This window comes from Streptomyces sp. AMJ-169 (assembly GCF_055597585.1).
On the sequence record NZ_JBVLTJ010000003.1, the window covers coordinates 112,883 to 170,553 of the forward strand.

Genomic DNA, 57,671 nt, shown 5'->3' on the forward strand with positions numbered 1-57,671 from the left:
ACGCGGTGGACGGCTGCTTGGCGTGGGTGTCGACGAACTTCCGTACGGTGGCGTGGAGATGGCGCAGCAGGACCTCCTGGTCGCAGAGCGGGAAGGCGTCCAGGGTGCGGGTCTCCAGCATGGTCTGGGTGGCTTCGAGGGTGTTGCCGTCCTGGAGGCCGTACTCCTTGAACGAGACGACGGCCAGCTCCTGTTGGAGGCGCTGGAAGGCGTTCTCGGGGGGCACGAAGTAGCAAGTGCCCTCGAAGATGTGGGTGTTGTGGGACGTCGGCCAGTAGTGGTAGGTGAGGACCCAGTTGGGGCGCCAGACCAGCAGCATGAAGTTGGGGAAGAAGACGAAGGAGTCCATGCCCCAGACCTTGCTGCGGGTCGGGTTGAGGGCCGGGGGCAGCTGTTCGGTGGTGAGGCCGATGTCGGGGGCCGCCCAGGGTCCGAACAGGCCGCTGCGCAGGGCGCGTTCGATGGGTTTGACCATGGCCCGCTGCTTCGGCGGGGCGATGCCGCCCCAGGAGGAGACCATGCTGTGGGGGCCGTCGATGTCGTAGGCGAGGGCCTCGTACCCGTACTTCTTTATCTTCGCGGCCTCTTCGGAGACGTACTGTCCGGAGTGCAGGATCGGCGCGTGGTAGAACTCGGCGAACGCGTCGATGAAGAGCTTCCAGTTGCTGCCGATCTCGGCGCGGTACTTGTGGACCTGGGTGAGTTTGTGGAAGGGGTAGCCTTCCAGCCCCTCCCCGAAGCGGCCCAAGTAGGTACGTAGGGAAGTGGTGTTGTCGGGGTCGAGGTTGACGAAGACGAACCCTTCCCAGACCTCGGTCTGGACGCCGAGCAGTCCGTAGCGCTCCTTGTCGACGCCGAAGAACTCCGACTCCTGCTGGATGAAGGTCAGTCTGCCTTCGAGGTCGTAACGCCAGGCGTGGTACTTGCAGGTGAACGCGCGGCAGTTGCCCTTGGTCTCCTCACCCGGATAGTCGTCCCACACCAGCTTGTTGCCCCGGTGCCGGCAGACGTTGTGGAAGGCGCGTACGACGCCGTCGGTGCCGCGCACCACGATCAGCGAGGTGCCGGCCGCGTCCAGCTCGCGGGTGAAGTAGGAGCCTTTGCGCGGGAGTTGTTCCACCCGGCCGACGTTGAGCCAGGTCTTGCGGAAGACCGCCTCGCGTTCGCGCTCGTAGTACTCCGGGGAGATCGAGTCCGCGTACGAGACCGGCTCCGTGTCCAGTGCGAAGTGTTCGGTCCAGCTGCCCTCTTGCGGCTTCGGGAAGTGCGCCATGAATCGGAACCTCCGGTCGGTCGACACCGCCACGGTAACAGGGATATCTTTTTTTGAGAATGCCATTTCCGCAAGGCCGTTCCGGCCCCTTGAGGAGGTCTCCTTGGCGCGCTACGACCACTGGATCGACGGCCGCCCGGCAGCCCCGCACAGCGCGGCCTGGCTGCCCGGCCTCGACCCGACGACCCGCGCGCCCGGCGACGAGACCGCCGCCGGCACCGCCCCCGACATCGCGCGGGCCGTCGGGGCGGCCGAACGCGCCTGGCCCGCCTGGGCGGCCCGCTCCCCCGCCGAACGCGGCGCGGTCCTGCACAAGATCGCCGGGGCGATCGAGGCCGACGCACCCGAGCTGACCCGCCTGGAGCGCGCCTGCACCGGCAAGACCGACGCCCAACTCCGCCTGGAGATCGGCATGTCGGCCGAGTACTTCCGCTACTACGCGGGCGTGGTGCGCGCCGCCGGACAGGGCCGGGTCATCGAACAGGGCGCGGACGCCCACACGTACACCCGCCACGAGCCGTACGGCGTCGTCGGTGTGATCACCCCCTGGAACCTCCCCCTCAACCAGGCCTGCCGCGCCCTCGCCCCCGCGCTGGCCATGGGCAACGCGACGGTGGTGAAGCCCTCGGAGTTCACCTCCGCCTCGACGCTGCGACTCGCCCGGTTGGCGACCCAAGTCGGCCTGCCCGACGGGCTGTTGAACGTCGTCACCGGCACCGGACCCGAGGCGGGCGCGGCGCTCGCCGCCCATGCCGGCGTGCGGCGGCTGGCGTTCACCGGTTCGACCGCCACGGGCCGACGGCTCGCGGCCGTCGCGGCCGGCCGGCTGATCCCGCTCACCCTCGAACTCGGCGGTAGATCACCCCTGTTGGTGTTCGCCGACGCCGACCTGGACGGCGCGTGTGCGGCGGCCGTCGCCGCGCTGGCCGCCAACTCCGGCCAGGTCTGCTCGGCGACGGCCCGGGTGCTGATCGAGGAGTCCGTGCACGACGAGGTGGTCCGGCGCATCGTGGCCGCCGTGGAGAAACTCCAACCCGGCGTGGACTTCGGGCCGTTGATCACCGAGGCGCAGTACGAGAAGGTGCTGGGCTTCCTCGCGGCCGCCGGGGCCCCCGCGACCGGCGGCGGCCCGTACACCGAAGGCCCGCCCGCCCAGGGCCTGTTCGTCCGCCCGGCCGTCTACCCGCGCGCCGACCCGGCGAGCCGCCTCGCCAGGGAGGAGATCTTCGGCCCGGTCCTGGTGACACTGCCCTTCGCGGACGAGGCGGAGGCCCTGCGGCTGGCGAACGACACCGAGTACGGGCTGGTGGCCGCCGTCTGGAGCGGCGACCTGACCCGGGGCCTGCGCCTCGCCGAACGCCTCCAGGCCGGCCAAGTCTCCGTCAACGGCGGCCCGTTGACCGTCGAGACCCCGTTCGGCGGCTACCGAGGCAGCGGCTACGGCCGCGAGAAAGGGCTGGCCGCGCTGGCGGAGTACGCCCAGCTCAAAACCGTCAGCGTCGGCCTGCGGCCCGCCGACTCCCAGTGAAGGAGCCCCAGATGTACGACGCCGAGTGGCAGCGCGCCGCGCGCGCCGTCCGCCGTGAAGTGATCGGCGACGACGGGGACGGACCGGGCCCCGACGGCTACCGGGACTACGTCACCGCGCTCGCCTGGGGTGTCTGGGCGCGCGGCGGCCCCCTCTCCCCGCGCGACCGCAGCCTCCTGGTGCTCGCGATGACCGCGGCGACCGGCCGCACCGACGCCCTGCGCACCCACCTCGAAGCGGCGCCCCGCGCGGGCGTGACCGACGCCGAGATCGACGAACTCCTCTTCCAGCTCACCGCGTACTGCGGGGCGCCGGCGGGGACGGCCGCGCTCGCGGTGGTGCGGGAGGTACGGGCGGGGCGGGACGTATGAGCGGACCGGTGGGCATCGGCCCCGACGGCAAGGAGACCATCGTATGAACGCCCTCAAGCCCCACCCCGGCAGGCCCGTCATCGGCTTCATCGGACTCGGCAACATGGGCGGCCCCCTCGCCGCCAACCTCGTCCGCTCCGGCTTCACCCTCCTCGCCCACGACAGCTCCGGTCCCGCCCGCACTCCCCTGGGCGCCGGCTGGGCGCCGGACCCGGAGGCGGTCGCGCGCGGCGCCGACGTCGTCGTACTCAGTCTCCCGGACGCGGCGGCGGTCACGGACGTCGTGCGGCGGCTCGCGGGGGTGCGGGGGCGGCGGGTGACGCATGTCGTGGACACCTCGACGGTGGGGGTGACGGCCGCGCGGGCGCTGGGGGCGGGGCCGCTGGGGTATGTCGACGCGCCGGTCTCCGGTGGTCCGGCGGGGGCCCGCAAGCGGACGTTAATGGTCATGTACGCGGGCGCGGACGCCGATTGCGCGCGGGTCGGGCCGGTGCTGGCGGGGCTCAGTGACCGGCGGCGGCGCGTGGGCGAGCGGCCCGGGCAGGCGCAGGCCCTGAAGCTCGCCAACAACTTCCTCTCCGCGACCGCGCTGGCCGCGACCAGTGAGGCCGTCGCCTTCGGGCGGGCGGCCGGGCTCGATCCGGCGGTGATGCTGGAGGTCCTGAACGCCTCCAGCGGGCGCAGCGGGGCGAGCGCCGACAAGTTCCCGGACGAGATCCTGTCGGGGCGGTACGCCTCCGGGTTCAGCAACACGTTGATGGCCAAGGACGTCGGGCTCTATCTGGACGAGGTGGCCGGTCTGGGGACGGCGGCGGCCGTCGCGGCGGTCACCCGGGCGCTGTGGGAGGCGTTCGCGGCGGCCGAGCCGGGGGCCGACTTCACTCGGGTGTATCCGTTCACGGCGGGGGCGTAAGGGTCTTCGGCGGGGGTGAGGGAGCGGCGGCGCCCAAGCGGGCGCCGCCGCGATTCGCTTCAGCGGCTCATCGAGCCGTGCTCATCAGGCCGCCACCGGCACCGCCCCGCCGAGCTGCCGGGCCAGGAACCGGGTCGCGCTGTCGGCCTCCACCCGCCGGGGGAAGTCCATGTGCCCGCCCGCGTTGGCGTGCAGGGTCTTCTCCTCGGAGGCGAAGGCGTCGAACAGCGCGAGAGCGGACTCGCGCGGGATGCGCTCGTCGTCCCACTGGAGGGTGAACTCGACCGGGACGGTGATCCGCCGCGCCGCCTCCAGCAGGGCGTCGGGCCACATCAGCCCGAGGACCGCGGCGATGATCCGGGGTTCGGCCGCCACCAGCGGCACCCCGATCGCGGTGCCCATGGCGATTCCGGCGTAGCCGACCGGCCCGTCGGCGCCGATCTCCGGAAGTTCCTGGAGGGCGTCCAGGGCTGCCCGGTACTCGGGCACGGCCTGCTCGGCCAGGCGGGCGTTGTAGCGGACGACGACGGAGCGCTCCGACTCGCCCGCCGCCTGTGCGGCGCGCAGTGCGGCGATGTCCCGTTCGTCCTGCGCGGTGCGCGGCCGGTCGCCGTGTCCGGGCGCGTCGAGGACGGCGGCGTGGAATCCGCGGCGGGTCAGGAGGCGGGCGCGGCCCGTCATGGACGGGTGCTTCTTGTGGGCGCCGCCGCCGTGGCCCAGCAGGACCAGGGGCGCCCGGCCGTGGCTGGGAGCCGGCGACCAGAGCACGCCGGGGACGCCGACCAGGGTGAAGTCGCGTTCGGTGACGCCGTCCGCCGACGACTCGGCGGTGAACTGAAGAGTGTTCATGGGTCTTGCCTTTCGGGAGTGCCTTGGGTGGACAGGCGCTCCCGGCGGCGCCTACGTCAGCCGCCGGCCGTGACGGGAAAGGGGGAGCACCCACGTCGATACAGCGTTCATGGGTCTCACCTCCTCGGGCGGCGTCACGGTCGTCCGCAACGTACAAGCCGGAGCCGCGCCCCGTCCAACGCTTTTCCCCGCTCCCCCTCGCTCCGGCGTGAGCGGCGCGCGCGGCAGCGGTGCGGTGCTGCGTCGCACGCTCTTCCCGAGGCTGGAAGGCACGGTGAAGATGAGCTGTCCGCGACCGGTCAGACACAAGGAGTCCACGTTGCTGCTTCTCATCTCCCCGGACGGTGTCGAGGAGGCTCTCGACTGCGCGAAGGCGGCGGAGCATCTCGACATCGTCGACGTCAAGAAACCGGACGAGGGCTCGCTCGGGGCCAACTACCCATGGGTGATCCGGGAGATACGCGCGGCGGTCCCGGCGGACAAGCCGGTGTCGGCGACGGTCGGGGACGTGCCGTACAAGCCGGGCACGGTCGCGCAGGCGGCGCTGGGCGCGGTGGTGTCGGGGGCGTCGTACATCAAGGTCGGGCTGTACGGGTGCACGACGCCGGAGCAGGCCGTGGAGGTGATGCGCGGGGTGGTGCGCGCGGTGAAGGAGTACCGGGCGGACGCGTTCGTCGTCGCCTCGGGGTACGCCGACGCGCACCGGATCGGCTGCGTCAACCCGCTCGCGCTGCCGGACGTGGCCCGGCGGGCCGGGGCGGACGCGGCGATGCTGGACACGGCCGTCAAGGACGGGACCCGGCTGTTCGACCATCTCGCGCCGGACGTGTGCGGGGAGTTCGTGCGGCTGGCGCACGGGTTCGGGCTGCGGGCGGCGCTCGCGGGCAGTGTCCGGCGGGAGGATCTGGGCGCGCTGGCCCGGATCGGCACGGACATCGTGGGGGTGCGCGGCGCGGTCTGCGAGGGCGGTGACCGCACCACGGGAAGGATTCAGCCGCAGCTGGTGGCCGCGTTCCGCGCGGAGATGGACCGGTGCACGACGGCGGCCGTCCCTGCCGCGGGCTGAGCGGTGCCGCCGCCTCCCGCCGACGGCCCTGCTGCCGACGACAGCTCCCCCGTCGCCGACAGTCGCCCCGTCCCCGTTGCCGGCGGTCACCTCGCCGCCCGCAGCTCCCCCGCCCCCAGCTGCTTCCCCGTCGTCGACCCGGCGACCGGCGAGCCCTTCGCCGAAGCCCCCTCCCTCCCGCCGGACGCACTGGACGCGCTCGTCGCCCGCGCGCACGAGGCCTGGCGGGGCTGGCGGACCGATCCGGGCGCGCGTACGGCGGCGCTGCTCACGGCGGCCGACGCCGTCGAGGCGGCCGAGGCTTCGCTGGCTCCGCTGCTCACCCGTGAGCAGGGCAAACCGCTGGCGGAGTCGGCCTCGGAGGTGGCCCGTACGGCGGCCCGGCTGCGTTATTTCGCGGGGCTCGATCCGGTCGCCGAGCCGATCGTGGACGGCCGTCCGGTGCGCAGCGAGGTCCGCTGGCGCTCCCTCGGTCCGGTCGCCGCGATCGTGCCGTGGAACTTCCCGCTCCAGCTGGCGTCGGCGAAGTTCGCGCCGGCGCTGGCGGCGGGCAACACCGTCCTGCTGAAGCCGTCCCCGTTCACCCCGCTGGCGACCCGGCTGCTGGGCGAGGTCCTGTCGGCCGCGCTGCCCGAGGGGGTGCTGACGGTCGTCACCGGCCGCGAACCTCTGGGCGCACGGCTGGCCGCCCATCCCGGCATCCGCCATGTCACGTTCACCGGTTCGGTCCCCACCGGGCGGGCCGTCGCCCGGGGCGCGGCGGGCTCGCTCGCGCGGGTCACGCTGGAGCTGGGCGGCAACGACGCGGCGATCCTGCTGGACGACGTCGATGTGGGCGCGGTCGCGGACCGGCTGTTCTGGGCGGCGTTCCGCAATTGCGGGCAGGTCTGCATGGCCGTCAAGCGGGTGTACGCCCCGGCCCGGCTCTACGGCGAGGTCGTCGAGGCGCTCGCGGACCGCGCGCGGAGTGTCGTCGTCGGCCCCGGTCTCGATCCGGCGACCGAGCTGGGGCCGGTGAACAACGCCGCCCAGCTGGCCCGGGTCGGTGAGTTCACGGCGCGGGCCCTGGCGGAGGGCGCGCGGGCCGCGGCCGGCGGGCACCGGCCGGCGGACCGGCCGGGCCACTTCTTCGCCCCGACGGTCCTGGCCGACGTCCCGCCCACCAGCCCGGTGGTGACGGAGGAACAGTTCGGCCCGGTCCTGCCGGTCCTTCCCTACGACCGCCTCGACGCCGCCGTCGACGCCGCCAACTCCACCGGTTACGGCCTCGGCGGCTCCGTCTGGGGCACCGATCTCGACCGCGCGGCCGAGGTCGCGGCCCGCCTCGACTGCGGCACGGCCTGGCTCAACCACCACGCCGAACTCTCCCTGGCCCAGCCCTTCGCCGGCACGAGATCCAGCGGCGTCGGCGTCGCGGGCGGCCCCTGGGGTCTGTACGGCAACCTGCGCCCGTTCGTGCTGCACCGACCGGAAGAGACGTGAGCGGCGGCCTGCGCAGGGGTGTGACCGGCAGCTTACGCAGGAGCGTGACCGCAGTGACCGCCCGCCTCCGCAAGGGCGTGACCGCCGACGGAAGAGGCACGCCCGCCCTCGAAAGAGCCCCGGCCTGAAGCCACGCCCTCGCACAAGAACCGCGAGCACGAGCAGCACCCCCGCGATCCGGCCCACCGCCCATCCCCCGGCCCCCACCAGCCACTTGCCCCCGGAGGAGACATGCCCATGCAGTTCCCGGCAGCCGTCCTGCGCGCGTACGACGCCCCGTTCGCCGTCGAGCGGGTCACCCTGGACGGCGGGCCCGGTCCCGGTGAGGTCCTGGTCCGGATCGCCGGGTGCGGGATGTGCCGGACCGATCTCGCGGTACGGCGCTCGGGGGGCCGTACGCCGCTGCCGGCGGTGCTCGGGCACGAGGGCGCCGGGGTGGTCGTCGAGACGGGCGGGCCCGGTGGTGAGCTGAACGTCGGTGACCATGTCGTGCTGAGCTTCGACTCCTGCGGGCGGTGCCGGAGTTGTCTCGGGGCGGCGCCCGCGTACTGCGAGTCGTTCGCCGCGCTGAACCTCTTCGGCGGGCGGGCGCGGGCGCGGTTCACCGACGCGGGCGGGGGCCGGCTGGCGCCCCGGTTCTTCGGGCAGTCCGCGTTCGCCGCGTACGCGCTGGTCGCGGCCCGCAACGCGGTGCGGGTCGATCCGGCGCTGCCCGTGGAGCTGCTGGGGCCGCTCGGGTGCGGTTTCCTCACGGGGGCGGGGGCGGTGCTGAACACCTTCCGGGCGGGGCCCGGGGACACGGTCGTCGTGCTCGGCGCGGGCGCCGTCGGGCTGGCGGCCGTGCTGGCGGCGGACGCGGCCGGGGCGGTGGCCGTCGCTGTCGACCGCAGCCCCGAACGGCTGGCGCTGGCCGAGCGGTTCGGGGCGCTGCCGCTGCGCTCGACGGACGCCGGTCTGCCGGGCATGATCGGCCGGCTGACCGATGGCGGCACGCAGTACGCGCTGGACACGACGGCCGACGCCCGGCTGATCAACGAGGCGCTGCGGGGGCTGCGGCCGAGGGGGCGGCTCGCTCTGGCGGCCCGGCTGCACTCCGCGCTGGCGCTGGAGCCGGGGACGCTGGACCGGGGGCGCGTGCTGTCGCATCTGTGCGAAGGGGACGCTGTGCCGGGCCTGTTGGTCCCGCGGCTCGCCGAGCTGTGGCGGGCCGGGCGGTTCCCCTTCGACCAGCTGATCCGGACCTACCCCCTGGACGCGATCGGGGAGGCGGAGCGGGACTGCGAGGCGGGGCGGGTGGTCAAGCCGGTGCTGGTGCCCGGGAGTTGAGCGGCCGGTCAGCTGGGGGGTTTGTCGGCGAAGACCCAACGGTTTCCCTCCAGTGCGTCGTTCGGCTCGGGCAGCGGTCCCCGGCCGTGCCGGTTCGTGAAGTCGAAGGGGGTGCGGACGGTCGTCGACCAGCCTTTGTCCACGAGCCGGCCGGCGGAGTCGGGGCGGGGGCCCGCCGCGAAGAGGCCGAGGAGGTCGATGCCGATCTGGGCGTGGGTCGCGGTGTAGAGGGGGCTGTCCTGGTAGGCGAGGAGGTCCTTCTCCAGCTTGACCTCGTAGGCCAGGGCGCTGCCCGCCGCAGCCAACCGGTCGACGGTGTCGATGAGTCGGGTCTCCACCGCGTCCGGCAGATAGAACAGCAGGCCTTCGGCGAGCCAGACGCTGGGGGCGGCCGGATCGAAGCCGGCGGCGGTCAGCGCGGCGGCCCAGTCGGCGCGCAGATCGGTGGGGACGGGGACACGCCTGGCCCTCGGGACGGCGGAGAGGCCGCCGAGCACCGCGTGCTTGAACTCCAGGACCCCTGGCCGGTCGATCTCGTAGACGGCGCAGCCGTCGGGCCAGTCGAGCCGGAACGCCCGGGTGTCCAAGCCCGCGCCCAGCAGCACCACTTGGCGGGCTCCGCCGAGCGCCGAGCGGATCAGGAAGTCGTCGAGGACCCGCGTGCGCAGTCCGAAGTAGCGCGCGAACCTTCCCCACAGCGGGTTCGCGTCCCCCTCCGGGACCTGCTGGATCCGCACCGGCCAGCCCTCCGCCGCCGGGGCCGCCCGTACGAAGTGTTCCGCGAACACGTCCCGCGCCAGGCTGTCGTCCCGGTATGTCTCTATCGCCCGCGCCGCCGCGACCAGCAGCGCCGTGACCCCCACGCCGCCCTCTGCGACTCCGTCCGCCCCTTTTTCCGTACGCGCCGTACCCGCCATGCCGCTCTCCCCGCCCCGATCCGAAAACTGCTTCGCGCTTCGAACTATCCTCCCGATCAACTCAACTCGCCACAAAATATTTGATGTTCACTCAAAAGGGTTTAAACGGTCTCGCGTGCTGACGGCAGAGAGCGGCGGGGGGGTGATGGGACCACCCCGCCGCTCCGGTTCAGCCCTCCCCCCGGATCCACACCTGTCCTTGNGGGGGGGGGGGGGGGGGGGGGGGGGGGGGGGGGGGGGGGGGGGGGGGGGGGGGGGGGGGGGGGGGGGGGGTGGTCCCCCCCCCCCCCCCCCCCCGCTCCGGCTCAGCCGTCCCTCAGGCTCAGCACTTGCCCTTGCAGGGCCCCCCGCGCTCGATCGGGATCCGGATGACCAGCCCGTCGTTCGCCACGGTGAGCTGGTAGGTCTTCGTCGGCTTCTTCGGCAGCTCGTAGCCCTCCGGCACGTCCTTGACGACCGCGTAGTACGTGCCCGGCGGCAGCCCCCCGAAGGAGCACTTGCCGTTGCTCGGGGTGGAGCAGTCACCGACGAGGGTCTTCTTGCCGTTGACGTCCCGCCACAGCTGGACGACCGTACTGCCCAGCGGCGAGCCGGTCTTGGCGTCGGTGGTCAGGACGGTGAGGCTCAGTTCCTTGACGAGCCCGGCGTCCAGGGTGAGGTCCGACCGGTTGCCGGGGCCCAGGGTGACCGGGGCCGAGCAGCCGTTCTTGGTGTCGACCACGGAGTCCTTGCCGGCCGCGCCCGCGTTCTGCTTGGTCCACTCGTAGCCGGCGGGCTTGGTGAAGCAGACCTTGTAGGAGCCGTCGGGCAGGTCGGAGAACAGGTACTTGCCCTGGCTGTCCGTCGTGGTGGTCGCCAGCGTCTTGCCCGTGGCCGGGTCGATCAGCTTGACGGTGACCCCGGGAGCGGGCTTCTCGCCCGGGTCCTGGATGCCGTTGGCGTTGTCGTCGTACCAGACGTAGTCGCCCAGCTTGTTGAGGGGCGTCAGGCCCGCGTCCTGGGTGAGGTCCGCGCGGTTGGACGGGCCCAGGGTGACGGTGCCGGAGCAGCCGCTCTTGGGGTCGGCCACGGAGTCGTCACCGGCGGTGCCCGCGTTCTGCTTCGTGAACTGGTAGCCGGCGGGGGCCGTGAAGCAGACCTTGTACCGGCCGTCGGGCAGGTCGTCGAACAGGTACTTGCCGTCGGTGCCGGTGGTGGTCGTCTTGAGCGTCTTGCCGGTCGTCGCGTCGATCAGCTTGACGGTCACCCCGGGGGCGGGCTTCTCGGACGGGTCCTGGATGCCGTTGCCGTTGTCGTCGTACCAGACGTAGTCACCGAGCTTGTTGAGCGGTGTCAGGCCCGCGTCGACGTCGTGGTTGACGTAGCCGGGGTCGCCGACCGAGACCGTGGTCTTGCCGGCGCTGTCCGGCTTGGAGTTGATGTGGGTGTCGGTGCCCGCGTTCGCCTTGGTGAACTGGAGGTCCTTGGGGGCCGGGGTGCCGGGGAGGCCGGAGGTGTCGGCGGCCGAGTAGTCGAAGGTGACGTCGTACTTGGTGTCCGGCTTGAGGCCCTGGGCGGTGCCGATGTAGTACTCGCCGTTGGCGTCGGTCGTCGCCGTCAGGGTCGTGCCGTCGGGGGCCTTCAGGGTGACCACCACACCCGGGACGGGCGGTTCGGAGGGGTCCTGGATGCCGTCGCCGTTGGTGTCGTACCAGACGCGGTTGCCGATCTGGACGGGCGCCTGGTCGAGGACCAGTTCCAGGTCGGCGAGGCCGTTGCCCTTGCCGAAGAGGTTGGCGCCGTCGGACCAGGTGGACTTCAGCAGGAGGTTGCCGATGACGGTGCCGCTCTGGTCGGCCCGCGCGCGCGTGGGCACCGATCCGTCGGCGACCCATTCCCGCACGCCCTGCTCGTAGGCCTGGTTCGTCCACGGGTCGAAGGCCGTCGACCACAGCTTCTTGCGGTAGGGCTGGAGCGCGAGGCCGCCCTCGGTGATCTGGTCGTGCGTGGCGTCGGACAGGACGGTGCGGTCGTCGTAGAACTCGCCGCCGCCCGGCCCTTCCTTGTCGCCCGGCATGCTGCCCGTGAAGGAGCCGCAGGAGGCGTTGTTCTCCAGGGTGTACGTCGTACCCGACACGCACGCGCGCAGGACGTCACCGGCGGCGACGGCCGACACCTGGGTGGTCGTGGAGCCGTAGGAGTAGGTGCGGTTGCCCTGCATGTCGGCGAAGCGGTCGCGGAAGCCCATGATCAGGTCGCCGTTGTCGGCGATCTGGATGTCGGACAGCATGGGCTGCGGCGCGCTCACGAAGAGGTGCTCCTCGCGCGTGGGCACCCGCTCGTTCCAGGCCTCCCAGTCGGCGCTCATCCGCTGGCCGACGGTCGTGGAGTCGTCGCAGCGGTAGAGCGTGGCGGGCGTGCCGGTGAAGCGGTACGCGCACCCGCGCGCGTAGTCGAGCCCGTAGCCGAGCAGATGGGTGAAGGCGCCGCCCTTGAACTCGTAGACGTGGGCGCTCAGCTGCGCCGGGTCGCCCCAGGGCACGGTGTCGGTGACGGACGACTCGGCCCCGCACACCCCGCCGACCAGCACGCGCTTGCCGCGCACGCCGATCCCGTAGGGGTGCCACTCGCCGGTGCAGCCGGACGGCTTGGGGATGTCGTACGAGGACTGCGCGCCGGGGGTGACGGAGTCGCCGGAGCCGTTGAGGGGAACTTGGTACAGCTTCGAGTCGTTGAGGTTGACAGCGAACAGGGTCTTGCCGTCGCCGGAGACGTCGACGTCGCCGAGACCCTCGCGGCCGACCTTGCTGTAGATGCCGTCGTCGTTGAGGTAGCTGTTGGAGGAGTCGTGGGCGGTGAGAGTGCCGGGCAGCGTGACGAAGGTCGTCACGGCTTTGCTGGAGCTGTTGTAGCGGTAGATGGCGTTGACGGCGCCGGCCGGGCCGTACTCGGTGTGGCGTTTGACCGAGGTGCCCATGTAGACGTTGCCGGTGCGGTCGGTGCCGATGCCGTAGACGGCCTGCTGGGCGGTGTTGTCGGTGAGCTGAGTGAACGTGCCGCCCGGGGAGGTGTTGGTGAAGTTCCCGTCGAACTGCATCAGGCCCTGCATGCCGGTCGCGTCGCCCTTGGCGAGGCCCGCGGTGACCAGCGTCGGGTTCTCCTGGGAGTACAGGTCCGGCTCCCAGAAGCCGGTGGTGTAGGTGACGTCGGTGCCGCCGGAGACGTCGACGAAGCCGGTGTTGGAGCGGATGACGCTCGCGCCGCTGCCGAGGCCCGCGATCGCGGGCTGGTAGGTGGTGGCGTCCGGGTTCCTCACCTCGACGCGGTACTTGCCGCCGGTCAGGGCCGAGGAGGCGGGGGTGAAGGTCGCGGTGCCGTCGGCGCCGGTCGTCGCGGTGAGGACGTGCCCGGCGTCGTCGGTGAGGGTGACGGTGACGCCGGACATCCCCGGCTCCAGGGCTGCGTCGTACGCCCCGTCGGCGTTCACCTCGGTGACGACCCGTACGGTGACCGTACCGTCGCCGCTGCCCTGAGCCCTCGTCAGAGCCGCGGCCGGGACGGCCGCCTGGACGGCCGGCAGTCCGACCACGCACACACCCAGCGCGAGAGCGGCGGAGAGCCGTCTCCTTCTCGGTGGTCTTTCTCTGCGCATGCTGTTCCTTGTCTCGTCGAGGGACGCACCGAGGCCTCGTCGCGGGGACCTCGTCGAGATATGTATGGGAAACATCAAATACGTTGAATCGGGCCGTTCGGGGTAGCTAACGGAATGTCAGCGATCTTCCAGGAGGTACGGCAGTGACGGACAAACCCCAGGTCATGCGGCCCGCGGTCGAGGAGACGTACGGTCCGATGGATCTCAGCGGGCTGCCGATGTTCGCCGGAGGGTTCATCAACTTCGGCTACTGGCGGGCCGTCGACCTCACGGGGAGCGTCGGCGAGGCGGAGCGGGTGCGCAGCCAGGAGGACCTGTACCGGCTCGTCCTGGACGGCCTGGGGCCGCTGGAGGGGGCGGCCGTCCTGGAGGTGGGGTGCGGGCTCGGGATGGGCGCCGCGCTCGCCCTGAAGGAGTACGGGCCGGCGTCGGTGACCGGCCTCGACATCCACCCCGAGCAGCTCGCGCGGGCGCGCGCGGCGCACCCCGGCACACAGGGGCTGCGGTTCGTTCAGGGGGCGGCGGAGCGCGTCCCCCTGGAGGACGGCTCCTTCGACGCGGTGCTCAGCGTCGAGGCGGCGCAGCACTTTCCCGGGCTCGGCGGCTTCGCGCGGGAGGCGGCGCGGGTGCTGCGGCCGGGCGGGCGGATCGCTGTCGCCGGGTTCTTCACGCCCGGCCGCCCCGAGCAGCTGGCGGAGCTGCTGGAGACCTTCGAGAGCGGCCTGGACATCGCGCGTCCGGTGGGGGACCTGACGGACGCGTTCACGGCGGCCGGGTTCGCAGCAGCGCGGGTCGAGCCGATCGGGGCGGACGTCTGGCCCGGCTGGGACCTGTGGCTGGCGCGCATGTGGGCGCCGGACACCTGGCCGCGCAACTTCCTGCGCGCCTATGAGAGGGGGCTCATCGACTACTACGTCGTCACCGCGCGCCTATGACGGCTCCCCCAGGAGCACGGAGACCGCCGCCCGCACGGCCTCCGGGTAGCGCTCCCCGTCCACGTCCACCTGCCACAGCTGGTGCACCCCCTCGATGAGCGCCAGCACGGCGACGGCGCCGGTCCGCGCGGGCAGCCCGCTCGGCAGCCGCTCGCCGTAGCGCTCGACGAGGCGGGCGGTGAGATGGTCCTGGAGGGAGCGGCAGCGGTCGCGTACGTAGGCCTGCGCGGGCTCCTGGCCGGTCACCGCCTCGGCGACGACCACGGCGTGCACCTGCGCGAGCGAGGGGTGCTCCTGCTCGAAGGCGACGGCCTCCGCGAAGTCCCCCGCCCAGTCCTCGCCGACGGCCCGCTCCGCGAGGTGCTCCCGGTTCAGCCGCACCCGCTCGTTCAGCACCTCCAGCAGCAGCCGCTTCTTGCTCGGGAAGTAGTGCAGCACCCCCTGCCGCGTCAGCCCGGCCCGCTCGGCGACCGCGTCGAACGACGTCCCACGCACCCCCCGCTCGGCGAACACCTCCAGCGCCGCCTCCAGCACCACCGCACGCCGCGCACACCCCACATCGAACCCCTCTCGTCCCTCGGCGCCTCACCCTATGTACGGGGGCGGGGGCGGGGGGAAGGTCCGTTCAGGCCTTGTCCGGGGCGGGTACGAGACTCCGGGTGCCGGTACGAGACCCCGGCGCCTCACACCCCCATCTCCCCCAGCACCCCCCGCGCGACCTCCCCCACCCGTCCCGTCTCCCCCGCGATCTCCCCGCACAGCCGCACGTCCTTCGCCAGCAGCCCGCCCGCGTGCCCGGCGATCCGCTCCAGCGTGCCGCCCGCGTCGACGACCCGCTCCAGCGCGAAACTCGCCGAACTCCCGTGCTCCAGCACCCTCCCGAGCCCTTCGGCGGCCATCCCCAGCCGCTCCCCCAACGCCAGCGTCTCGGCCGCGAGCCCCAACTGGGCGGTGAACAAAAGGTTGTTGAGCAACTTCGCGGTCTGCCCGGCACCGACCCCACCGAGACGGACGACGGGATCGGCGTACGACGCGAACACGGGACCGCACGCCTTCAGCGCCTCCTCCGGGCCGCCCACCATGACCAGCAGCGCCCCCTTCTCCGCCGCCCGCCCGCCGCCGCTCACCGGGGCGTCGAGCACCAACACACCGCGTTCGGCGGCCCGTTGGGACAGTCGGCGGCAGGTGTCGGGATGGACGGTCGCGTGCACGGCGATGATCCCGCCGGCGCCCAGGCCCTCCAGGATCTCCCCGGACAGCTCCTCGACCCCGCGGTCGTCGACGACGCACAGGCACACCAGGTCGCTGGCGGCGGCCAGTTCGGCGGGCGAGGCCGCGACGCGGGCGGAGGTGTCCGCGAACGGGGCGAGCGTGGACCGGCGCCGGGCCCACAAGGTGAGTGCGAAGCCCGCCTCCGCGATCCGGCGGGCCATGGGCGCCCCTTGGCTGCCCAGACCGATGAAACCGACTCTCATGTCCCTCAACTCCCTTCCGTGGACGGCCTCTTCCGGGGTCGCCAGAAGATGCCGAGCAGCCCGGCCGTGGCGACGGCTCCCATTCCGAGCACGCACCCCGCCCCCGCCCACCCGCTCACCGAGATCCCGGCCGCCGTGTCGATGGCGTACTCCCCGGGCCCCCACGCCCCGAGGGCGAGCGCGAGCACGCCGAGGACGAGCACGTACTCGTACCCCTCCTTGAACACGAAGAAGCCGTGCGGGCGGTGGGCGAGGAGGCCGGCGACGAGCATCACGGAGAGGACGGCGGCGCAGGCGAGCCAGGTGAGCAGACCCGCCGACAGCAGTGCTCCGGCGCCGAGTTCGGTCACGACGCTCAGCCAGGCCTGGAGCCGGGGCCGGGTCAGCCCGAGCCCCGCGAACCAGCCCGCCGTGCCGTCGATCCCGCCGCCGCCCCGCCAGTGGTTCCAGCCGTGGGCGACCATGACGGCCCCCAGGACGGCCCGAACAGCCAGCAGCAGTACGTCAGTTGCCATCGCAGGACTCTCCCGGCAGCGCCCCCACGCCGAGCCCGCACTCCTCGACGAAGGCCAGGACGCGCAGATGGTAGGCGAGGGCCGGCCGGCTGAGGCTGGTGTTGTGTCCCGCGCCGGCCTGTTCGTGGCGTACGACGCGGGGCGCGGCGGTGAACATGGAGGCGAGGTCGGCGAGTCCGGCGGGGCCGTTCGCCCAGACCTGTTCGTGTTCGGCGAGGGTCAGGTGCACGGGGACGCGTACGGACGCGGCGAGCCGGGCGAACTCGCTCGGCCAGTGGGCGCGGCGGGCCTCGTAGGCGGGTGAGGAGGAGCCGATGCCCCGGCCGCCGTGGACGTCGGGCGGGTAGGCGTGCGGCGGGTCCCAGAGGGCGTGGCGCAGGTCGGGGCGGGTGCGGACGGGGTTGCGGTGCCACTCCTCCATCGCCGCGACCGAGCGGGGGTGGAGGATGCGGCCCATCCCGGCCAACTCCATGCCCAGCAAGGTGTCTTGCGGTTCGCCCGCCATGCGCAGGGCGAGTTCGCAGCCCGCCGAGTGGGCCCACAGGAAGACGCCCAGGCCCCGCTCGACGCCCGCGAGGAGGGCGGTGACGGCGTCGTACGCGAACTCGGCTCGCCGCTCGGGGGTGTTGAGGTCTTCCTCGTGGCCTGCGGAGGCGCCGTAGCCGGGGCGGTCGAGGGCGAGGACCGTGTAGCCGGTCGCCATCGCCGTGCGCAGCAGGGAGAGTTGGGGCTGGCCGGGGTGGTCGAAGTAGGCGGAGGTGGTGGCGCCGCCGTGCAGGGCGACGACGACCGCGCGGGGGTGGTCGGCCTCGGCGAGCAGGGCGGAGACGGGGATGCCGTGCACGTCGGCCGTCAACGGGCGGACGGCCGGGGTGAGTTCGGGTTCGGTGGAGGTCATGCGTCCGCTTTCAGCAGGAGTACGCCGCTGGGGGTGAGCCCGCCGCTGGAGACCACGGCCGTGCGGGCGCCCGTGACTTGGCGGGCGCCGGCCTCGCCGCGCAGTTGGAGGACGGCTTCGTGCAGGAGGCCCATGCCGTGGGTGCGGCCGTGGGAGAGCTGGCCGCCGTGGGGGTTGAGGGGGAGGCTGCCGCCGAGGGCGATGTTCTTGCCGCCGTCGAGGAAGTCGCGGGCCTCGCCGATGCCGCAGAAGCCCAACGCCTCTATCCAGGACAGGCAGTTGAAGGTGAAGCCGTCGTAGAGCAGCGCCACGTCGACGTCCGCCGGGCGCAGTTCGGTGCGGGTCCACAAGTGGGCGGCCTGGCCGAGGACTTGGGGTTCGTGGGTGAGGCTCGCCTGGTCCCATTCGGGGCGTTCGACGAGTTGTGTGCCGACGGCTTCGATCCGGACGGGTTTCCTCGCGAGGTCCGGTGCCGTCTCGGCGGCCGACACGACGACCGCGGTGGCCGCGTCGCAGGGGACGTCGCAGTCGTAGAGGCCGAAGGGGGTCGCGATGGGGCGGGCGGTGAGGTAGTCGTCCATCATGAGGGGGGTGCGGTAGATCGCGTCGGGGTGGCGGGCCGCGCCCGCGCGCTGGTTGAGGGCGATCCAGCCGAGGGTCTCGCGGGTCGTGCCGTAGCGGTGCATGTGGCGCTGGGCGCCCATGGCGAGGGGGACGGCCGCGGAGACGGCTCCGAAGGGCTTCAACCAGCCGTCGGTCGCGGGCTGTTGGGGTGCGGGGAGGGTGCCTCGCCGGAGCAGTTCGGCGTACGTCGACTCCCACACCGTGCGGAAGCACAGCACGTGCCGGGCGAGGCCGGCGGCCACAGCGAGCATCGCGGAGATCACCGAGCCGCCGGGCCCGAAGGTCTCCCCGCCGCCGTGGTGCCAGACCGGGCGCAGGCCCAGCGCCGACTCCAGTGCGGTGACGCCGCCTTCGGCGAAGCCGCCGTACGGGCCCGCGCCGGGGTAGGTGGCGAGGCCGTCGATGTCGGCGAAGGTGAGGCCCGCGTCGGTGACCGCCTTCTCGCAGGCGTCGACGGTGAGTTGGAGTGGGGGCAGCATCAGGCGGCGGCCGATGCGGGAGGCTCCGGCGCCGCTGATGACCGCCTTGTGCTCGAACTTCCTTATGGGCGGGCGGAGATGGGGGGTGACCGGCTCGTCGGCGGGGAGTTCGGCCGGGGGCGGCTGGTGGGGGGCCGGGTGGAAGAGGGGGAGCCAGGTGTCGCCGGTCCGTTCGAAGGTGACCTCCATGCGCATGCCGAGGCGGAGGTCTTCGGGGGTGCAGTCGACGAGGTTGGTGGTGAGGCGGACGCGGGGGTCCTCCTCCAGGGCTACTTGGGCCACCAGGAAGGGAGTTGGCAGGCCCGGGAAGGGGAAGCGGTGGTTGGTGGTGAAGCCGATGAGGGTGGCGCGGCCGGAGACCTCGCGGACCGTGGTGGTGCGGCCGCGGCAGCGGCGGCAGACCGGCCGGGGCGGGTGGATGAGGGCGGCGCAGTCGGCGCAGGCCTGGAAGCGGAGGCGGCCGTCGCGTCCTGAGGTCCAGAAGAACTCGGCCTCCGGGGTGAACTGGGGTTGCGGGCGGGCCACTTCACCTTGAGCCTCGCCGGCCGTCCCTTGCGAAGCGACGGCAGCGGCTCCTCCCTCCTCGCGCGCGCTCAACGGAGTTTCGCCTCCGCCCTGCGCACCGTCACCGGCTCCGCCAACCCCTGGTCGTCGCACGCCTGTTGGAGTGTCACCAGCGTCTCCTCCAGGCCGGGGCCGAGCCGCTTGCCGGGGGTGAAGGTGGCGGGCAGATGCCGCATGCCCTGGATGACGCCGATCGTCTCGTAGTGCACGGCGCCCTCGGGGTCGCACACGAAGTCCGGTACCCGGTCCAGGACTTGGAGCAGCATCCGTTTGAACACCGTGCGTGCGACGTTGGATCCGATGCAGCGGTGGATGCCGAGGCCGAAGGCGGTGTGCCGGTTGCCGGGGCGGGCGAGGTCGACGGTGTCGGGGTCGGCGAAGACGGCGGGGTCGCGGTTGGCCATGGCCCACGAAAGCCACAGCCGGTCGCCCTCCTTGAGCTCCTTCCCGGCGATCTCGCAGTCCTCGGCGACGGTGCGGCCGTCCCCGGGCGCCGGGGTGAAGTAGCGCAGGAACTCCTCGGTCGCCGAGTCGAGCAGCGTCGCCCGTTCCCGGCTCAACTCGGCGCGCTCGGCGGGGTGTCGGGAGAGCCATTCCAGGGCGTGCGCGGTGAGCGCGGTGGTGGTGTCGAAGCCGCCGCCGATGAGCAGGGCGAGGGCGCCGACCAGGTCCGCGTCGGTGGCGTCGGCGTCCATCGTCAGCAGCGCGTCGACCAGGCCGGGGCGGGGCGTGGCGCGGATGTCCTGGAGGGTGGCGCCGATGTCGCCGAGCATCGCCTTGTGCGCCTCGATGACGCGGGCCATCGCCGGGGAGGTCGGCGGTGTGTAGACACCGGCGTGGGCGGGCTCGTTGTACAGCTCCCACTTCTTCAGCGGGATGCCCATCATGGCGAGGGTGAAGACGGCGGGGACGATGTTGGCGAGGTCGTCGACGAAGTCGATGCGGCCGGACTCGATCCGCTCGTCGAGGCAGGCGCGGGCGACCTCGTCGACGAAGGGGATCCAGCGGGCGATCGCCGCCGGGGAGAGGTAGGGGTTGAGGGCGGTGCGGTAGGCGCGCTGCTCGGGCGGGTCCATCTCCAGGAAGCCGCCGCGGATGCCCCGGCCGCGGACCGGCGCGGGGATGTTAATGCCCTGGTAGCCGCGGCGTTCGCCGTGCACGTCATGGTCGTTGGAGAGGGCCTGTCCGGCGCGGGCGAAGGCGAGCAGTTCGCGGTTGCCGGCCGCGACCCAGTGCCCGCCGTAGGTGTCGGACCAGGCGAGGGGGCAGCCGGAGTGGAAGGCGCGGGTCTCCTCCTCGAAGCGGTCGCGGTACTCGGGGGCGTGGCGGTCGAAGTGGACGCGGGGGTGTTTGCGGGCGTCGTCGGCCTCATCGGGTGTACGGGCGGCGGTCATGCTCAACTCCTTCTCGGCGCACCGGTGTTCAGTACACGCCGATGGCGCGCTCGGGGCAGGACCGGACGGCTTCGGCGACCTGTTCGCGCTGGTCGTCGGGGACTTCCTCGGTGACCGGCGAGGAGTGGCCGTCGATCTCGCTCAGTTCGAAGACCTCCGGTGCGCGCATGAAGCACAGGGTGTGCCCTTGGCAGCGTTCGGGGTCGACGCGGACCTTCACGTGGCTCAACTCCTTTTCAGGTGAGGTCGGTCAGCGATTTGCCGACGGAGGCGAGGGTGGCGGGGGCGCCGTAGTCGGTCTTGTACCGGTAGGCGGGGGCGTCGCAGCGGTAGGCGCCCTGGTCGGGTGTGAAGTCGGCGGGCTTCCAGCCGCTGGAGGTGGCCTCGACGACGGAGTAGCACGTGGGGGGCTGTTTCGCGGAGAGGTCGAAGGGGGCCTGGAGTCCGCCGGCGGTCCAGGCGGTGTTCTTCATGGCGTTGTCGTAGACGCAACGGCGGGTGAGGGCCGGGCAGTCGCGGGCGGAGACCGCGAAGAGCAGCCAGGCGGAGAAGGCGCGCAGGACCGGGTAGGTCACCTGTTTGCCGGGCGCGTACTTCTTGAAGAGGTCGAGGACCTGTTGGGTGGCCGGGTTGGCGGCGGCGCTCTCCAGCGGTGCGGTGGCGAAGAGTTCGGCGTAGTTGTGCTGCTTGTCCAGTGCGGTGCCGGCGAGTTGGGTGAAGGCGGGGCCGTACGCGTTGGAGTTGGCGTCGATCCAGTCGGGGACGTATCCGATGGCGGTGAGCGCCTGTTCCAGTTTCGCCAGGCTCGCGAAGTCCCCCAGGAATACGAGGCCTTTGACGCCTTCCTTCTTGATGGCCTGTGCGTACGGGGTCCAGTCGGCGACGCCGGCCGCCGGGTAGAGGTCGCTATAGGTGACCTTGCCGCCGAGGCCCGCGACGGCTTCCTCGAACTGGGCGGCCATGACTTTGGTGACCGGGGCGTCGCCGGAGATGATGCCGACGTGGGGCGCCGACGCGGGGTACTTCTCCTTCAGCAGCCAGCTGTAGTAGCCCGCGTACTGGAAGTATCCGGCGAGGGGCTGGGAGGCGATGGCCTGGAGGTCGGAGCCGATGGCGCCCAACTGGCTCGTCTGGGCGGGGAAGTTGGGCAGCAGGCACTTGAGCCGGTCCTGGACGCCGAGGCTGTCGAGCGCGGCGCCGCCGCCGACGAGCGCGAAGTCCGCCTTGCAGGCCTCCAGGACGCGCTGGCGGACCTCGGTGAGCCGGGTGTCGCGGGTGACGGGCTCGATCCTGCGGCCGTCGATCCCGCCGGCGGCGTTGCACCAGTCGGTGAACACCTTCGCGGCGTCGGGGAATTCGGACTTCTTGGTGAAGCCGACGTCGGAGAGGACCCCGACCTGGATCTTCTTCGCGGTGACGCCCTGGGCGGTGGAGGCGGCCGAACTGCCGGGCCCGCAGACGTCCTTGAGGGTGCCGAAGTCGGCGGCGGCGACCGCGGCCGGGGTCGGCCCGGGTGCGGCGGCGGTGTCGGATCTGGTGGAGCAGCCGGCCAGCAGCACCGCGAGTGCGGTGAGCGAGCCGGTGAGCAGCCTGCGCATGGGTGGCCTCCTCGGGCCGGGGGAGGTTCAGGTGACGGCGCCGCTCGCCTTCAGCGCGAGGACGCGGTCCCAGTCGTAGCCCAGCTCGGCGAGGATCTCCTCGGTCTGCGCGGCGAACTCCGGTGCCGGGCCGAGGCGGGTGTCCTGGACGTCGAACTGCACGGGGCTGGCGACGAGTTCGAGGTCGCCGGCCGCGGCGATGTAGCCGTTGGCGCGCACTTGCGGGTCGGCGGCGGCCTGGAGGGTGTCCTGGACCGGCGCCCAGGGCCCTTCGAGGGCCGCGAGGTCCTTCGTCCACTCGGCGAGGGTGCGGGCCGCGATCACCTCGCGCAGGATCTTCACGGCCTCGTCGGTGTGGGCGGCGATGGACTCGTCGTCCGTGAACCGGAGATCGGCGGCGAGGTCGGGGCGGCCGAGGCAACGGCACGTCTGCGCCCAGTACTTGGCGGGCTGGAGCATGACGAACGACAGGTAGCGGCCGTCGGCGGTGCGGTAGAGCCCGGAGAGCGGGTTGGCCGGTGAGCCGTGCGCGTTCGGCGGGATGCCCTGCCAGGCCCGGTCGAGGTGGAGGGAGAGCCCGATCGAGTGGCCCAGCGCCCACAGCCCGCTGCCGAGCAGGGAGACGTCAACTATCGAGGTTTCTCCGGTGCGTTCGCGGCGCAGCAGGGCCGCCGCGATCCCGCCGGCGAGGTTGGTGCCGGAGACGGTGTCGCCGTAGGCCGGGCCCGGTGGCGGGACCATGCCGTCGGTGCCGGGCGGGGTGATGCTGGCGGCGGTTCCGGCACGGGCCCAGAAGGCGGTCATGTCGTAGCCGCCCCGGCCGGACTCGGGTCCGCGCGGGCCGAGGGCGCTGCCGCGGGCGTACACGGCACGGGGGTTGACGGCGCGGACGTCGTCCACGTCGATCCCCAGCCGGGCCCGGGTGCCGGGCAGGAAGCTGGTGAGGAACACGTCCGCGCCCTTCATCAACTCCCTTAGGACTTCCCGCCCTTCGGGGGTCGCCATGTCCAACCCGATGGAGCGTTTGCCCCGGTTGGCGTGCGCGACGTTCGGGTTCGGCTCGCCCTCGACGACGAACGTCCCCGTCCGGCGCAGCCCGCGCTGCGGATCGCCGGTCACGGCGTGCTCGACCTTGACGACGTCCGCGCCCCAGTCGGCGAGCACGGCTCCTGCCGACGGGACGAACCCGTACATGGCGACCTCGAGGACCCGGATGCCTTCAAGTGGCCTCATACGAACCCCCGTTGGCGACAGTGCAGCGGTTTCATACGACCACCCGCGCGAACGACTTCTGCTCCAGGAACTCCTCGAACCCGGCCCGCCCGCTCTCCCGCCCGACCCCGGACTGCTTGTACCCGCCGAACGGCACGTCCGGGGCGAAGTAGTTGCCGCCGTTGATGGAGAACGTACCGGTCCTGATCCGCCGCGCGATCCGGATCGCCCGCTCCTCGTCCGCGCTGTGCACGGCCCCCGAGAGCCCGTACCTGGAGTGGTTGGCGATGCGTACGGCGTCGTCCTCGCCGTCGTGGGAGAGCACCGCGAGGACCGGGCCGAACACCTCCTCCTGCGCGATCTCGCTGTCGGGGTCGACGTGGGCGAGGAGGGTCGGGGCGTAGAAGTTCCCGGGGTCGATGCGCCGTCCGCCGCGCACCAGTTGAGCCCCCGCCTCGACGGCCCGGCGGACCATCGCGTCGACCTTGTCCCGCTGCTGCTCGCTGATGAGCGGGCCCATGTTGGTCCTGGGGTCGGTGGGGTCGCCGACGCGGACCTTGTCGAGTCCGGCGGCCACCAACTCGACGATCTCGTCGTGGTGTCGACGCGGTACGAGCAGGCGTGAGGTGAGCGCGCAGCCCTGTCCGGAGTGGGAGCAGATGGTGAACGCGGCGAACAGGGCGGTCTGCGCGAAGTCGGCGTCGTCGAGGACGATCATCGCGGACTTGCCGCCGAGTTCGAGGAAGACCCGCTTCACGGTGCCGGCCGCCGCCGCCATGATCCGCCGGCCGGTGCCGGTGGCGCCGGTGAAGGTGACGACGTCCACGTCCGGGTGGGTGGTCAGCAGCGCCCCGACCTCCGCCTTCGACGAGCTGAGGACGTTCACCACGCCCGGCGGCAACTCCGTGTGCTCGGCGATGAGTTCACCGAGCGCGAGGGTCGTCAGCGGGGTCTGCGGGGCGCCCTTGAGGACGACGGTGCAGCCGGCGGCGAGCGCGGGGGCGAGCTTGGCGAGGGCCAGTTGGTTGGGGAAGTTGTACGGGAGGATCGCGGCGACGACGCCTGCGGCCTCCTTCTCTATCCAGCGGTGGTGGCGCCGGCCCCGGGAGTCGATCTCGCCCAAGTCCTCGGTGAACTCGTAGCTCTCCAGGAGGTCGGCGTAGTACTTCACGAGGCCGATGGGCTCGTCGAGTTGGGGGCCGTGGGTGAGCTGGCGCGGGGCGCCGACCTCGGCGATCGTCAACTCGCGCAGTTCCTCGCGGTGTTCGTCGAGGGCCGTGTGCAACTGGCGCAGGCAGCGCAGCCGCAGGGCGGTGTCCGTCGCCCAGCCGGTGGTGTCGAAGGCGCGGCGGGCCGCCGCCACGGCCGTCTCGGCGTCGGCGGCCGTCGCGTCGGGGGCGTGGCCCACGAGGGCGCCGGTCGCGGGGTTGTGGGAGGGGAAGGAGGCTTCGGCGGGGACGAGCTTGCCGTCGATCAACTGGGGTTTCGTCACAGGGGTGTTCATGCTCGCCGGGGTGTCAGCGGGCCCCTTCGTCGGCGCCGGGGTGTCCGCAGACCCGTTCGCGGGAGCCGGGGTGTCCGCGGCCCCGCTCACAGCCGCACCAGCGATCCGCCGTCCACGGCGACGATCTGCCCGGTGACCCAACTCGCATCCTCCGACAGCAGAAACAGCAGCGCCCCCGCCTGATCGGCCGCCGTCCCCATCCGCCGGAGCGGGAACTGCCGGACCATGGCGGCCCGGTGCTCCTCGGGGATCACCATCCGCGCGGCCTCGGTGTCGGTCGGCCCCGGCGCGATCGCGTTGACGCGGATGCCGCGCGGGCCGAGTTCGGAGGCGAGGGAGATGGTGAGGTGGTTGACGCCGGCCTTGGCGAGGCCGTAGAAGCCGGTGGCCTGCCAGGCGGCGGTGGAGGACTGGTTGACGACCGCCGCGCCCTCCTTCAGATGGGGCAGGGCGGCGCGGGTGACGTGCAGCGCGCCGAGGAGGTTCACCTTGAGGAAGCGGTCGAGGTAGTCGTAGTCGACGGTGACGATGCCCTCGCGGCGCATGCCGTGGAAGATCGCCGCGTTGTTCACCAGGCAGTCGATCCGGCCCAGTTGGGCCATCACCGTGTCGACGAGGGCCTTGGCGGAGGCCGGGTCGGCGACGTCGGTGCGGACGAAGAGGGCGCCGTCGGTCTCCTTGGCGACCCGCTGCCCCTGTTCCTCGTTCAGCTCGGCGACGACGACCCGCGCGCCCTCGGCCGCGAGCGCCTTCGCGTATCCCTCCCCGATGCCCTGTCCGGCTCCGGTGACGATGGCCACCTTGTCCTTGAACCGCATCCCGGCCTCCTGTCCTCGACTGACCCGGCCGCTCCGGAAACTACATTCTCTTTTTAGGCGAATCAAGCTTCCAGACAGAAGAGAATCTGATGCTCTTTCCCCTTCCCGTGCACCCTTCACGAGAATAAAGTTCTCATGGACAGAAGGGGTGTTTCCATGATCGATTCGAAGGCCCTGAGCCCGTCGCTCGGGGTGGAGTTCACCGGTGTCACCGACCCCCTCGACGACGCCTTCGTCCTGCGCGCCGCCGAGGCCCTGAAGTGGCGTGGCGTCCTCCTCGTCCGGGGCCTCTACCTCGACGACGAGGGGCAGTTGGCGCTCAGCCGGCGGCTCGGGGAGGTCGTACGGCTGCGCGGCCGGGAGATCTTCCCCATCTCGCTCGACCCCGCGAAGAACAGCACCGCGCAGTATCTGAAGGGGGCCTTCTTCTGGCACCTCGACGGGACCACCGACAGCGTGCCCGTCAAGGCGACGACGCTGACGGCACGGCATGTGGCGGCGGTGGGCGGGGGAACGGAGTTCTCCAGCACGTACGCGGCGTACGAGAACCTGCCGGAGAAGGAGCGCGCGCGGTACGAGGGGCTGCGGGTCGTGCACAGCTTCGAGGCGGCGCAGCGGCTGGTGCACCCCGAGCCGACCGAGGACCAACTGGCCGCCTGGCGCACCCAGTCGCCCCAGGAGACATCGCTGGTGTGGCGGCGCCGCGACGGCCGCCGCTCGCTGGTCACCGGCGCGACGGCCGGGCAGATCGTCGGCATGGACGCCGCCGAGAGCCGCGCGCTCCTCGGCGAACTCCTCGACTGGGCGACCCAGGACCGCTTCCGCTACGCCCACGACTGGTCGGTCGGCGACCTCGTGATCTGGGACAACACCGGGATCCTGCATCGCGCGCTGCCGTACGAGGAGACCTCGCAGCGGCTGCTGCACCGGACGACGATCGTCGGTGAAGAGGCGTTCGCATGAGCATGACGCCGACTGACCAGGCCTCCGAACCGCCTCCGCCCAGGACAGCCGTCGTCACCGGCGGCGCCTCCGGCATCGGTCAGGCCATCGCCCGTCGCCTCGCCGCCGACGGCCTCAACGTCGCCGTGCTCGACCTCTCCCCCGCCGAAGACGGCCACAGCGTCGACGTCACCGACCGCGCCCAGGTCGACAAGGCGATGGCGGCCGTGCGTGAGCGGTTCGGGCCGGTGACCGTGCTGGTCAACGCGGCCGGGCGGGACGGGTTCTCGCGGTTCGGGCGGCTGGAGTTCGCCGACTGGCAGCGGGTCCTGGACATCAATCTCAACGGCGTCTTCCACTGTGTGCAGTCGGCGCTGCCCGACATGTGGGCGGCCCGCTGGGGCCGGATCGTCAACATCTCCTCCTCCAGCGCGCACGCCGGGCAGCCGTTCATGGCGCACTACGTCGCCGCGAAGTCCGCCGTCAACGGCCTGACCAAGTCGCTGGCGCTGGAGCTCGGCCCGCGCGGCATCACCGTGAACGCGATCCCGCCGGGCTTCGTCGACACCCCGATGCTGCGCACCGCCGAACGCCTGGACTGGCTCGGCGGCACCGTCGAGGAGCACATCGCCCGCACCCCGGTGCGCCGCGTGGGCCGGCCCGAGGACATCGCGGCGACCTGCTCCTTCCTGGTCGGCGAGGAGGCCGGGTACATCACCGGGCAGATCATCGGCGTGAACGGGGGCCGCAACACATGACGCGGCTGCCGCCGGTCCCGTACGAGGAGTGGGACGAGGACGCGCTCAGGCCGCTCACGGGCGGCCGGAGGATCCCGCCGTCCAACGCCCTGGGCCTCCTCCTCAACCACCCAAAGCTGACAAGGGCGTTCCTCACCTTCACCACCCAACTCGTGTACCGCAGCGGCCTGCCGCCGAAGCTGCGGGAGCTGACGGTCCTGCGGGTCGCCTGGCGGCACGGCTGCCGGTACGAGTGGGCGCACCACGTCCTGATGGGCCGTCAGGCAGGGGTGACCGAGGAGGAGTTGAAGGAGATACGTGAGGGCGCCGGCACCCTCGTCAACCGGGCCGTCGACGAACTCTGCACCGCCGCCCGGCTGTCCGACGAGGTCTACGCCGAACTGGCCCGCGACCTCGGCGAACAGCAGCTGATGGAGTTCGTGTTCACCGTCGGCGCGTACGCCATGCAGGCGATGGCGTACAACACCTTCGGGGTGGAGCTCGACGAGGGGATGGACTCCCCCGACCTCAGGCCCACTTGACCTCCATTGGCCTCAAGCCCACTTGACCTCCGGATGATAGATGTCCACCCAGCTCGCGAGATCCAACGCCCGTTCAAGACCGCGCCGTTGGGCCTGGCCGCTGACCGGCGCCGCCCGGTGGGCGACCTCGCTGAGCCGCCCCTTGTCGACCAGTTCGAACACCGGATGGCCGGGCCTGGAGAGGAGTTCCTTCGCCTGGTCCTGGAGGGCCACGGCGTACTGGGGGTCCTGGGTCGACGGGTAAGGGCTCTTGACCCGGTCGTACACGGACCCCGGCAGCAGATCGGCCGTCGCCTCGCGCAGCAGGCTCTTCTCCCGTCCGTCGAACGACTTCAGCGCCCAAGGGGTGTTGTAGACGTACTCGACGAGCCGGTGGTCGCAGAACGGGACGCGGACCTCAAGTCCTACAGCCATGCTGGCGCGGTCCTTGCGGTCGAGCAGGACGCGTACGAACCGGGTCAGGTGGAGGTGGGAGATCTTGCGCATCGAGAACTCGAAGTCGCTCTCCCCGTCCAGGCGTTGGACCCCTGCGACGGCCGTCCGGTAGCCGTCGGCGACGTACCCGTCGAGGTCGAGCGCGGCCAGCAGGTCGGGGCGCAGCACCCCCGCGTCCTGCCCGAAATGGCGGTTGAAGCTGACCAGCCAGGGGAAGGTCGTGCCGCGCCGCGCCTCCTCGTCGAAGAACTGGAGGTAGCCGCCGAAGACCTCGTCGGCCGACTCGCCGGAGAGGGCGACCGTCGAGTGGTCGCGGATCGCGCGGAACAGCAGGTACAGCGAGGCGTCCATGTCGCCCATCCCGGTGGGCAGATCGCGGGCGCGGATCATCTTGGCGCGGATCTCGGGGTCGGCGAGGGTCTGCGAGTCGAGGACGATGTCCTGGTGCTCGGTGTGCGCGGTGCGGGCGACGTCGTGGACGAAGGGGGTGTCGGGGGTGAGGCGGAGTTCGTCGGCGATGAAGTGGTCGGTGCGGCCGGCGAAGTCGACGGCGAAGCTGCGCACCTTCTCGCCGTGCTCCCCGAGCTGCCGGGCCGCGAGCGCGGTCATGGCGGAGGAGTCGAGGCCGCCGGAGAGCAGGGTGCAGCGGGGGACGTCGGCGACGAGCTGGCGGCGCACGATGTCGTCGAGGAGATCGCGGACGGTGGCGATGCTGGTCGCCTTGTCGTCGAGGTGCGGCCTGGTGTCGAGCGTCCAGTAGGTGCGGCTGCGCAGCCCGGTGCGGTCGACGGTGACGACGGTGCCGGGCTCGACCTCGGCCATGCCGTCCCAGACCGCGTGCCCGGGCGTCTTGATCATCGTGAACAGCTCGCGCAGTCCGTCGGTGGTGACGCGGGCCGGGGCGAGGGGGTTAGCGAGGATCGCCTTCGGTTCGGAGCCGAAGAGGACGCCGTCGGCGGTCGGGTAGTAGTAGAACGGCTTGATGCCCATCCGGTCGCGGACCATCACCAGCTTGTCCTGCCGGCCGTCCCAGAGGGCGAACGCGTACATGCCGTTGAGGCGTTCGGGCAGCTCCTCGCCCCATTCGAGGTAGCCGCGCAGGACGACCTCGGTGTCGGAGCCGGTCGTGAACTCGTGCCCCCGGCCCGCGAGTTCGCGGCGCAGCTCGGTGAAGTTGTACGTCTCCCCCGAGTAGACCAGCGCCACCTTGCCCGCGCTCATCGGCTGCCGGCCGCCGGGGAGGTCGATGATCGCGAGCCGGCGGTGCCCGAGCGCCGCCGGGCCCTGTGTCCAGGTGCCCCGGTCGTCCGGGCCCCGGCAGGCCATCGTCTCGGTCATCGCATCCAATACGGCGGTCTCGGCGCTCAGGTCACGGTCGTAGGAAACCCATCCGGTGATGCCGCACATGCCCAGCCTCCTGTTCCGGGTCACCCCGCCCACCTGCGATTTCCCTGCGCGGCGGGCCGATCCGAAAAGAACAAGATGTAATTGCCATGTACCTTCGAGGGTGCTCCGCGAGACGGGCCCGGTCAACGTGGTTGTAACAAAGCGCGCCGCTTCGCCCGCCTGTTTCGGCCGGATTTTGTCCGCGCGATACCTGTCGCAGGGCTCTCACCAGGAAGGGCACCCGCCGGAACCGGCCATGCGTAAAAACTTCACCATTCGGGGCGAACAGAGGGAGACTGGAGGGGAGGCGATCGGAGGGACCTCTCATGACCATCCCGCGCCCACCTGGAGACCCCGGCCCGACCCTCCCTGACCCGCTGCCGCCGAAGCCGGGGCCGCCTCCCGGGCCGGGGCCGCTGCCGCCGGAGCCTTATCCACAAGAGCCGCCGCTCCCGGACCCGGCGCCCTGAAGCCACTGCTCAGCCCTCGCGCTCCCGTATCCGATCATCACACGACGGCCCAGCCGGTAGATTCACGGGCCTTGCCGAAAGGGACGGGGGCCGGATGCGGAGCCGGGTGCTGGTGGTGCTGCTCGTGTTCGGGGTGCTCGCGGTCGCCGGGTTCGCCGTGCCGTTGCTGCTGTTCACGGCGTCCGACCGGACCCAGCAGCTGGTTCTCGCGCGCGCCAACGACCTCGACCGGTTCGCGTCGCTGATGGACCAGGCGGCGGCGACCGGCGACCGGTCGGCGCTGACCGCCGAGGCGCGCCGGTACACGCAGCTGTACGGCGAGCCGCTGGTGGTCACCGACGTCCGGCGGGCGCCGGTCGTGCAGACGGGCGGGATGCGGGCGACGGACCCGGCGGTGGCACGGCTGATCGACGCGGCGCTGCGCAACCAGACCGCGCGTCCGGCCGGCGCGCTGCGGCCCTGGTCGCGCGGGTACCGGATGTTCGCGGGGCCCGCCGGGACGGGGACGCGGGTGACGGGGGCGGTCGTGCTGCGGGCGTCGGTGGCGACGGCGGCCGAGGACGTCACGAAGCGGTGGGCGGCCGTCCTCGCCGGAACGGCGCTGGTCGCGCTGGCCTGTACGGCGCTGGCGCGCGCGGCGACCCACTGGGTGGTGAGCCCGCTGCGCCGCCTGGACCGGGCCGTCGGCCGGCTCGCCGCGGGACTGCCCCCGGAGCGGACCCACGCGGACGCGGGCCCGCCCGAACTGCGCCAACTCGCCATCGGATTCCACCGGATGGCGGCCACGGTGACATCGGCGCTGGAGCAGCAGCGCCGCCTGGTCGCGGACACCTCCCACCAGATGCGCAACCCGATGGCCGCCCTGCGCCTGCGCGTCGACGCCCTCCACCCCCACCTGCGCGACTCGGCGACCCGCACCTACGCCGGCGTGAACTCCGAACTCGACCGCCTGGAAACCCTGTTGGACGACATGCTGACCCTGGCGACCGCCGAGCACCGGGCAGCCGAACTGACCGTGACCGAGGATGCGTACGACCGCTGCGACGCCGCCGAAGTCGCCCTGGCCCAGCACCGGTTGTGGGAACCGGTCGCCGGCCGGGCGGGCGTCCGCCTGACCGCCGACGCGGCCGTCCCGGTCCCGGCCGCCTGCACCGGACGTGAACTCGCCCAGCTCATCGACATCTTGCTGGACAACGCCATCAAGTACGCGGGCCCGGGCGCCGAGATCGGCCTGAGCTGCGTTCCGGACGGCGCGTACGCGGTGCTCACGGTGACGGACGACGGGCCCGGTCTCTCGCGGGCCGAACTCGCCCTCGCCACCACGCGGTTCTGGCGCGGGCAGCGGGAGCCGGGGGCGTCCGGGACGCCGGGTACGCCGAGTACGCCAGGTCCACCGGGTCCACCGGGGACGGGGCTCGGGCTGGCCATCGCCGAGCAGTTGCTGGCGGGGCGGGGCGGGCGGCTGGAGCTGGGGCGGATACGGCCGCGGGGGCTGCGGGTCAGGGCTGTCTTGCCGCGCCCTGACCTTGTTCCCTAGGGCTCTGCTCCTTGGGGCTCCAGGAAGCAAGGGCCGTCTTCCCTGGAGCCCTCTTTCCCAGAGCCCTGTCCCCCAGCGCCGGTCACTGCCCGACGCGTCCGTCGACGCACTCCCGCAGCAGATCCGCGTGGCCGCAGTGCCGGGCGTACTCCTCGATCCGGTGCACCAGCAGCTCCCGTACCGAGAGCTGGCTCTTGCCCAACCGCTCGCCCAGATCGGGGTGTTGGGCGAGTGCCTTGTCGGTGGCGGCCTGTTCGCGGGACAGGTCGGCGTACGCGGACTCGACCAGGGCCGGGTCGGCGGCGGCGCCCTCGAAGTCCGCGTCGCGGGCGCCGTACAGCTTGGGCAGCGGGGCGGTGTCGGTGATCCAGTTGCGCCAGTCGCGTTCCACCTCGGCGAGGTGGCGGACCAGGCCGAGCAGGGACATCGTCGACGGCGGCACCGAACGCCGGGCGAGCTGGGCGGCGTCCAGGCCCTCGCACTTCATGAGCAACGTCGCCCGGTAGCCGGCGAGATAGTCGTCCAGGGTCGGCAACTCGCCGTCGGGGGAGGGCCCTTCGCGGGGGTCGTCGTCCGGGTCGACCCACATGTCGGGGTAGACACTCGCCCGGGTCCATCGCTCAGGTCGCTCGCTCATGCTCCCATCGTCGGCGGCGAACACCCTTACGGGCGAACGGTTTTCCGCGCGTCCGGCGCCGGGCCCTGCCTACGCGGCCGGCGGCCGGGAAAAAGATCGGCAGGAAAAAGGTCGGCCGGGGACAAGGTCGACTGGGGATAAGGTCTGCCGGTGATCACTCTCCGCCGCGCCACCCCTTCCGACGCCCCCGCCATGGCCGCCGTATGGCTCCGCTCCTTCGCCGCCGCTCTCCCGGGTGTCCGGCGGGCGCACACGGACGACGAGGTGCGGGACTGGTTCTCGTACGTCGTGGTCGAGCGGTACGAGGCGTGGGTGGCCGTCACCGGCGAAGGTGCCGTGGCCGGCCTGCTGGCGCTGTCCGACACCGAGTTGGAGCAGCTCTACCTCGAACCCGACCGGCGGGGACAGGGACTTGGCGACCGCTTCGTCGAGCTGGCCAAGCGACAGCGCCCGCAGGGGCTGGAGTTGTGGACGTTCCAGGTCAACGAACCGGCCCGGCGCTTCTACGAACGGCACGGGTTCGTCGCGGCCGAGTCGACCGACGGCACACGCAACGAGGAGCGGGAGCCGGACGTGCGGTACGTCTGGCGGCCGTGAGACGCACGTACGGAGGACGACCGCCCGCCGCAGCGCGTCGCGGCAGGCACGGATCGCGGGATGCCCCCGGCGCCCCGCCCCTACCCCCGCCGACCGCCGCCCGCCGCCCGCCGGATTCAACCGCTCATCGCCACCCGCCCGTTCAGCCGCTCACCGGCGCCTGCCACACCGCCGTGATCGCGTCGATCAGCCCCGTCGCCATCCCCCGCCACGTCCGCCGCACCGGCAACACCCCGTCCGCCAGGGCCCGTTCGCGTTCCGCGATGCTCTGGGTGATGAGGTGGCGGGTCATCGCGGCGCGCTCCGCGTAGCTCTCCGCCGACAGTTCGGGCAGGCAGCGGACCATGCCGTCGTGCAGCCGGGCCGCCGACGGGGAGGCGGCGGCGAACGCCTCCGCGGCGACGGCCCGCAGCGCCGGATCGGCGGTGACCTGGGCGATGAAACGGCCGTACCAGCCGGTCGCGCCCAGCGCCTCGGCGTGCTCCACGACGGGCCGCACCGCGACCGCCACCCAGTCCCGCAGCTCCCGCGAGTCCCCCATCTCCGCCAGCATCCGCAGCCGCAGCACCTCGATGCGCTCGGCGTGCCGGCGCACGAGGGCGCGGACGAGGTCGGTCTTGGTGCCGAAGTGGTAGCTGACGGCCGCGTTGTTGCCCTGCCCGGCGGCCAGGCTGATCTGCCGGTTGGCGACCGCGTGCACACCGTTCTCGGCGAACAGCCGCTCCGCCGCGTCGAGCAGCGCCTCGCGCGTCGCACTGACCTGCTCGTCGCGCCTCGTTCTCGCGACCATCGTCATCACCGCCCCATCACCACCGTCGGGAGCACAGGGTACGCAATGCGGGCCCGGCTTTGACCAGCGGCTTCGAAGCGGGGACCGCCCCCGCCCGGGGCCGTGGCTACACCGTGCAGCGCACGTCCGCGACCGGCAGCCGCCCGCTCGCGAGGTACGCGCGCACCTGCCGGTCGACGCACTCGTTGCCGTACACCCCGAACAGCGCGTGCTGCGCGGGCCCTTGGAGGGTGACAAGACGTGACGACGGCCAGGCGCGGCGCTGGGCGAGGGCGCCGGCGTAGGTCGTGCGCGGATCGCCGGTCGCGTTGACGAGCAGCGCAGGGAAGTCGTCGCGCACGGCCGTCGGTGCCTCGCGCGGCGCGTCCCAGAAGGCGCACGGGTTGATGTTCCAGCCGACCGGTCCGAGGAGCGGGCTGCGCGCGCGGTTGCGCTGGATGTCCCGCCAGTACACCTCGGGGTCGCGCGGCGCGCCGGCGTCACCGCAGACGATCGCCGCCTGCACACTGCCGTACGCCGAATCGGCCCCGGTGAGCAGGGCGTTGAGCAACTTCCCGAAGGCGGCGCCCGGTTCGACGTTCCGCCCCTGCGCGGCGTGCACCAAGTCGCGTACGGCGTCGGCGAGTTCGCCGTACGGCCCGTCGAAGTCCTGGGAGAGACCGTTGAAGACGATCATCGGGAAGACGTATCCGTCCACCTGGTACGGACCCACCGCGAGCGGCGTGCGGGTGGCCGCCGTCTGGACGTGGTCGACGGTCCGCAGCACGGCGTCCCGCGTGGCGCCCAGCCGGTACGTCGCGTTCCGTGCGGCGGCCCAGGACGCCCAGTCGGCAAGGGCGGCGCGGTTGGCGGCGTCGCTGTCGGCGAGCAGGCGGGGGTTGTAGCGCGCCGGGTCGATGACCCCGTCGAGGACCATCCGCCGGACCCGCTGCGGGAACAGCGTGGTGTACACCTCGCCGAGGTAACTCCCGTACGAATAGCCCAGATACGAGATCTGCCGCTCCCCGAGCGCCGCCCTGATGACGTCCATGTCGCGGGCGGTGTTGCGGGTGGTGACGTACGGCAGGACGTCCCCGGCGTGCGTGCGGCAGCGTTCGGCGAGGTCGCGGGCGGCCGTCACCGACCGTTCGAAGCCGGCGCGGTCGGGTCCCGCGCCCCGGAACATGCTGCCGACCGGCCACGCGCAGTCGAGCGGGGCGCTGCGGCCGACGAAGCGGGGGTCGACGCCGATGACGTCGTACCGCGCGGCCACCTCCTTCAGCGCCGGGCGCACCCAGGTGGAGTCGGCGAGGGAGGGGCCGCCGGGGCCGCCGCCGTTGAGGAGGAGGGGGCCGACGCGGTGGGCGGGGTCGGTGGCGGGGACCCGGGATATGGCGATCTTGAGGGTGCGGCCGGCGGGGTTCGCGTAGTCGAGGGGGACGGTGACGTCGGCGCACCGGGCGCCCGTTTTCTCCAGTTCCTTCCCCGTGTCGTCGTCCGGGCCCTGGACGCAGGTCCGCCAGGCGAGGCGCTGGTCGTGGAAGCGGGCGAGCGGGTCGGCGGCCGATGCGGGGGTGCCCGCGGCGGTCAGCGGGAGCGCCACCAGGGCGGCAACTCCGGCCCTGCGCAGGGCTGTTGAGAATCTGCTCATGTGGCGTCACGCTAGTGAGCGGCCGTCGGGTGATCACTCCGGCCAGCCCGTGTCTTGAGCGGGGGACAGCCCCACCCTCAACACCTTTGCCGGGAAATTGCCATCTCGTGTCCGATTACACGCTTATCCCTGGTCATCATGGTCCGCGATAAAAGTTAGGTATGCCTACGCTAACGAGCGTTTTCGATGCTGGGCGTGGGCCAGGAGGGGTCGTATGTGGGATGACGCGTTTCCGAGCTTCCTCATCGGATTGCGGGAGGGGCTGGAGGCAGGGCTGATCGTCTCCGTCCTCGTGGCCACGCTGGTACGGGCGGGGGCCCGGGAGCGGCTGCCGCAGGTGTGGACGGGGGTGCTCGCGGCGATCGCGGTCGCGCTGAGCTTCGGGGCGGTGCTGACGTTCACCGCCGCGTCCCTGTCGGCGACCGCGCAGGAGGCTTTCGGCGGCACCCTCAGCGTGATCGCCGTCGCGTTCGTCACCGCGATGGTGTTCTGGATGCGCCGCTCGGCCCGGAGCTTCTCGGGCGAGATCCGGGAGAAGGTCACCGGAGCGCTCGGCATGGGCGCGGGCGTCCTCGTCGTCACCTCCTTCCTCGCCGTCGGCCGGGAGGGCCTGGAGACCGCGCTGTTCCTGTGGACGACCGCCCAGGCCGCCGGCGAGTCCGCGGGACCGCTCACCGGCGCCGCCATCGGGCTCGTCCTCGCGGCCGGGCTGTGCTGGGGGCTGTACCGGCGGGTCCTGAAGATCGACCTGACGAAGTTCTTCACGGCCACCGGAGCCGTCCTCATCGTCATCGCCGCCGGGGTCCTCGGGTACGGGCTGCGCGATCTCCAGGAGGGCGGGGTGCTGCCGGGCAAGGCGGCGTACGCGTTCGACCTGAGCGGGAGCGTCGACGCCGGGTCCTGGTACAGCACGCTGGTGCAGGGCGTGCTCAATCTGACGCCGGCGATGACGTGGCTCCAGGTGGTGGGATACGTCGGATATCTCGGTGTGGTCATGGCGTTGTTCGTGCGGGGGGTGCGGGAGCCGGCGGGGGTGCGGGCGGCGCGGGCTTCGAGTGCTCAAGCTGCTCAAGCTGCCGGAGCTGCCGAGCCCGCCGAGCCTGCCGGAGCTGCCGAGCCTTCTGAGCAGACGGCCGCTGAAGAGGCTGCCACTCAAGAGACGCCTGCTGAAGAGGCGCCCTCCCAACAGCACCCCGCCCCCGCCAGGAAACCCCGCCCCACCTGGCTCGTCCCCGTCTCCGTCGTCGCCGTCCCCGCTGTCATCGCCGGTCTCGTCGTCGCCCTCGGCGACCCCAAGCCCGCCGGTGCCCAGACCATCGCCGTCTCCGAGAAGGACTGCGGCAAGGGCTTCACCGCCCCCGACCCCGGCCGGCGTACCTTCCAGATGCACAACACCGGCGACAAGACCTCCGAGGTCTATCTCATCGATCCGGCCACCGACGCGGTGTACGGCGAGATCGAGGGGCTGGCTCCGGGCACGACCCGGGATCTGGTGGCGACCGTGGCGGGAGGGTCGTACGCGTGGCGGTGTGTGCCGACCGGCGGGACGGCCGTGACGTCCAAGGCGGTGCGGGTGAGCGGCGGGGGGACGGCCAAGGCGGTCGTACCCGTCTCCGAGAACGATCTCGCCGGTCCGCTCGCGCAGTACAAGGCGTACGTCGATCAGGGGCTCGGCGTGCTGGTGGCGCAGACGCGGGTGCTCGCCGCCGACGTCGCGGGCGGTGATCTGGGCAAGGCCCGTACCGACTGGCTGACCGCGCATCTGACGTACAACTCGCTGGGCGCCGCGTACGGGACGTTCGAGGACTTCGACCAGAAGATCAACGGGCGGGCCGACGGGCTGCCGGGCGGGGTCGCCGACAAGGACTTCGCCGGGTTCCACCGGGTCGAGTACGGGCTGTGGCACGGCGAGTCGGCGGCGTCGCTGAAGGCGCCGGCCGAGCAGCTGGCCGCAGCGGCGGCGGGGCTCCAAAAGGCGTTCCCCACCCAGGACTTCGACCCCGGTGACCTGCCGCTGCGGGCCCACGAGATCCTGGAGAACACCCTCCAGTTCGAGCTGACCGGCGACACCGACGAGGGCAGCGGCACCAACCTCGCGACCGCCGACGCCAACTTGGCGGGCACACGTGAACTCCTCGTCGTGCTGCGGCCGTTGCTCACCACGCGCGCGCCGCGGCTGCTGCCGACGGTCGACGCGGACATCGCGCGGCTCCAGAAGCTGCTCGACTCGGCGCACCAGGGCGGGAGTTGGACGCCCGTGGCGCGGCTCGACGCGGTCACGCGGGCGAAGGTGAACGGGGCGACCGGGCAGTTGCTCGAAGACCTCTCGCCGGTGCCGGACCTGCTGGAGATCCGGAAGGCCGCCTGATGACCACCCCCGATCGCGGCTTCAACTCCCCTGTGCACAAAGACTCCTCGCCCCCCGAAGGGAACCCCCCGATGTCCTCCGCTCCGCACGGCCAGGGCCGCCGCTCCTTCGTCAGAACGGCGCTCGGCGCGGGCGCGGCCGGTGCCGTGCTGGCCGGCGGCGGGTTCGCGCTCGCCGAGAGCGGCGGGGGCACCGCCGAGGCGGCCGAGCAGACGGAGGACGCCGCGAAGATCGCCTTCCACGGCGCCCACCAGGCCGGCATCCTCACCCCCGCGCAGGCGGCGGCGACGTTCGTCTCCTTCGACGTCATCGCCGACGACCGCGCGGGCCTGACCGAACTGCTCAAGACGGTCACCGAGCGGGCCCGTTTCCTCACCTCCGGCGGCGCCCCGGAGGACCTCGGGGTGGGCGCGCCGCCGTCGGACAACGGCATCCTCGGCCCGACCGTCCCCGCCGACGGCCTGACGATCACCGTCGGCGTCGGCGCGTCCCTCTTCGACGGCCGCTACGGCCTCGCGCAGGCGAAGCCGCGCAAGCTGACGCCGATGCGGACCTTCCCGAACGACAACCTCAAGCCCGCCGAGTCGCACGGCGACCTCTCGCTCCAGATCTGCGCGCACCGCCAGGACACCGTCCTGCACGCGCTGCGCGACATCGCCAAGCACACCCGGGGCGCCCTCCAGATCAAGTGGCGCGCGGACGGCTTCCAGAGCGCCCCGCGCCCGACCGGCGCCCAGCGCAACCTGCTCGGCTTCAAGGACGGCATCGCGAATCCGGACGTCACGTCGGCCCGCGAGACGAGCCGGCTGATCTGGGCGGGCGCCGGCGAGCCGGCGTGGGCGGCGGGCGGCAGCTACCAGGTCATCCGGATCATCCGGATGCTCGTCGAGTTCTGGGACCGCGTCTCCTTGAGCGAGCAGGAGCTGATGTTCGGCCGCCGCAAGGACACCGGGGCGCCGCTGGACGGCGCGCGCGAGACGGACATACCGAACTACGCGAAGGACCCGCACGGCACCGCGATCCCTCTGGACGCGCACATCCGGATGGCGAACCCGCGCACCTCGGCGACCGACAACTCCCGTATCCTGCGCAGGGGTTACAACTACGACCGGGGGGTCGACAGCGTCGGCAACCTCGACATGGGGCTGGTGTTCTGCTGCTACCAGCAGGACGTGCGGCGGCAGTTCGAGGCGACGCAGACCCGGCTGATCGACGAGCCGCTGGTCGACTACATCTCCCCCACCGGGGGCGGGTACTTCTTCGCGCTGCCCGGGGTGCGGAACGCCCAGGACTGGCTGGGACGGGGGATGTTGGGCGCCTAGATCGGCCCAGCTGATCCAAAAGCCGCACAAGAACTCGTAAACCGTACACGCATCCAAACCCCCTCCAAGCGCGTCTTACAAGCGACATCCGCCGACCTTGGAGGGGGCTTCCCGATGCAGCGCCGTCTGCTCGCCACCACGCTCACAACAGCCTTGTGCGCGACCGCACTTGCCGCGACCGCCGGTACCGCGTCCGCCGCGCCGAAGGCGGTCGACTGCCGCAAGGTGAAGTGCGTCGCCCTGACCTTCGACGACGGTCCCGTCGCCGACACCCAGCGGCTGCTGCGCATGCTCAACGAGCGCAATGTCAGAGCGACGTTCTTCATGGTCGGCCAGAACGTCCAGGCCAACCCCTCGATCGCGCGCGCCATATCCCGCGCCGGCAACCAGATAGGCAACCACAGCTGGAACCACGCCGACCTGACCCGGCTCGGCGCGGCGGGCGTCAGCTCCCAGTTCTCCCGCACGGACACGGCCATCAAGAACGCGACGGGCGTCAAGCCGACGACGGTCCGCCCGCCCTACGGCGCCAACAACGCCACGGTCCGCAGGGTCGCCGCCCGCCCGCTGGTCAACTGGAGCATCGACACCCTCGACTGGAAGTACCGCGACACGGCCCGCCTGGTCCGCGTGGTGAACTCGCAAACCCGCCCGGGCGACGTCGTGTTGATGCACGACATCCACAAGACGACGGTCAGCGCGGTCCCCGGCATCATCCAGGGCCTGAAGGCCCGGGGCTTCCACTTCGTCACGGTGGACCAGCTGTTCGCCCCGAAGAAGCTGACGGCGGGGAAGGTCGTGTACGACAACCGCGCGGCGTACCGGCCGTAGGGTCAACTCGCCGCCACGGCCGCCGACTTCAGCGTCCTGAACCGCCCCCTCCGGTGCTGAAAAGTTTCAATCGGATCCCGGAAGTTACCTTCGCGCACGGCATGGACACCGGCATCAGCCGCCACTAGCGTCTGCCGCCGGTTCCGATGAAACGATCCAGCCGCGTGAACAGCCGAAGGGACGGGCCGCATGTCGCACGAAGTGAACAGACCTCCCCGGACAGAGTTACGGCGCAGGACTCTGCTGACGACGGCGCTGGGGGCGGTCCCCGTGACCATGGCGGCCGGCGGCCTCGGCTCGGGCACCGCCTGGGCCGGGGCCGGCTCGGGGCGCACGGGCGTCACGGGGCCGACGGGTGTCGCGGGGCTGACGGTCGAACACCGGACGGACCCGCTGGGCGTCGACTCCCCGCGCCCCAGGTTCAGTTGGCGCACCGAGTCGGCCGTGCGGGGCCGGCGGCAGTCCGCGTACCGCGTGCTGGTCGCCTCGTCCCCGGACCGGCTGACGCGGACGCGCGCCGACGTCTGGGACAGCGGCCGGGTCTCCTCGGCGGACTCGGTCGCCGTGCGGTACGCGGGCCCGGCGCTGCGCGCGTCGACGCGCTACCACTGGACGGTGACGGTGTGGGACGAGCGCGGACGCCCCGAACCGGCCGCGCCCGCCGCGCACTTCGAGACCGGGCTGCTCTCCACCGACGGGGTCGCGGGCTGGGACGGCGCGCTGTGGATCGGCATGGCGGGCAAACGCCCGAACAGCCCCGGCGCGCCCCTGCTGCGCCGCCAGACCCCGCTGACCGGCCCGGTGCGGGAGGCGCGGCTGTACGTGTCGGCGCTCGGCGTGTACGACGTGTACGTCAACGGCCGCCGGGTACGGGTGCCGCACGGCGGCGGCAGCACGGAGGAACTGCTGGCGCCGGGCTGGACGAACTACGACGCCCGCGTCGACTACCACGCCTACGACGTCACGGAGTTGGTGGCGGCCGGCCGCAAGGCGGTGACGCTGGGCGCGGTGTTGGGGAACGGCTGGTACAACTCCCGTGTCTCGGAGGGCAGTACGTACTACGCGGAGTCCGGCCACGGTCTCGCGCTCAAGGCGAAGCTGCTGATCCGGTACGCGGACGGTTCCGTACAGACGGTGGTGACCCGCCCCGGCGACGGCTGGCGGGCCACCGACACCGGGCCCTACCGGGCGGACGACATCTACGACGGGCAGACGTACGACGCCCGGATGGAGCTGCCCGGTTGGGCGGAGAACGGGTTCGGCGCGGCCGGGTGGGCGGAGGTGGCGGAGGACAACTTCCTTGCCAGGTTCCCTGGTTCGCTGCTGGTGGCGTACCCCGGGGAGAGTGGGCGGATCGCGCCGGAGTGGGATCACAGGCCGCGTTCGGTGACCGTCTATACGGGGGTGACGGGGAGCGGGAAGGGGCGGATCGTCGTCGACGCCGCGCGTACGGTCACGGACCCGGCTCATGCCGCCGTCGCCGCTGTGACGCTGGGCCCCGGCGACACCGTCGTACTCGACCTGGGCCAGAACGTCGTCGGGGTCCCCCGGTACACACTGCGCGGCCCCGCCGGGGCCCAAGTCACCTTCAGGCCCGGGGAGATGCTCAACGACGACAGCGCGGGTGCGGACGGTCCGGTGGGGTCGGTGTACCGGGCGAATCTCCGGTCGGCGAAGGCGACCAGTACGTACATCCTCAAGGGGGCGCGGCAGGGGGAGACGCATCAGGACTCGCTGACGTTCTACGGGTTCCGGTACGTGTCGGTGACGGCGTCCGAGACGGTGACGCTGAGCGGGTTCACGGGGCGGGTCGCGACGTCGGCGCTGCGGGACATCGGTGCGGTGACGACCGACGACGAGAGCGTCAACCAGCTGATCAGCAACGTGCGTTGGGGGCAGCGCGGGAACTACTTCTGGGTGCCGACGGACTGTCCGCAGCGCGACGAGCGGCTGGGCTGGACCGGGGACACGCAGCTGTTCTCCAACACCGGTCTCTACAACGCGGACGCGGTGAACTTCCTGACCCACTTCACCGACACGTTGGCCGACTCCCAGCGCATCTACGGCCTCGACGGCGCCCAGTTCACCTGGGTCGCCCCCGGCAACCGCTACAACCAGCCGGTACCGGCGAGCGGTTGGGCGGACTGCGGGGTCGTCGTGCCGTGGACGGTGTGGCAGATGTCGGGCGACGCGAGCGTCGTCGACCGCTGCTGGCCGGCGATGACGAAGTACCTGGACTGGATGCGGGCCCGCACCGGCGACACGTACGCCGGCCCCGGCGCCGTCTTCGGCGACTGGCTCGCGTTCCAGATCACCAGCACGCAGCTCATGAGCGACGTGTACTACGGCTACAGCGCCCGCCTGATGGCGGACATGGCCCGCGCGACCGCCCGCACCGCCGAAGCTGCCGCGTACGACGGCCTGTTCGCCCGCATCAAGCAGGCTTTCGTCACCAAGTACCTGGCCACCGACCCGAGTTCGGGCACCCTGACGCTGCGATCCAGCCTCGGCGACCCGCCCCCGTGGACCCCGGGCAACGGCGCGGGCAGGACCGAGGACGACGCGCAGACCGCCCTGCTGTGGGCGCTGAAGCTCGGCTTCTACGACACCGAGGCCCAACGCCGGGCGCTGGTGGGCCTGTTGGCGGACAACATCGGCAACGACGCCGCGTACAAGGCCGCCCACCCCGACAGCGCCCGCGTCCACTACGCCGGGAACACCCTGTCGGTGGGCTTCCTCGGGGTGAACGTCCTCGCGCCGGTCCTCACCGCCGAGGGGCGCGCGGACCTCGCGTACGAGCTGCTGCACCAGGACGCGATGCCGTCCTGGCTGTACTCGGTGCGCAACGGGGCGACGACCGTCTGGGAGCGCTGGAACTCCTACTCGCGGGAGGACGGTTTCGGTCCGGTCGAGATGAACTCGTTCAACCACTACTCCTACGGCGCGATCATGGAGTGGATGTACGAGAGCATGGCCGGCATCGCCAAGGACCCCGCGCACCCCGGCTTCCGGCACTTCTTCCTGCGCCCGCACCCCGATCCGACCGGGCGGATCACCCAGGTCTCCGGCACGCATCTCTCGCCCTACGGAAAGATCGTCAGCGAGTGGCGGACCAAGGGCGGTGTCTTCACGCACCGGTTCGCGATTCCCGCCAACTCCTCGGCCACACTACGGATCCCGGCCACCGATCCGGCACGGGTACGGGAGGGGCGGGTGCCGCTGGAGCGGGTCGAGGGGGTGGAGTTCGCCGGCTTCGCGGAGGGGACGGCGGTGTACCGGGTGCCGTCGGGGACGTACGAGGTGACGTCCGCGCTGATCTGATGTGACGTCAATCTGCCGTGGCCGGAGGGGACTTCGGTCACGGCAGTGGCGGCGCACGTCCTGGCGTACCTCAGAGGCACCGCCGGGCCGTGTCTTCCGGGTGCCGTTCGCCGTGCTGGGCGGTGTCGATCCGGCGGGCGGTGCGGCGCACATCGGGCTCGGGTGACAATTTCCAGGTACCTAAGGGCTGTTGTCGGGACAGCGCCCCTTTCGCTCCCCTATTCTCCATGCGCCGCGAACGGTCGTCCGCCCTGCGGGGCGGGCCGGCAGTCATGGGGGATGCGTGAGTGAGGATCTGGGCTTCGAGAAGCTCCTCGCCGAGGACGGCTTCTTCGGGTGCTTGTTCGGGCGGTCGCCGTCGGGCGCCGCCCGCAAGCCGCTGTACGGCGGCGATCTGCCGGTGGTGCTGCTGACGGGCGGTCCGGGCATGGGGAAGGCGCGGCTGCTGCGGGAGTTGCGCGGCCGGTTCGGGTCCAAGGTGCCGGTGGTCCGGCTCGACTGCGGGTCGGCGGAGTACGCGGACCTGGCGCGGGCGGAGCCGGACGCCCGTTCGGCGGCGACCGAGCTGCTGTTCGAGGCCGCCCGGCAGCTGAGCGGCTGGCGGGGCCCGGGCGGCTCGTTCGCGTTCCCCCGGTTCGTCGTGGGCCTCGCGGTGATCGCGACGGGCGTCTCGGGCGGCACCCCCGAGGCGGTGGCGGACGAGGTGAGACGGTACGAGGACCAACTGGAGCCGGGGTCAAGGCTGTTCACGCGCGCTTTCTGGCGGGGCGTGCTGCGCGGGGCCGGCCGCAACCTGTCGCAGACGCTGGCCGCGCAGACCCTCGACCCGCTGGCGAACGCCGTGGCCGGTGCCCTCATCGACGCGCTCTTCGCCGACGTCGCCCCGCGCGAGGAGACCCGGCTGGCCCGGATCTACGGCGCCTACCCCGGTGTGGGCGGACAGCCCCGGCAGGGGCTGCACGACCTCGCCGCCGACTTCCGCCGGGGCAGCGAGGAGGAGCGGGAGCAGGCGGAACGCTTCCTCTTCCGGGCGCTGCGCGCGGACCTGGAGGCGCAGTACACGAGCGCCCTGGGCTGGCTGTCCCGGGTCGGCCGTCCCGTGCTGCTGCTGGACCACGCCGACACCCCGCTGGGCCGGCAGCTGCTGTCCGCCGTCCTCACCGACCGCCGCGACGGCGAGCGCGACCGCGTGGTGATCGTGGCCACCGCGCGCCGCTCGGACGGCGGCGCCTTCCTCTACGGCGGGCTGCTGCCCAGGACGGTGACGTGTCCGGCGGAGTTCCGGCCCGCCGACGGCTTCCCGGCCACCTGGACGCGGCGGCCGGCCCCGGACCCGGAACGGACCCCGCTGGCCGACGGTGTGCTCCTGCTGCGGATGCCGCTGCTCACGCACGACCAGATCCGCGAGGAGACGGGCCGGCGGCTGCGGACGGCGGCGGAGGGCGGCGCGCACCGGGGCCGTACCGGCGCCACCGTGGACCGGCTCAGCGGCGGGCGGCCGCACGTGGCGATCCGGCTCGCCGCCGCTGCCGCCGGTTTCCCGCTGCCGCCGGGCGCCAACGACCGCGCCCTGCTGGACGCCCCGCTGCGCCTCGCGGGCGCCGGGGACGAGCGTCCGGTGGCGGAGATCCTGCTCCGGGAGCTGATCCTGGACCAGTTGCCGGTACGCCTCCCGGCCGCGCACCACGAGCAGTGGCTCGACCTGCTCACCCATCTGTCGGTGGCGCACGACACCGAGTGCGCGGACGTCCTGCTGCACCACCATCAGGCCGAGCGTGTGCACCAGTTGACGGCGCATCACGTCACGGACTACCTCACCGACGCCGGCTGGCCCCTGTGCGAGCGGCACTTCATCGGGGACTTCGGGCTGCGTCAGCTGCTGGTGCACCGGCTGTACCGGCTGCGTCCGGGCGGCGCCGCCTGGCAGGAGGACCACGAGCTGCTGCGCCGGCACTACGCGGGGCGGCCGGCGCACGAGGGGACGGGCAGGGCGTTCCGCTCCGCGGGGGCGCACCGCTGGAACCACCAGCTGGTGTCCGGGGGCGTGGACGACGTCGTCGACCATCTGACCGCCGTGCTGCCGGGCCGGCCTCAGGAGTGGTGCGCGGAGCTGCTGGAGATCGCGCAGGCGCCGTATCCCGGTGGTACGGACGACCGCCGGGCGCGGGCCGAGGGGCTGATCGTGGCGGAGGGGCCGCCGCTGCGCCGGATCGTCGCCCAGCTGCTGCACGCCGTGTGGCTGCGCGAGGAGCGGACCAGACCGGCCCGCAGGGAGAGCGCGCAGACCCTGTCCACGCTGCTGGAACGGCTGACGATCATGGATTTCGAGGGTGCCGGGCAGTTCGGCCGGACGGCCATCGAGTGGACGCGGCTGGCCGAGAACGAGCAGCCCTTGCTGCGGTGCGGCTGCACCGATCCGTCCGGACGAAGGGGGTGACCAGGTGGCCCGGTGGAAGAAGCTCCTCTGCGCGCTGCTGGCGGCTGCGGCGCTCGTGGTCACGGGGGTGTTCGTGTGGTCGTGGGTCCGGCGGCCGGACACCTGCGCCGAGGGGGTCGAGCGGATCGGCAAGGAGTGCGTCGGCGTCAACGGGGACGGCTACGACTTCGGCACCCCGGAGATCACCGACGTGGCGAAGGACATCGGCGAGGAGAACGCGCGGATCGCGCGGCAGCCCCATGTGACGGTCGCGATGATGCTGCCGCTCCAGACGGACGACAAGGCCGCGCGGCGGTGGACACGCAGCGATCTCCAGGGGGCTTATCTGGGGCAGGCGGAGGCCAACCGGAAGGAAGGCGTCCTGCCGAAGATCAGACTGGTGCTCGCCAACCCCGGGCGCAACTACGAGCGGCAGTCCGAGGTCGTGGACACCCTGCTGGCCATGACCGGCCCCAAGGACAACCTGCGGGTCGTGACAGGCTTCAACCTGAGCCTGCCCAAGACCAAGGACGCCGTCGCGCGGTTGACGAACAACAGCAACAAGGTGTCGGTGCTCGCCTCCTGGATCACCGCGGACGACATCGCCAACAAGGACCGCACCGACGTCACCGCGCCTCTGGCGTTCCCCGGCCTGGCCAGGATCATCCCGACCAACGGCGACTCCGCGCGGGCGCTGTCGAACTTCTACCGCGACCGCCACCAGTCGGGCCGCAAGGCGGTCCTGGTCTACGACACCCGCCCCGACAGCTACGACCAGTCCCTGGCCCAGGCCTTCAGCGGCCTCAAGGGACCGGACGACCCCGACGCGATGCCCTTCGTCTCCCCCGACATCAACGACCCGGGGTCGACCGGCAGCCTGTTCCAGCAGATCACCGGCAACATCTGCGTCAGCGCCGCCGACACCGTCTACTTCGCGGGGCGCGCGCTGCACCTGAAGCTGTTCGCCCTGCAACTCGCCGCCCTGCGCTGCGCCGGCAAGTCCTTCACCGTCATCAGCGGCGCCAACGCCGCCACCCTCCAGCAGTACATGACGGAGGACGACTGGGCGGCGCTGCGCGGGGAGGACGGCAAGGCCAAGGTGACCGTGCAGTACACCGCGCCGGCGCACCCGGACGCCTGGAGCACCGAACTGGCCCGCTGGCACGCGGCCCACCCCAAGGCGACGACCCCACCTCAGTACCTCACCGAGCCCGCGGACGCGCTGTCCGGCCTGCGGGCCCTGATCAAGGAGCGGTACGCCAAGAAGCCCGCCCCGGACCTGACGGACTCCCGGACGATGCTCGTCTACGACGGCATGGTCACCATCGGCGACGCCCTGCACGAGCTACAGACCTCGGACACCGCCAAGGTGCCCAGCCTGGACGATCTCCGCGCCGAGTGGCCGCAGTTGCAGTCCCAGCACCGGGTGGCGGGCACCAGCGGCCTCATCTGCCTGACCACGACCGGCAATCCCTACGACAAACCGCTCTCGGTGGTCCAGCTGGATCCGACACAGACCGCCGACAAGCGGCTTCAGTTCCTTGGGCTGGCTTGGCCTGAGGGTGGGGGGCAGCCGGGCAATTGCGTGATACCTGGGCGGGTTCGGCGGGATTGATGGTTGGGGGAGGTGGTGGTTGGTGGAGGGGGGACGGCTGGCGGAAGTGGTGGCTGGAGGAGGGGTGGCGGCTGGCGGGAGGGGTGGCTGGAGGAGGGATAACGGCCGACGGGAGGGGTGGCTGGCGGGGCGGAAGGGACGGCCGGTGGCATCGGGGTGTCCCGGCTGTGGGTTCTTCTCCGGCGGGTGGGGCTGGATGCGGTGAGCGTGGCGGCGGGGTCCGGCTGGATGTGGTGGTCCCGGCGGCGAGGGCCGGCTGGATGCGGCGATCGTGGCGGCAGAGTCCGGCTGGATGCGGTGGTCCCGGCGGCAGGGGCCGGCTGGATGCGGCGATCGTGGCGGTGGGGGTCGGCTGGATGCGGTGGTCTTGGCGGCGGGGTCGGTCATTCGGCTGACTGCGGCCGGGGGGCGGGCGCTGGAGTCTGGCCGTTCGGCCGAGGTGGGGTCACTGGGTGTGACGGGAGATTAGAGGCAGGCTTTCCCCTGCTTCAGGAGTCCGCACGATGTCCAGCCAGTTGCTCGCCGCCCCGCCCGCCCGGGCAACCGTTCCGGCCGCCTCCCCCCGCTGGGGCTTGCTGTACTGGTGGGCGTGCGCGGCGTTCGCGTTCGGACTCGCCGCCCTGACGACCCTCCCCACCCACCGGGTCTGGGGAGTCTGCGCCGGCCTCGGCTACACGCTCGCCGCCGTCGCGGCGCACCGTACGGCGTCCCCGTGGAGCCGGCCGAGCCTGCTAGCGGGCCTCGCCGGGGCCGTCGTCCTGCCCCTCGCGGTCCTGCTGCTGACGGGCGGCGCGCAGTCCGAGGTGAAGGTCGTCGAGCACGCGGGGAGTCTGCTGCTGGGCAGCGGCAGTCCGTACGTCCAGCAGCCGGCCGAGGTCCAGGACTACAACCCGTATCTGCCTGGCATGGCCCTCTTCGGCCTCCCCCACGCCCTGCTGGGCCCCGGCCCGCTCGGGGACGCGCGGCTCTGGTTCGCGGCGGTGTTTGTGGGGTGCCTGGGGCTGGCGGCGCGGGGGGTGTCGGGACGTACGGCCACGGGAGGGCGCACGGCCACGGGAACGGGCCCCGCACTTGCGGGAACGCTCTCCTCGGTTGGAGGGCTTGCTGGAGAGACTTCGGTGCGCGGGGGAACGCCTGCCTTGGCTGGAGGGTTTGCTGGGCCACCCCGGGGGCTCAAGGGAACGCCGTCCCCGGCTGAACGGCCCGCTGGTCCGACCTCGGTACGCAGAGGAACGCCCGCTCCGACCGGAAGGGTTGCTGGACCGAACCGGGTGCGCAGGGGAACGCCGTCCCCAGCTGAACGGCCCGCTGGACCGACCTCGGTACGCAGAGGAACGCCCACTCCGACCGGAGGGCTTGCTGGAACAACCCGGGTGCACAGGGAAACGCCATCCTCAGCTGAACGGCTCGCTGAACCGACTCCGGTGTTCACAGGAACGCCCTCCTCCCCTACGGGACCGCCCCCGTCGGCCATAAGAACCCCTCTCCTCCTCGCCGCCTTCCCCGCGGTGGCCCTCCCTCTCGCGGTCGGTGGCGTCGATCTCCCCGTCATCGGGCTGATGTGTCTCGCGCTGGCTCTGGCCGGACGCGGATCGGGGACGGCGGCCGAACGCGGTGCCTTGGCCGGAAGCGACTCGGGAACGCCGACCGGACGCGGCTCGGAGAGGGCAGCTGGGCGCGGCTCGGAGAGGGCAGCTGGGCGCGGCTCGGGGACGGCAGCCGGACGCGGCTCGGGCAAGGAGGCTGGGCACGGCTCGGGGGCGGCGACCGGACGCAGCTCGGAGAGAGCAGCCGGACGCAGCTCGGAGACGGCGAGCAGACACGACTCGGGGACGGCAGCCGGACGCGACTCGGGCACGACGCCCGGGCACGACTCGGGCACAACGGCTGGGCACAGCTCGGGCACAGCAGCCGGACTCAGCTCAGGCAGGGCGACCGGGCACGGCTCGGGAACGGCAGCCGGGCGCGGATCGGGGATGGCGGCTAGGCGCAGCTCAGGCACAGCCGCCGGGCTGGCCATGGGCGCGGCGGCTGCGCTGAAGTGGACGGCGTGGCCATTGCTGCCGGTGACGCTAGTGCTGGTGGCGATGACCAGGGGCCGGCGGGCGGCCGTGCGGGCGGGGTGGACGGCGCTGCTGGTGGCCGGGGCTGCGGTGCTGCCGGCGGCGGTCGTACAGCCGCACGCCTTCTACGAACAGGTGGTCCTCTTCCCGCTGGGCGCGGGCGGGGCGCACTCTCCGGCGGCGAGTCCGCTGCCGGGGTATCTGCTGGCGGCACACGTCCCCGGCGGCCGGGCGATCGCCGTCGGCGCGCTGGTGCTGAGCGCGGTGGTGATCGCCGTGTCCTTGCTCGTCCGGCGACCGCGTACGGTGCGTGCGGCGGCGGACCGGCTGGCGCTCGGGCTGGGGCTCGCGATGTGCCTGATGCCGGCGACGCGTTTCGGGTATCTGGTCTATCCGCTGGTCCTGATGGCCTGGTGCCGGCTCGACGAGGGCCGGGTGGCTGACGCCGCCCGAGCCACCCAAGTCGCCCGAGCCGTTCCAACTGCCCGAGCCGCCCGAACCGTTCCAGCTGCCCGAGCTGCCCGCGCCGTCCAAGCCGCCGCCACCCGAGCCGTCCAAGCCACCCGAGCTGCCTACACTGCGCGAGCCACCCAAGCTGCCCGAGCCGCCCATAGCACCCGTGGCACCCGTGGCACCCGCACAGCCCGAGCCACCCGAGCAGCCCACGCTGCGCGAGCCGTCCAAGCCGCCGTCACCCGAACCGCCTACGTCGTCCGAACCGCCCGCGCATGGCTGCTGCGATGGATACGCCGGACCCGGCCGGGAATACCGGACAGAAGCTCGGCCGGGCACAGACACGGGCGCATCCGCAGCAGGCGTCACCTTTCCGACCGGTGACCATACCGCTGGTGCCGCTTCCACTCGCGCCAGTTCCGGGCGCCGGTTCCGCTCACGCCGCTTCCGCTCACGCCAGTTCCGCTCACGCCAGTTCCGCTGACACCGCCCCCGCTCACGCCGGTCCCACCCGCGCCACTTCCACTCACACCGCTGCCACCCGCGCCGGTCCCACTCACGCCAGTTCCGCTGACACCGCTTCCGCCCACGCCGCTGCCACCCGCACCGATCCCGCCGTACCGCCCCCGCCCATACCAGCCCCGCTCACGCCGATTCAGAAGCGATCCACATCAACAACCGCCCGCGCAAACGCCTCCGGCGCCTCCTGCGGGACGTTGTGGCCGACGCCGGTCAGGATGCGATGCTCGTACACCCCCGTGAACCGATCGCGGTACGACGCCCCGGCGCCCGGTGCGGTGAAGGGGTCCCGGTCGGGGTCGAGGGTGATGGTCGGGACGCCGATGACCGGGCGCGCGGCGAGCCGCTGTTCCAGGGCGTCGTAGCGGGGCTCGCCCTCGGCGAGGCTCAGCCGCCAGCGGTAGTTGTGGATGACGACGGCCGGGTAGTCGGGGTTGTCGAAGGCGGCGGCGGTGCGGGCGAAGGTGGCGTCGTCGAAGTCCCAGGTCGGGGAGACGGTGTTCCAGACGAACCGGGTGAGTTCGCGGCGGAGTTCCCTGTCCTCCATGGCGAGCCGGCCGCGTTCGGTGGCGAAGTAGTACTGGTACCACCAGTTGTGCTCGACGGCCGGCGCCAGCGGCTTCAGGTTGGCCTCACGGTTGACGACGAGGTAACCGCCCACCGCCACCAGCGCCTTGCACCGCTCCGGCCAGAGCGCGGCGACGATCCCGGCGGACCGCGACCCCCAGTCGAACCCGGCCAGCACCGCCTTCTCGATCCGCAGCGCGTCCATCAACGCGACGACATCGGCGGCGATCGCGGACTGCTGACCGTTGCGGGCGGCGCGGTCGGAGAGGAAACGGGTCGTACCGTGCCCCCGCAGATAGGGGACGATCACGCGATACCCCTCGGCGGCGAGGAGCGGGGCGACATCGACGTAACTGCGCACGTCATAGGGCCAACCGTGCAGAAGAAGCGCCACCGGACCGCGAGCGGGACCGAGTTCGGCGTAACCGATGTCCAGGGCGCCGGCCTTGATCTGTTTGAAGTGGGTGAAGGCGGAGGCCGGTTCAGGGGAAGCCGTCTTCGCAGCGGCGGCCGTGCTTGAGGTAGCCGCCGCCACAGTCTGCGCCCCCGCCAGCGCTACGCCGCCCACACCGAACGCGAGGACCTCATGGAAAGTACGCCTGCCGATCATCCGCGTCACTCCGTAAGTAAGTACGCCAGGGTGCTCCAACTTCCAGGCACCGAGCGTTCCATGGAGCGCGTCACCGGTCAAGACGGTGACGAAAAGATCGCCCCTTTCCCGCCGGCCACGGACTCGGCCCCCATCGACGCCAGCCCGACACCAGCCCGACACCAGCCGGCGCCAGCGCACTTCGCCGTGGCGTGAACGGCCTCGCGGCGCTTCTCGCGCCACCCTTGGCGCCCTCCCCCGCGCACGGCGTGGCCGTCGAACCTGGCTCCGGTCATCGTCGCCGTCGGCAGGAGCGGGCATGGGTGAGCGAACGGTCGTCGTCTTTCCGGGCCAGGGGGCGTACCTCCCCGGCGCGCTCATGGAGCTGGCCCACCTCAGAGAGGTCTCCGACGTCCTCGCGGCCGTGGACGACGCGGCGCGCGGCGCGGGGTTCGGGGCGGTGGGTCCGCTGCTCACCGACGCCGACGCGGCCGGCGCGGACGTACTCGTCGAACAGGCCCCGGAGCGACTGCACTTGGCGATCTACGGGACGTCTGTCGCGCTGTGGGCCGTGCTCGGCGGGCGGCTCGGGGTCGAGGCCGATGTGCTGCTGGGGCACAGCGTGGGGGAGCTGGCCGCGCTGACCGCCGCGGGGGCGTTCGACGTCGCGGAGGGGGCGCGGCTGCTGTGCGCGCGGGACGTCGCGCTGCGGGAGGCGGCCGCGGCGGGCGGGATGTACGCCGTCGAGCTGGGGGCCGGGCGGGTGGGGGAGCTGCTGCGGGGGTGCGGGCTGGTGCGGACCCGGGTCGCCGCCGACAACGCGCCCCGGCAGAGCGTCGTCAGCGGACCTGAGGCCGAGCTGGATCGGCTGGTCGGGGTGCTCGACGCGCTGGACGTCCGCTGCTTCCGGCTGCGGTCCGCGTACCCCTTCCACAGTCCGCTGCTGGCCCCGGTCGCGGAGAGTTTCCGCCGGGCCGTGGACGGTGTGGCGGTGCGGGTGCCCGGGGTGCCCGTGTATTCGGCGGTCAACGGCGGGTTCTACGAGCGCGGCGAGGACGTCCGGGCCGCGCTCGTCGATCATCTGCTGCTGCCCGTCGGGTTCCGCCAGTCGGTGTGCGCGCTGTACGGGCAGGGCTTCTCACGGTTCGTGGAGGCGGGGGCGAAGGGGATCCTGTCGGACCTCGTCGCACAGAATCTGCCCGGGGCGCGGGTGGTCGCTCCGCTGCGGACGCGGGGTGGGGTGGAGCGGATACGGGCCGCGCTGGAGTCGGATGTGCCCCAAGGGCCCGGTACGATCCACCAGCCCCGCGAGCCCCGCGAGACCAAGAAGTCCGACGAGGCTCAGCGGCCCGATACGGTCCAGGAGCCCGGCGGCAGCAAAGAACCCGGCGCGGCCCGCACCCCCCTCACCCCACCCCCTCTCCCCAACCTCACCACCCTCATAGAAGAACTACGCCAGCTCTACGCCGAAGCCCTCGAATACCCGCTCGCCGTCATGGCCCCCGACGCCGACCTGGAAGCCGACCTCGCCGTCGACTCCGTCAAGCAGATCGAGCTGTTCGCCCGGGCGCGGGAACGGTACGGGCTGCCCCGGCCGCAGGGCCCAGTGCGCGTCACGACGTACACGACCCTGGAGAAGGTCGCCGGACTCCTGCTGGAGCTGCGGTGACGGGGGCGTTCGCGGGGAAGGTCGTGCTGGTCACCGGCGGGGCGCGCGGGGTCGGGCGGGCCGTCACGGAGGAGTTCGCGGCGCGCGGCGCGCATGTCGTCGTCAACTGTTTCCACAGCCTCACCGCCGCCGGGGAACTGGTCGACTCCTTACGGGAACGCGGCCTGTCCGCCGAGGTCGCGCACGCCTCCGTCGCGAAACCCGAGCAGATCCGCGAGATGTTCGCCCGCGTGGCGGACGCGTACGGCCGTCTCGACGTCCTCGTCAACAACGCGGCGCGCGGCGCCTTCCTGCCCCTGGAGCAGCTGACCGACGACGACTGGGAGCGCACCTTCGCGCTGAATCTGCACGGCGTACGGCGCTGCTGCCTCGCCGCGCTGCCGTTGCTGTCGGCCGCGCCGGGCGGCGGGTGTGTCGTCAACCTCTCCAGTCACGGCGCCCGGCAGGTCCTGCCGGACTACGGCGTCGTCGGCACCGCCAAGGCCGCGATGGAGAGTCTGAGCCGTTATCTCGCGGTCGCCTTCGCCCCGCACCGGGTCCGGGTGAACGTCGCCGCCTGCCAGGTCATGGACAGCCGCGTCGCCGGTCTCTTCCCGGACGCGGAGCGGATGAAGGCGGCCGTGCGGGCGGCGACGCCGTGGGGGCGGCTGCCCACGGAGGCCGATCTGGCGCGGCTGGTGGTGCTGCTGGCGAGCGAGGAGGCGGGGTTCGTGACGGGGCAGACGGTGTACGCGGACGGGGGGTTGGGGACGGGGGCGGGGTTGCATCGCGCGGAGCCGGTCGCGTCGGCCGCGAAAGTCACGCCGATCCCGGAGGCTACGCCGGCCTCGGAGGCTACGCCGGCCTCGAAAGCGACGCCGGTTTCAGAAGCGACCCCCGCCCCGCCGCCGTCAACTCCCCGCACCCCAGCACCAGTTCACCCCCGACACCCTTCCCCCTCCCCCCGCCCCGAACCTCCCATCGCCCTCATCGGCACCGGCCTCCTCCTCCCCTCCGCCAACTCCCCGCAGGAATTCTGGCAAGCCCTCTCGACCGGCGCCCCCGCCTTCCGCGACCAGTCCGTCCGCTACCCCATGCGCCACTTCCTCGACCCGGACCCCTCGGCGCGGGACCGGACGTACACGCCGCTCGCCGGAGTGATCCACGCCCCCCGGCTGCACCCCCGGGCCACCGACGGCACCGTCACGCGCCCCATCGAACAGTGGCTGCGGCACGCGATGGCGCAGTCGCTCGACGGAGTGCGGCAGCAGGACACCGGACGGGCGCTGCTCACCTTCGCGGCCTGGGCCGACGGAACGCTGGAGATGGAGGAGAGCGGCCTGCGCTCGCTGCTGGCGGACGGCGCGCCCGCCGCCGACCTGGACCGGATCGACGCGGCCCTCCCGCACGCGCACGAGGACCCCGCCGCCTGGCTCCCCGAACCCCTGCTGCGCCGGGCCGCCGCCGGGCTGGTGGCGGCGGAGGCGGAGTGTGTGACGCTGGACGCGGCGTGCGCCTCGGGGCTGTACGCGCTGGACTTCGCCGCGCGTGCGCTGCGGGACGGGCGGACGGACCTGGCGCTGGCCGTCGGTCTCTCGATGTGCACGGTGCGGTACTTGGTGCTGTTCTCGAAGGTGACCGGACTGAGCCGGCGCGGGGCCGTGCGGGCGTACGACGGGCGGGCGGACGGGACGCTGTTCGGGGACGCGGTGGCCGCCGTCGCGCTGAAGCGGCTGCCGGACGCGGAGCGGGACGGGGATCAAGTCCTCGCGGTACTCGGGGAGTTCGGGGCTTCGTCGGACGGCCGGGGCAAGGGCATCTACACGCCGGCCGCCGCCGGGCAGCGGCTCGCGCTGGAGCGGGCGCACGGCAGGTCGGCGCACGTGGACTGGGTGGTGGGCCACGGCACGGGCACCCCGGCCGGCGACCGCGCCGAACTCGACGCTCTCGCCGCTGCGTTCAGGGGCCGGCCGCTGGTGTGCAGCGGCAACAAGTCGGTGACGGGACACGGGGGTTGGGCCGGCGGGCTGGTCTCCGTCGTGCATGCCGTACTCGGGCTGCGGCATGAACTCGTGCCCGCCCAGGCCGCGTTCGAGACTCCGCTGCCGGGCGGACTGCCGCACGGGATCACCGTCCCGCTCGTACCCCGCCCGCTGCCGCGTGCCGAACATCGCGCGCGCCGGGTGGGGGTGTCGGCGTTCGGCTTCGGGGGCGCCAACGCGCACCAGGTCCTGACCGACCGCCCCGTGCCGCGCACCCGGCCGGCCGCGCGGGACGACAGTCCCCTGGTCGTCGTCGGCTGGAGCGCCCTCGCTCCCGGCTGCCCCGACTCGGCGACGGCGCTGGCCGCGCTACGCGCGGGGACGGGGCCGCGCTCCTTCGGCGACGAACCCCTGGCGCCCCCGGTGCCGATGCCGCCGAAGACAGTGCGCGGAACCGACCGCACCCAGCTCATGGCCCTCCAACTCGTCGACAGACTGGGCCCGTTGTGGCAGCAGGCGGCCCGGGACACGGCCGTCGTGGTCGCCCACGGCGGTCCCGTACGGCTCTCCCGCGAACTGTCCGCCCGCTGCTACGCCGACCTCCTCGACCACTCGGGGCTCGACGGTTCCGCGTGGTGGCGGTCGTTCCGCAAGACGCTCGCCGACCGGGTCTCACCCGCCAGCGAGGACTCCCTTCCGGGGCTGCTGCCCAACGTGATCGCGGGGCGCGTCGCCAATCGGTACGGGCTCAACGGCCCTTCCCTGTGCGTCGGTTCGGGCCGCGCGGCGCTGGACGTCGTGGCCCAGTACCTCCGCGACCGGGACTGCCCGCTGGCGCTCCTGATCGGCGTCCACGGCGACACCGCGCCGGGCTGCGGGGCGGTCTTCGGGGTCGGGGACGAGGCCATGGCGGAGGGGGGTGTGCTGCTGGCGGTGACGACACGGGAGGCGGCTGCGGCGTACGGCTGGCAAATCGCGTTCTCCGTACCGGAGTTCGGGGGGTGGGGGGAGCCGGCGGGCGGGCGGTGTCTGGGCGGGGCCGGTGATGTCGTCGGGGTGCTGGCGGAAGGGGTCGGGCGGGCGGGCGCGGTCCAGGTCTCGCGGGAAGACCTCACGGAGAAACCGGGCCCTACGGACGCCCGCCCCCAGCCCCAGCCTCAGCCTCAACCCCAGCCCCAGCCCCGCCCCCAACCCCATTACCAGCTCCTGCGTTTCGAACCGACCGCCGACCCCGCCCGCCAGTCCCTCCGCCCCTCCCCGCCCGTCGCCCCCCTCCCCCAGGGCTGTCTGGTCATCACCGACGACCCTCACCTCATCGACCGCCTCGGCCCCCAACTCACCGCCGCCCAGGCGACTGTGGCCTGCACCGACCCCACCGCCCCGGCGGACGTCCGGCTGCCCTCCCCGATCACCGAGGAGGCGATCGCCGAACTCCTGCGGCGGGCCCAACACCCCAGCCATTTAAGGGTGTTCGTACGCCCGGACAGCTCCCCTTGGCCAACTCCCCCCGCCCAGCGCCTCATCGACACCCAGGAGGCGGCCTTCCTCGCCCTGCGCGACTCGGCCGGAGTCCTTCAACGCGACGCCGGTTCAGCGGTGTTCGTGATCCTCGGCTCCCCGCATCCGCACGGCGCGCTCTTCACCGGTATGGCCAAGAGCGCGATGTGGGATCTGCCGGGGGCGTGGGTGCACGCGCTGACCACTGACGAGGGGCCGGTCGAGGCGCTGGAGCGGATCGGCGCGCTCTCCCGGGCCCGCCCGGAGATCCCCGTCTCGTTCGTCCGGCACGGGCTCCTCCACACCGAGACACTGACTCCGGCGGAGCTGCCGGCCGAGCTTTCGGCTGACAGGGCACCGGAGTTGGCGCCCGACAGTGTCGTCGTGGCCGTCGGCGGAGGGCGCGGGATCACCGCGGCGCTGCTGACCGGTCTGGCGCGCAGGTGCCGTCCGTATCTGTGGCTGATCGGATCAGGGGAGCCCGCGCCTCAAGTGGCCGTGTCCCGGCGGGAGTTCATCGCGGCCGAGCTGGAGTGCGGGGTGCCGGTCGCCGAGGCCGTGCGCGGGTTCGAGCGGGCGGAAAGCGCGCGGGAGACGTGGCAGACGCTGGAGCGGTTGCGGGAGTTGTGCGGGGCGGAGCGGGTGCGGTATCTGCGGGCGGACGTCACGGACGCGGCGCAGGTTCGGGAGGCGGCCGGGCGGATCGGGGCCGTCCATCCCGTCGTGGACCTGCTCGTCAACGCGGCCGGGCTGCACCAGGCCCGCGAGTTGTCCGCGAAGCCGCTCGCGGACTTCCGGCGCATCCGGGACGTCAAGCTGTACGGGTATCACCGACTGCGGGCCGCTTTCGATGAGTTGACCGTGCGGGAGTGGTGCAACTTCGGTTCGATCACCGGGGTCGTGGGGCTGCCCGGGGAGGTCGACTACGCGGCGGCGAACGACTTTCTGGGGGCCGCCGCGCGTCAAGCCGCCGGTGGGCGGGAGGAGTTCACGATCGCGTGGACGATGTGGGCGCAGAGCGGGATGGCGTCGCGGGAGATGCTGGGGAAGGCCGTGCAGCGGATGGAGCATCTGTCGGCGGTCACCGATGCCGAGGGCGGCGCCGATTTCGCGCGGCTGCTGCGGCGGCCCCGGGCGTGGCTGCCGGGGGTCGTGCAGATCGGGGAGGCGGAGCGGAGGTTCATGGCGCCGGTGCTGCCGGTGCTGGCCGAAGGGGGTCAACTCGCCGCGCCCGCAGGGGCGTTCCTCGGTACGCCGCGTTTCCGGGGGGTCGGGGTCGCGGAGTGGGACCTGCTGTTCACCGACCGCCATCAGCACTTCGTCGCCGAACACCCGGTAGGCGGTCTCCCCACCCTCCCCGCCACCCTCGTCCTCGCCCTCCTCGCGGAGGCCGCCGCCGCGCTCG

General features: G+C 72.4%; 41 protein-coding genes (2 of these 41 running past the window's edge). 21 read left to right on the plus strand and 20 right to left on the minus strand.

Annotated elements, in window-relative coordinates; translation table 11 throughout:
- A protein-coding gene (locus ACYUD3_RS08835) for an aromatic ring-hydroxylating oxygenase subunit alpha (RefSeq protein WP_470966336.1) crosses the window boundary here: on the minus strand, positions 1-1,273 show its 5' portion. 5 nt of this gene lie to the left of the window's left edge; 1,273 of the gene's 1,278 nt are visible here — the first part of the coding sequence; it begins with the start codon at positions 1,271-1,273; its stop codon lies off the left edge, out of view.
- 103 nt (positions 1,274-1,376) lie between these two features.
- Between ACYUD3_RS08835 and ACYUD3_RS08840 the strand changes: the two genes are divergently transcribed.
- The 3 genes from ACYUD3_RS08840 to ACYUD3_RS08850 are packed head-to-tail and all read left to right on the plus strand — an operon-like array spanning position 1,377 to position 4,085.
- Positions 1,377-2,801 carry an aldehyde dehydrogenase family protein gene (locus ACYUD3_RS08840; RefSeq protein ID WP_470966339.1) on the plus strand — a complete coding sequence of 475 codons (1,425 nt, stop codon included), beginning with the start codon at positions 1,377-1,379 and terminating at the stop codon, positions 2,799-2,801.
- 11 nt (positions 2,802-2,812) lie between these two features.
- Positions 2,813-3,172, plus strand: coding sequence for a carboxymuconolactone decarboxylase family protein (locus tag ACYUD3_RS08845; RefSeq protein WP_470966342.1), 360 nt, complete (start codon positions 2,813-2,815; stop codon positions 3,170-3,172).
- Positions 3,173-3,215: 43 nt separating this feature from the next.
- Positions 3,216-4,085, plus strand: coding sequence for an NAD(P)-dependent oxidoreductase (locus tag ACYUD3_RS08850; protein WP_470966344.1), 870 nt, complete (start codon positions 3,216-3,218; stop codon positions 4,083-4,085).
- Positions 4,086-4,169: 84 nt separating this feature from the next.
- On the opposite strand, the gene ACYUD3_RS08855 is transcribed toward ACYUD3_RS08850, so the two are convergent.
- On the minus strand, positions 4,170-4,934 hold the full coding sequence (locus ACYUD3_RS08855) for an alpha/beta hydrolase family protein (protein WP_470966348.1): 765 nt from the start codon (positions 4,932-4,934) through the stop codon (positions 4,170-4,172).
- A gap of 319 nt (positions 4,935-5,253) precedes the next feature.
- On the opposite strand from ACYUD3_RS08855, the gene ACYUD3_RS08860 reads away from it, so the two are divergent.
- From ACYUD3_RS08860 to ACYUD3_RS08870, 3 genes are all read left to right on the plus strand, one after another.
- Positions 5,254-6,000 carry a (5-formylfuran-3-yl)methyl phosphate synthase gene (locus ACYUD3_RS08860; protein WP_470966350.1) on the plus strand — a complete coding sequence of 249 codons (747 nt, stop codon included), beginning with the start codon at positions 5,254-5,256 and terminating at the stop codon, positions 5,998-6,000.
- Positions 6,001-6,003: 3 nt separating this feature from the next.
- On the plus strand, positions 6,004-7,482 hold the full coding sequence (locus tag ACYUD3_RS08865) for an aldehyde dehydrogenase family protein (protein ID WP_470966352.1): 1,479 nt from the start codon (positions 6,004-6,006) through the stop codon (positions 7,480-7,482).
- A gap of 237 nt (positions 7,483-7,719) precedes the next feature.
- Positions 7,720-8,808, plus strand: coding sequence for an alcohol dehydrogenase catalytic domain-containing protein (locus tag ACYUD3_RS08870; RefSeq protein ID WP_470966355.1), 1,089 nt, complete (start codon positions 7,720-7,722; stop codon positions 8,806-8,808).
- An 8-nt stretch (positions 8,809-8,816) separates the two neighbouring features.
- Here ACYUD3_RS08870 and ACYUD3_RS08875 read toward each other — a convergent pair whose 3' ends face one another.
- Complete coding sequence (locus tag ACYUD3_RS08875; protein WP_470966357.1) at positions 8,817-9,725, minus strand: SAM-dependent methyltransferase; 909 nt, start codon at positions 9,723-9,725, stop codon at positions 8,817-8,819.
- Positions 9,726-10,047: 322 nt separating this feature from the next.
- On the minus strand, positions 10,048-13,356 hold the full coding sequence (locus tag ACYUD3_RS08880; protein ID WP_470966359.1) for an SdrD B-like domain-containing protein: 3,309 nt from the start codon (positions 13,354-13,356) through the stop codon (positions 10,048-10,050).
- Between the two features lie 143 nt (positions 13,357-13,499).
- Here ACYUD3_RS08880 and ACYUD3_RS08885 point away from each other — a divergent pair, with 143 nt between their 5' ends.
- On the plus strand, positions 13,500-14,291 hold the full coding sequence (locus ACYUD3_RS08885; RefSeq protein ID WP_470966362.1) for a class I SAM-dependent methyltransferase: 792 nt from the start codon (positions 13,500-13,502) through the stop codon (positions 14,289-14,291).
- On the opposite strand, the gene ACYUD3_RS08890 is transcribed toward ACYUD3_RS08885, so the two are convergent.
- The 11 genes from ACYUD3_RS08890 to ACYUD3_RS08940 form a co-directional block, all read right to left on the minus strand.
- Positions 14,286-14,849 carry a TetR/AcrR family transcriptional regulator gene (locus ACYUD3_RS08890; protein WP_470966364.1) on the minus strand — a complete coding sequence of 188 codons (564 nt, stop codon included), beginning with the start codon at positions 14,847-14,849 and terminating at the stop codon, positions 14,286-14,288. The two genes, ACYUD3_RS08885 and ACYUD3_RS08890, sit on opposite strands and share 6 nt — an antisense overlap.
- 125 nt (positions 14,850-14,974) lie before the next feature.
- A complete protein-coding gene (locus tag ACYUD3_RS08895) occupies positions 14,975-15,766 on the minus strand; it encodes an NAD(P)-dependent oxidoreductase (RefSeq protein ID WP_470966367.1) in 792 nt (263 codons plus the stop codon).
- Between the two features lie 5 nt (positions 15,767-15,771).
- The gene (locus ACYUD3_RS08900; RefSeq protein WP_470966369.1) at positions 15,772-16,281 is read right to left on the minus strand and encodes a DoxX family protein; all 510 of its coding nucleotides are present in this window, start codon (positions 16,279-16,281) and stop codon (positions 15,772-15,774) included.
- The gene (locus tag ACYUD3_RS08905) at positions 16,271-17,179 is read right to left on the minus strand and encodes an alpha/beta hydrolase (RefSeq protein WP_470966371.1); all 909 of its coding nucleotides are present in this window, start codon (positions 17,177-17,179) and stop codon (positions 16,271-16,273) included. The genes ACYUD3_RS08900 and ACYUD3_RS08905 overlap by 11 nt, the downstream gene beginning before the upstream one ends.
- Positions 17,176-18,807, minus strand: a complete 1,632-nt coding sequence (locus tag ACYUD3_RS08910) for a thiolase C-terminal domain-containing protein (protein ID WP_470966374.1) — start codon at positions 18,805-18,807, stop codon at positions 17,176-17,178. The genes ACYUD3_RS08905 and ACYUD3_RS08910 overlap by 4 nt, the downstream gene beginning before the upstream one ends.
- Positions 18,808-18,875: 68 nt before the next feature.
- A complete protein-coding gene (locus ACYUD3_RS08915; RefSeq protein WP_470966376.1) occupies positions 18,876-20,240 on the minus strand; it encodes a cytochrome P450 in 1,365 nt (454 codons plus the stop codon).
- 28 nt (positions 20,241-20,268) lie between these two features.
- On the minus strand, positions 20,269-20,460 hold the full coding sequence (locus tag ACYUD3_RS08920) for a ferredoxin (protein WP_470967406.1): 192 nt from the start codon (positions 20,458-20,460) through the stop codon (positions 20,269-20,271).
- A gap of 16 nt (positions 20,461-20,476) precedes the next feature.
- Positions 20,477-21,838 (minus strand): ABC transporter substrate-binding protein, encoded by a 1,362-nt coding sequence (locus ACYUD3_RS08925; RefSeq protein WP_470966379.1) that lies wholly within the window; start codon positions 21,836-21,838, stop codon positions 20,477-20,479.
- A 27-nt stretch (positions 21,839-21,865) separates the two neighbouring features.
- Positions 21,866-23,071 (minus strand): CaiB/BaiF CoA transferase family protein, encoded by a 1,206-nt coding sequence (locus ACYUD3_RS08930; protein ID WP_470966381.1) that lies wholly within the window; start codon positions 23,069-23,071, stop codon positions 21,866-21,868.
- A 31-nt stretch (positions 23,072-23,102) separates the two neighbouring features.
- On the minus strand, positions 23,103-24,554 hold the full coding sequence (locus tag ACYUD3_RS08935) for an aldehyde dehydrogenase family protein (RefSeq protein ID WP_470966384.1): 1,452 nt from the start codon (positions 24,552-24,554) through the stop codon (positions 23,103-23,105).
- 86 nt (positions 24,555-24,640) lie between these two features.
- Entirely contained in the window at positions 24,641-25,372 is a 732-nt protein-coding gene (locus ACYUD3_RS08940; protein ID WP_470966386.1) for an SDR family oxidoreductase, read from the minus strand.
- A gap of 156 nt (positions 25,373-25,528) precedes the next feature.
- Here ACYUD3_RS08940 and ACYUD3_RS08945 point away from each other — a divergent pair, with 156 nt between their 5' ends.
- From ACYUD3_RS08945 to ACYUD3_RS08955, 3 genes are read left to right on the plus strand one after another with little or no spacing between them, the layout of a single operon-like run.
- Positions 25,529-26,335 carry a TauD/TfdA dioxygenase family protein gene (locus ACYUD3_RS08945; RefSeq protein ID WP_470966388.1) on the plus strand — a complete coding sequence of 269 codons (807 nt, stop codon included), beginning with the start codon at positions 25,529-25,531 and terminating at the stop codon, positions 26,333-26,335.
- A gap of 2 nt (positions 26,336-26,337) precedes the next feature.
- Positions 26,338-27,072, plus strand: coding sequence for an SDR family NAD(P)-dependent oxidoreductase (locus tag ACYUD3_RS08950; RefSeq protein WP_470966391.1), 735 nt, complete (start codon positions 26,338-26,340; stop codon positions 27,070-27,072).
- Positions 27,069-27,593 (plus strand): carboxymuconolactone decarboxylase family protein, encoded by a 525-nt coding sequence (locus tag ACYUD3_RS08955; RefSeq protein ID WP_470966393.1) that lies wholly within the window; start codon positions 27,069-27,071, stop codon positions 27,591-27,593. Before ACYUD3_RS08950 ends, ACYUD3_RS08955 begins: the two co-directional genes overlap by 4 nt.
- A gap of 12 nt (positions 27,594-27,605) precedes the next feature.
- Here the strand turns inward: ACYUD3_RS08955 and asnB are convergent, their stop codons facing one another.
- A complete protein-coding gene (gene asnB, locus ACYUD3_RS08960; RefSeq protein ID WP_470966396.1) occupies positions 27,606-29,435 on the minus strand; it encodes an asparagine synthase (glutamine-hydrolyzing) in 1,830 nt (609 codons plus the stop codon).
- A 543-nt stretch (positions 29,436-29,978) separates the two neighbouring features.
- On the opposite strand from asnB, the gene ACYUD3_RS08965 reads away from it, so the two are divergent.
- Positions 29,979-31,421 carry a sensor histidine kinase gene (locus ACYUD3_RS08965; protein ID WP_470966398.1) on the plus strand — a complete coding sequence of 481 codons (1,443 nt, stop codon included), beginning with the start codon at positions 29,979-29,981 and terminating at the stop codon, positions 31,419-31,421.
- An 82-nt stretch (positions 31,422-31,503) separates the two neighbouring features.
- Here ACYUD3_RS08965 and ACYUD3_RS08970 read toward each other — a convergent pair whose 3' ends face one another.
- Positions 31,504-32,058 (minus strand): DinB family protein, encoded by a 555-nt coding sequence (locus ACYUD3_RS08970; RefSeq protein WP_470966401.1) that lies wholly within the window; start codon positions 32,056-32,058, stop codon positions 31,504-31,506.
- Between the two features lie 192 nt (positions 32,059-32,250).
- On the opposite strand from ACYUD3_RS08970, the gene ACYUD3_RS08975 reads away from it, so the two are divergent.
- Positions 32,251-32,655, plus strand: coding sequence for a GNAT family N-acetyltransferase (locus tag ACYUD3_RS08975; protein WP_470967408.1), 405 nt, complete (start codon positions 32,251-32,253; stop codon positions 32,653-32,655).
- A gap of 142 nt (positions 32,656-32,797) precedes the next feature.
- Here the strand turns inward: ACYUD3_RS08975 and ACYUD3_RS08980 are convergent, their stop codons facing one another.
- Both ACYUD3_RS08980 and ACYUD3_RS08985 read right to left on the minus strand, forming a co-directional pair.
- Positions 32,798-33,445, minus strand: a complete 648-nt coding sequence (locus tag ACYUD3_RS08980) for a TetR/AcrR family transcriptional regulator (RefSeq protein WP_470967411.1) — start codon at positions 33,443-33,445, stop codon at positions 32,798-32,800.
- Positions 33,446-33,551: 106 nt separating this feature from the next.
- Positions 33,552-35,075 carry an alpha/beta hydrolase gene (locus ACYUD3_RS08985; RefSeq protein WP_470966403.1) on the minus strand — a complete coding sequence of 508 codons (1,524 nt, stop codon included), beginning with the start codon at positions 35,073-35,075 and terminating at the stop codon, positions 33,552-33,554.
- Positions 35,076-35,289: 214 nt separating this feature from the next.
- Between ACYUD3_RS08985 and efeU the strand changes: the two genes are divergently transcribed.
- From efeU to ACYUD3_RS09020, 7 genes are all read left to right on the plus strand, one after another.
- Positions 35,290-37,443: an iron uptake transporter permease EfeU gene (efeU, locus tag ACYUD3_RS08990; RefSeq protein WP_470966405.1), complete on the plus strand. Its 2,154-nt coding sequence runs from the start codon at positions 35,290-35,292 to the stop codon at positions 37,441-37,443.
- 71 nt (positions 37,444-37,514) lie between these two features.
- Complete coding sequence (gene efeB, locus ACYUD3_RS08995; RefSeq protein ID WP_470966408.1) at positions 37,515-38,765, plus strand: iron uptake transporter deferrochelatase/peroxidase subunit; 1,251 nt, start codon at positions 37,515-37,517, stop codon at positions 38,763-38,765.
- 114 nt (positions 38,766-38,879) lie between these two features.
- Positions 38,880-39,596 (plus strand): polysaccharide deacetylase family protein, encoded by a 717-nt coding sequence (locus ACYUD3_RS09000; RefSeq protein ID WP_470966411.1) that lies wholly within the window; start codon positions 38,880-38,882, stop codon positions 39,594-39,596.
- 189 nt (positions 39,597-39,785) lie between these two features.
- A complete protein-coding gene (locus tag ACYUD3_RS09005) occupies positions 39,786-42,917 on the plus strand; it encodes a family 78 glycoside hydrolase catalytic domain (protein ID WP_470966413.1) in 3,132 nt (1,043 codons plus the stop codon).
- Positions 42,918-43,200: 283 nt separating this feature from the next.
- Positions 43,201-45,354: a hypothetical protein gene (locus ACYUD3_RS09010; protein WP_470966416.1), complete on the plus strand. Its 2,154-nt coding sequence runs from the start codon at positions 43,201-43,203 to the stop codon at positions 45,352-45,354.
- 4 nt (positions 45,355-45,358) lie between these two features.
- Complete coding sequence (locus ACYUD3_RS09015) at positions 45,359-46,948, plus strand: type 1 periplasmic-binding domain-containing protein (RefSeq protein WP_470966418.1); 1,590 nt, start codon at positions 45,359-45,361, stop codon at positions 46,946-46,948.
- Between the two features lie 1,976 nt (positions 46,949-48,924).
- Positions 48,925-49,848, plus strand: coding sequence for a hypothetical protein (locus tag ACYUD3_RS09020; RefSeq protein ID WP_470966420.1), 924 nt, complete (start codon positions 48,925-48,927; stop codon positions 49,846-49,848).
- A gap of 271 nt (positions 49,849-50,119) precedes the next feature.
- Here the strand turns inward: ACYUD3_RS09020 and ACYUD3_RS09025 are convergent, their stop codons facing one another.
- On the minus strand, positions 50,120-51,160 hold the full coding sequence (locus tag ACYUD3_RS09025; RefSeq protein WP_470966423.1) for an alpha/beta fold hydrolase: 1,041 nt from the start codon (positions 51,158-51,160) through the stop codon (positions 50,120-50,122).
- Between the two features lie 298 nt (positions 51,161-51,458).
- Here ACYUD3_RS09025 and ACYUD3_RS09030 point away from each other — a divergent pair, with 298 nt between their 5' ends.
- Positions 51,459-52,808, plus strand: a complete 1,350-nt coding sequence (locus ACYUD3_RS09030; protein ID WP_470966425.1) for an acyltransferase domain-containing protein — start codon at positions 51,459-51,461, stop codon at positions 52,806-52,808.
- On the plus strand, positions 52,805-57,671 hold the 5' portion of the coding sequence (locus ACYUD3_RS09035; RefSeq protein WP_470966427.1) for an SDR family oxidoreductase. Its footprint extends 674 nt past the window's final position; the window shows 4,867 of its 5,541 coding nt (coding positions 1-4,867); its start codon is at positions 52,805-52,807; the stop codon falls past the right edge of the window. The genes ACYUD3_RS09030 and ACYUD3_RS09035 overlap by 4 nt, the downstream gene beginning before the upstream one ends.

Coding starts and splice junctions, on each gene's coding strand:
- ACYUD3_RS08845 (WP_470966342.1), top strand. CDS start 2,813: ATGTACGACGCCGAGTGGCAGCGCGCCGCGCGCGCCGTCCGCCGTGAA.
- ACYUD3_RS08850 (WP_470966344.1), top strand. CDS start 3,216: ATGAACGCCCTCAAGCCCCACCCCGGCAGGCCCGTCATCGGCTTCATC.
- ACYUD3_RS08855 (WP_470966348.1), bottom strand. CDS start 4,934: ATGAACACTCTTCAGTTCACCGCCGAGTCGTCGGCGGACGGCGTCACC.
- ACYUD3_RS08870 (WP_470966355.1), top strand. CDS start 7,720: ATGCAGTTCCCGGCAGCCGTCCTGCGCGCGTACGACGCCCCGTTCGCC.
- ACYUD3_RS08875 (WP_470966357.1), bottom strand. CDS start 9,725: ATGGCGGGTACGGCGCGTACGGAAAAAGGGGCGGACGGAGTCGCAGAG.
- ACYUD3_RS08880 (WP_470966359.1), bottom strand. CDS start 13,356: ATGCGCAGAGAAAGACCACCGAGAAGGAGACGGCTCTCCGCCGCTCTC.
- ACYUD3_RS08895 (WP_470966367.1), bottom strand. CDS start 15,766: ATGAGAGTCGGTTTCATCGGTCTGGGCAGCCAAGGGGCGCCCATGGCC.
- ACYUD3_RS08900 (WP_470966369.1), bottom strand. CDS start 16,281: ATGGCAACTGACGTACTGCTGCTGGCTGTTCGGGCCGTCCTGGGGGCC.
- ACYUD3_RS08905 (WP_470966371.1), bottom strand. CDS start 17,179: ATGACCTCCACCGAACCCGAACTCACCCCGGCCGTCCGCCCGTTGACG.
- ACYUD3_RS08915 (WP_470966376.1), bottom strand. CDS start 20,240: ATGACCGCCGCCCGTACACCCGATGAGGCCGACGACGCCCGCAAACAC.
- ACYUD3_RS08925 (WP_470966379.1), bottom strand. CDS start 21,838: ATGCGCAGGCTGCTCACCGGCTCGCTCACCGCACTCGCGGTGCTGCTG.
- ACYUD3_RS08930 (WP_470966381.1), bottom strand. CDS start 23,071: ATGAGGCCACTTGAAGGCATCCGGGTCCTCGAGGTCGCCATGTACGGG.
- ACYUD3_RS08935 (WP_470966384.1), bottom strand. CDS start 24,554: ATGAACACCCCTGTGACGAAACCCCAGTTGATCGACGGCAAGCTCGTC.
- ACYUD3_RS08940 (WP_470966386.1), bottom strand. CDS start 25,372: ATGCGGTTCAAGGACAAGGTGGCCATCGTCACCGGAGCCGGACAGGGC.
- ACYUD3_RS08945 (WP_470966388.1), top strand. CDS start 25,529: ATGATCGATTCGAAGGCCCTGAGCCCGTCGCTCGGGGTGGAGTTCACC.
- ACYUD3_RS08950 (WP_470966391.1), top strand. CDS start 26,338: ATGACGCCGACTGACCAGGCCTCCGAACCGCCTCCGCCCAGGACAGCC.
- ACYUD3_RS08955 (WP_470966393.1), top strand. CDS start 27,069: ATGACGCGGCTGCCGCCGGTCCCGTACGAGGAGTGGGACGAGGACGCG.
- asnB (WP_470966396.1), bottom strand. CDS start 29,435: ATGTGCGGCATCACCGGATGGGTTTCCTACGACCGTGACCTGAGCGCC.
- ACYUD3_RS08965 (WP_470966398.1), top strand. CDS start 29,979: ATGCGGAGCCGGGTGCTGGTGGTGCTGCTCGTGTTCGGGGTGCTCGCG.
- ACYUD3_RS08970 (WP_470966401.1), bottom strand. CDS start 32,058: ATGAGCGAGCGACCTGAGCGATGGACCCGGGCGAGTGTCTACCCCGAC.
- ACYUD3_RS08975 (WP_470967408.1), top strand. CDS start 32,251: ATGGCCGCCGTATGGCTCCGCTCCTTCGCCGCCGCTCTCCCGGGTGTC.
- ACYUD3_RS08980 (WP_470967411.1), bottom strand. CDS start 33,445: ATGGTCGCGAGAACGAGGCGCGACGAGCAGGTCAGTGCGACGCGCGAG.
- ACYUD3_RS08985 (WP_470966403.1), bottom strand. CDS start 35,075: ATGAGCAGATTCTCAACAGCCCTGCGCAGGGCCGGAGTTGCCGCCCTG.
- efeU (WP_470966405.1), top strand. CDS start 35,290: ATGTGGGATGACGCGTTTCCGAGCTTCCTCATCGGATTGCGGGAGGGG.
- efeB (WP_470966408.1), top strand. CDS start 37,515: ATGTCCTCCGCTCCGCACGGCCAGGGCCGCCGCTCCTTCGTCAGAACG.
- ACYUD3_RS09000 (WP_470966411.1), top strand. CDS start 38,880: ATGCAGCGCCGTCTGCTCGCCACCACGCTCACAACAGCCTTGTGCGCG.
- ACYUD3_RS09005 (WP_470966413.1), top strand. CDS start 39,786: ATGTCGCACGAAGTGAACAGACCTCCCCGGACAGAGTTACGGCGCAGG.
- ACYUD3_RS09020 (WP_470966420.1), top strand. CDS start 48,925: ATGGCGGCTAGGCGCAGCTCAGGCACAGCCGCCGGGCTGGCCATGGGC.
- ACYUD3_RS09025 (WP_470966423.1), bottom strand. CDS start 51,160: ATGATCGGCAGGCGTACTTTCCATGAGGTCCTCGCGTTCGGTGTGGGC.
- ACYUD3_RS09030 (WP_470966425.1), top strand. CDS start 51,459: ATGGGTGAGCGAACGGTCGTCGTCTTTCCGGGCCAGGGGGCGTACCTC.